Origin of the sequence: Anaeromassilibacillus senegalensis (genome assembly GCF_001261775.1) — a bacterium.
In the GTDB taxonomy this organism is placed as follows: Bacteria; Bacillota; Clostridia; order Oscillospirales; family Acutalibacteraceae; genus Anaeromassilibacillus; species Anaeromassilibacillus senegalensis.
Genome location: NZ_LN868537.1, coordinates 230,686 through 288,356 on the forward strand (window position 1 = coordinate 230,686; position 57,671 = coordinate 288,356).

Annotated in this window: 50 protein-coding genes, 4 tRNA genes and 1 other RNA gene (2 of these 55 only partly in view); 35 read left to right on the forward strand and 20 right to left on the reverse strand. The window is 50.2% G+C overall.

Annotated elements, in window-relative coordinates; genetic code table 11:
• The 8 genes from BN2106_RS06700 to BN2106_RS06735 all read right to left on the reverse strand — a co-directional run.
• Positions 1-482 carry the beginning of an O-antigen ligase family protein gene (locus BN2106_RS06700; RefSeq protein ID WP_050697811.1) on the reverse strand. Its footprint begins 787 nt before the window's first position, so only the first 482 of its 1,269 coding nucleotides appear in the window; it begins with the start codon at positions 480-482; its stop codon lies beyond the left edge, outside the window.
• Between the two features lie 31 nt (positions 483-513).
• Positions 514-2,046 (reverse strand): lipopolysaccharide biosynthesis protein, encoded by a 1,533-nt coding sequence (locus BN2106_RS06705; protein ID WP_050697812.1) that lies wholly within the window; start codon positions 2,044-2,046, stop codon positions 514-516.
• 17 nt (positions 2,047-2,063) lie between these two features.
• Positions 2,064-3,074, reverse strand: a complete 1,011-nt coding sequence (locus BN2106_RS06710) for a glycosyltransferase family 2 protein (protein ID WP_050697813.1) — start codon at positions 3,072-3,074, stop codon at positions 2,064-2,066.
• Positions 3,071-4,192 (reverse strand): glycosyltransferase family 2 protein, encoded by a 1,122-nt coding sequence (locus BN2106_RS06715; RefSeq protein WP_050697814.1) that lies wholly within the window; start codon positions 4,190-4,192, stop codon positions 3,071-3,073. The genes BN2106_RS06710 and BN2106_RS06715 overlap by 4 nt, the downstream gene beginning before the upstream one ends.
• 84 nt (positions 4,193-4,276) lie before the next feature.
• Positions 4,277-5,449 carry a CDP-glycerol glycerophosphotransferase family protein gene (locus BN2106_RS06720; RefSeq protein ID WP_074017451.1) on the reverse strand — a complete coding sequence of 391 codons (1,173 nt, stop codon included), beginning with the start codon at positions 5,447-5,449 and terminating at the stop codon, positions 4,277-4,279.
• Positions 5,450-5,471: 22 nt separating this feature from the next.
• The gene (locus BN2106_RS06725; protein ID WP_050697816.1) at positions 5,472-6,860 is read right to left on the reverse strand and encodes a sugar transferase; all 1,389 of its coding nucleotides are present in this window, start codon (positions 6,858-6,860) and stop codon (positions 5,472-5,474) included.
• A gap of 379 nt (positions 6,861-7,239) precedes the next feature.
• Positions 7,240-7,788 (reverse strand): RNA 2'-phosphotransferase, encoded by a 549-nt coding sequence (locus tag BN2106_RS06730; protein ID WP_050697817.1) that lies wholly within the window; start codon positions 7,786-7,788, stop codon positions 7,240-7,242.
• An 84-nt stretch (positions 7,789-7,872) separates the two neighbouring features.
• On the reverse strand, positions 7,873-8,664 hold the full coding sequence (locus BN2106_RS06735) for a YhfC family intramembrane metalloprotease (protein ID WP_050697818.1): 792 nt from the start codon (positions 8,662-8,664) through the stop codon (positions 7,873-7,875).
• A 248-nt stretch (positions 8,665-8,912) separates the two neighbouring features.
• On the opposite strand from BN2106_RS06735, the gene ffs reads away from it, so the two are divergent.
• The 4 genes from ffs to recR all read left to right on the forward strand — a co-directional run bounded on the left by ffs (position 8,913) and on the right by recR (position 11,728).
• Positions 8,913-9,011, forward strand: an RNA gene (gene ffs / locus BN2106_RS15560) — signal recognition particle sRNA small type.
• 74 nt (positions 9,012-9,085) lie between these two features.
• Complete coding sequence (gene dnaX, locus BN2106_RS06740; protein WP_050697819.1) at positions 9,086-10,699, forward strand: DNA polymerase III subunit gamma/tau; 1,614 nt, start codon at positions 9,086-9,088, stop codon at positions 10,697-10,699.
• Between the two features lie 71 nt (positions 10,700-10,770).
• On the forward strand, positions 10,771-11,124 hold the full coding sequence (locus BN2106_RS06745) for a YbaB/EbfC family nucleoid-associated protein (RefSeq protein WP_407921743.1): 354 nt from the start codon (positions 10,771-10,773) through the stop codon (positions 11,122-11,124).
• Between the two features lies 1 nt (position 11,125).
• A complete protein-coding gene (gene recR, locus BN2106_RS06750) occupies positions 11,126-11,728 on the forward strand; it encodes a recombination mediator RecR (RefSeq protein WP_050697821.1) in 603 nt (200 codons plus the stop codon).
• Positions 11,729-11,868: 140 nt separating this feature from the next.
• Here recR and BN2106_RS06755 read toward each other — a convergent pair whose 3' ends face one another.
• From BN2106_RS06755 to BN2106_RS06775, 5 genes are all read right to left on the reverse strand, one after another.
• On the reverse strand, positions 11,869-12,381 hold the full coding sequence (locus BN2106_RS06755) for a hypothetical protein (protein WP_050697822.1): 513 nt from the start codon (positions 12,379-12,381) through the stop codon (positions 11,869-11,871).
• Positions 12,382-12,550: 169 nt separating this feature from the next.
• Complete coding sequence (locus BN2106_RS06760) at positions 12,551-13,381, reverse strand: MBL fold metallo-hydrolase (protein ID WP_050697823.1); 831 nt, start codon at positions 13,379-13,381, stop codon at positions 12,551-12,553.
• Positions 13,382-13,411: 30 nt separating this feature from the next.
• A complete protein-coding gene (locus tag BN2106_RS06765) occupies positions 13,412-14,038 on the reverse strand; it encodes an ABC-2 transporter permease (protein ID WP_050697824.1) in 627 nt (208 codons plus the stop codon).
• Positions 14,035-14,907 carry an ABC transporter ATP-binding protein gene (locus tag BN2106_RS06770; protein ID WP_050697825.1) on the reverse strand — a complete coding sequence of 291 codons (873 nt, stop codon included), beginning with the start codon at positions 14,905-14,907 and terminating at the stop codon, positions 14,035-14,037. The genes BN2106_RS06765 and BN2106_RS06770 overlap by 4 nt, the downstream gene beginning before the upstream one ends.
• A 1-nt stretch (position 14,908) precedes the next feature.
• Positions 14,909-15,283, reverse strand: a complete 375-nt coding sequence (locus BN2106_RS06775) for a GntR family transcriptional regulator (protein WP_050698449.1) — start codon at positions 15,281-15,283, stop codon at positions 14,909-14,911.
• A gap of 196 nt (positions 15,284-15,479) precedes the next feature.
• Between BN2106_RS06775 and pyrE the strand changes: the two genes are divergently transcribed.
• The 7 genes from pyrE to BN2106_RS06810 all read left to right on the forward strand — a co-directional run bounded on the left by pyrE (position 15,480) and on the right by BN2106_RS06810 (position 24,538).
• Positions 15,480-16,061: an orotate phosphoribosyltransferase gene (gene pyrE, locus BN2106_RS06780; RefSeq protein ID WP_050697826.1), complete on the forward strand. Its 582-nt coding sequence runs from the start codon at positions 15,480-15,482 to the stop codon at positions 16,059-16,061.
• 37 nt (positions 16,062-16,098) lie between these two features.
• Positions 16,099-16,914, forward strand: a complete 816-nt coding sequence (locus BN2106_RS06785) for a JAB domain-containing protein (protein WP_050697827.1) — start codon at positions 16,099-16,101, stop codon at positions 16,912-16,914.
• Between the two features lie 404 nt (positions 16,915-17,318).
• A complete protein-coding gene (locus BN2106_RS06790; protein ID WP_050697828.1) occupies positions 17,319-17,996 on the forward strand; it encodes a Crp/Fnr family transcriptional regulator in 678 nt (225 codons plus the stop codon).
• 190 nt (positions 17,997-18,186) lie between these two features.
• Positions 18,187-20,160 (forward strand): excinuclease ABC subunit UvrB, encoded by a 1,974-nt coding sequence (gene uvrB, locus BN2106_RS06795; protein ID WP_050698450.1) that lies wholly within the window; start codon positions 18,187-18,189, stop codon positions 20,158-20,160.
• 50 nt (positions 20,161-20,210) lie between these two features.
• Positions 20,211-23,033, forward strand: coding sequence for an excinuclease ABC subunit UvrA (gene uvrA, locus BN2106_RS06800; protein WP_050697829.1), 2,823 nt, complete (start codon positions 20,211-20,213; stop codon positions 23,031-23,033).
• A 238-nt stretch (positions 23,034-23,271) separates the two neighbouring features.
• The gene (locus tag BN2106_RS06805; protein ID WP_154666440.1) at positions 23,272-23,823 is read left to right on the forward strand and encodes an RNA polymerase sigma factor; all 552 of its coding nucleotides are present in this window, start codon (positions 23,272-23,274) and stop codon (positions 23,821-23,823) included.
• A gap of 10 nt (positions 23,824-23,833) precedes the next feature.
• Positions 23,834-24,538 (forward strand): DUF4367 domain-containing protein, encoded by a 705-nt coding sequence (locus BN2106_RS06810; protein WP_050697831.1) that lies wholly within the window; start codon positions 23,834-23,836, stop codon positions 24,536-24,538.
• 216 nt (positions 24,539-24,754) lie between these two features.
• Here the strand turns inward: BN2106_RS06810 and BN2106_RS06815 are convergent, their stop codons facing one another.
• A complete protein-coding gene (locus BN2106_RS06815) occupies positions 24,755-25,129 on the reverse strand; it encodes a hypothetical protein (RefSeq protein ID WP_050697832.1) in 375 nt (124 codons plus the stop codon).
• 194 nt (positions 25,130-25,323) lie between these two features.
• On the opposite strand from BN2106_RS06815, the gene BN2106_RS06820 reads away from it, so the two are divergent.
• Together BN2106_RS06820 and pyk are read left to right on the forward strand one after the other, a co-directional pair.
• Positions 25,324-26,748, forward strand: a complete 1,425-nt coding sequence (locus BN2106_RS06820) for a spore germination protein (RefSeq protein ID WP_082236402.1) — start codon at positions 25,324-25,326, stop codon at positions 26,746-26,748.
• A 372-nt stretch (positions 26,749-27,120) separates the two neighbouring features.
• A complete protein-coding gene (gene pyk / locus BN2106_RS06825; protein WP_407921741.1) occupies positions 27,121-28,122 on the forward strand; it encodes a pyruvate kinase in 1,002 nt (333 codons plus the stop codon).
• 62 nt (positions 28,123-28,184) lie between these two features.
• Here the strand turns inward: pyk and BN2106_RS16930 are convergent, their stop codons facing one another.
• Positions 28,185-28,571 carry a BclA C-terminal domain-containing protein gene (locus BN2106_RS16930; protein ID WP_330379793.1) on the reverse strand — a complete coding sequence of 129 codons (387 nt, stop codon included), beginning with the start codon at positions 28,569-28,571 and terminating at the stop codon, positions 28,185-28,187.
• A gap of 1,266 nt (positions 28,572-29,837) precedes the next feature.
• Complete coding sequence (locus BN2106_RS16090; protein WP_154666441.1) at positions 29,838-30,491, reverse strand: hypothetical protein; 654 nt, start codon at positions 30,489-30,491, stop codon at positions 29,838-29,840.
• A gap of 454 nt (positions 30,492-30,945) precedes the next feature.
• Between BN2106_RS16090 and BN2106_RS16935 the strand changes: the two genes are divergently transcribed.
• The 4 genes from BN2106_RS16935 (at position 30,946) to BN2106_RS06870 (ending at position 33,929) form a co-directional block, all read left to right on the forward strand.
• Positions 30,946-31,386 (forward strand): HDIG domain-containing metalloprotein, encoded by a 441-nt coding sequence (locus BN2106_RS16935; RefSeq protein ID WP_330379821.1) that lies wholly within the window; start codon positions 30,946-30,948, stop codon positions 31,384-31,386.
• A 424-nt stretch (positions 31,387-31,810) separates the two neighbouring features.
• Entirely contained in the window at positions 31,811-32,296 is a 486-nt protein-coding gene (locus BN2106_RS06860; RefSeq protein ID WP_050697837.1) for a CYTH domain-containing protein, read from the forward strand.
• 133 nt (positions 32,297-32,429) lie between these two features.
• Entirely contained in the window at positions 32,430-32,753 is a 324-nt protein-coding gene (locus BN2106_RS06865; protein ID WP_207641703.1) for a hypothetical protein, read from the forward strand.
• Positions 32,754-32,828: 75 nt separating this feature from the next.
• Complete coding sequence (locus BN2106_RS06870) at positions 32,829-33,929, forward strand: DUF362 domain-containing protein (protein WP_050697839.1); 1,101 nt, start codon at positions 32,829-32,831, stop codon at positions 33,927-33,929.
• Between the two features lie 48 nt (positions 33,930-33,977).
• On the opposite strand, the gene BN2106_RS06875 is transcribed toward BN2106_RS06870, so the two are convergent.
• The 3 genes from BN2106_RS06875 to BN2106_RS06885 all read right to left on the reverse strand — a co-directional run bounded on the left by BN2106_RS06875 (position 33,978) and on the right by BN2106_RS06885 (position 35,768).
• Entirely contained in the window at positions 33,978-34,157 is a 180-nt protein-coding gene (locus tag BN2106_RS06875; RefSeq protein WP_050697840.1) for a hypothetical protein, read from the reverse strand.
• Between the two features lie 106 nt (positions 34,158-34,263).
• On the reverse strand, positions 34,264-34,500 hold the full coding sequence (locus tag BN2106_RS06880) for a hypothetical protein (RefSeq protein WP_050697841.1): 237 nt from the start codon (positions 34,498-34,500) through the stop codon (positions 34,264-34,266).
• 77 nt (positions 34,501-34,577) lie between these two features.
• A complete protein-coding gene (locus BN2106_RS06885) occupies positions 34,578-35,768 on the reverse strand; it encodes a glycosyltransferase (RefSeq protein WP_050697842.1) in 1,191 nt (396 codons plus the stop codon).
• 485 nt (positions 35,769-36,253) lie between these two features.
• On the opposite strand from BN2106_RS06885, the gene hprK reads away from it, so the two are divergent.
• From hprK to BN2106_RS06935, 10 genes are all read left to right on the forward strand, one after another.
• Positions 36,254-37,222: an HPr(Ser) kinase/phosphatase gene (hprK, locus tag BN2106_RS06890; protein ID WP_050697843.1), complete on the forward strand. Its 969-nt coding sequence runs from the start codon at positions 36,254-36,256 to the stop codon at positions 37,220-37,222.
• 56 nt (positions 37,223-37,278) lie between these two features.
• Positions 37,279-38,031 (forward strand): phosphatase, encoded by a 753-nt coding sequence (locus BN2106_RS06895; RefSeq protein ID WP_050697844.1) that lies wholly within the window; start codon positions 37,279-37,281, stop codon positions 38,029-38,031.
• A 67-nt stretch (positions 38,032-38,098) separates the two neighbouring features.
• Positions 38,099-39,007 carry a UDP-N-acetylmuramate dehydrogenase gene (gene murB / locus BN2106_RS06900; protein ID WP_050697845.1) on the forward strand — a complete coding sequence of 303 codons (909 nt, stop codon included), beginning with the start codon at positions 38,099-38,101 and terminating at the stop codon, positions 39,005-39,007.
• 42 nt (positions 39,008-39,049) lie between these two features.
• Positions 39,050-39,907, forward strand: a complete 858-nt coding sequence (gene rapZ, locus BN2106_RS06905) for an RNase adapter RapZ (RefSeq protein ID WP_050697846.1) — start codon at positions 39,050-39,052, stop codon at positions 39,905-39,907.
• A 24-nt stretch (positions 39,908-39,931) separates the two neighbouring features.
• The gene (gene whiA / locus BN2106_RS06910) at positions 39,932-40,858 is read left to right on the forward strand and encodes a DNA-binding protein WhiA (protein ID WP_050697847.1); all 927 of its coding nucleotides are present in this window, start codon (positions 39,932-39,934) and stop codon (positions 40,856-40,858) included.
• Positions 40,859-40,878: 20 nt separating this feature from the next.
• Positions 40,879-44,370: a DNA polymerase III subunit alpha gene (locus BN2106_RS06915; RefSeq protein ID WP_050697848.1), complete on the forward strand. Its 3,492-nt coding sequence runs from the start codon at positions 40,879-40,881 to the stop codon at positions 44,368-44,370.
• Between the two features lie 164 nt (positions 44,371-44,534).
• The gene (gene pfkA, locus BN2106_RS06920) at positions 44,535-45,503 is read left to right on the forward strand and encodes a 6-phosphofructokinase (RefSeq protein WP_050697849.1); all 969 of its coding nucleotides are present in this window, start codon (positions 44,535-44,537) and stop codon (positions 45,501-45,503) included.
• Between the two features lie 214 nt (positions 45,504-45,717).
• Positions 45,718-45,793, forward strand: a tRNA-Trp gene (locus BN2106_RS06925).
• A gap of 4 nt (positions 45,794-45,797) precedes the next feature.
• Positions 45,798-45,874, forward strand: a tRNA-Asp gene (locus BN2106_RS06930).
• 5 nt (positions 45,875-45,879) lie between these two features.
• Positions 45,880-45,955 (forward strand) — tRNA-Thr (locus BN2106_RS06935).
• A 375-nt stretch (positions 45,956-46,330) separates the two neighbouring features.
• Here BN2106_RS06935 and BN2106_RS06940 read toward each other — a convergent pair.
• A tRNA-Ala gene (locus BN2106_RS06940) sits at positions 46,331-46,406 on the reverse strand.
• 231 nt (positions 46,407-46,637) lie between these two features.
• Here BN2106_RS06940 and BN2106_RS06945 point away from each other — a divergent pair.
• From BN2106_RS06945 to mutL, 8 genes are all read left to right on the forward strand, one after another.
• A complete protein-coding gene (locus tag BN2106_RS06945) occupies positions 46,638-47,900 on the forward strand; it encodes an HlyC/CorC family transporter (RefSeq protein WP_050697850.1) in 1,263 nt (420 codons plus the stop codon).
• An 87-nt stretch (positions 47,901-47,987) separates the two neighbouring features.
• Positions 47,988-48,953 carry a glycosyltransferase family 2 protein gene (locus BN2106_RS06950; protein ID WP_050697851.1) on the forward strand — a complete coding sequence of 322 codons (966 nt, stop codon included), beginning with the start codon at positions 47,988-47,990 and terminating at the stop codon, positions 48,951-48,953.
• Between the two features lie 80 nt (positions 48,954-49,033).
• Positions 49,034-49,384 carry a PadR family transcriptional regulator gene (locus BN2106_RS06955; protein ID WP_050697852.1) on the forward strand — a complete coding sequence of 117 codons (351 nt, stop codon included), beginning with the start codon at positions 49,034-49,036 and terminating at the stop codon, positions 49,382-49,384.
• Positions 49,381-50,613, forward strand: a complete 1,233-nt coding sequence (locus BN2106_RS06960) for a DUF4097 family beta strand repeat-containing protein (RefSeq protein WP_050697853.1) — start codon at positions 49,381-49,383, stop codon at positions 50,611-50,613. The genes BN2106_RS06955 and BN2106_RS06960 overlap by 4 nt, the downstream gene beginning before the upstream one ends.
• A 698-nt stretch (positions 50,614-51,311) precedes the next feature.
• Positions 51,312-52,694 carry a tRNA (N6-isopentenyl adenosine(37)-C2)-methylthiotransferase MiaB gene (miaB, locus tag BN2106_RS06965; protein WP_050698453.1) on the forward strand — a complete coding sequence of 461 codons (1,383 nt, stop codon included), beginning with the start codon at positions 51,312-51,314 and terminating at the stop codon, positions 52,692-52,694.
• 50 nt (positions 52,695-52,744) lie between these two features.
• Complete coding sequence (locus BN2106_RS06970) at positions 52,745-53,149, forward strand: YlbF/YmcA family competence regulator (protein ID WP_050697854.1); 405 nt, start codon at positions 52,745-52,747, stop codon at positions 53,147-53,149.
• Between the two features lie 115 nt (positions 53,150-53,264).
• Entirely contained in the window at positions 53,265-55,877 is a 2,613-nt protein-coding gene (gene mutS, locus BN2106_RS06975) for a DNA mismatch repair protein MutS (RefSeq protein ID WP_050698454.1), read from the forward strand.
• A gap of 31 nt (positions 55,878-55,908) precedes the next feature.
• On the forward strand, positions 55,909-57,671 hold the 5' portion of the coding sequence (mutL, locus tag BN2106_RS06980; protein WP_050697855.1) for a DNA mismatch repair endonuclease MutL. 202 nt of this gene lie beyond the right edge of the window; the window shows 1,763 of its 1,965 coding nt (coding positions 1-1,763); the start codon lies at positions 55,909-55,911; its stop codon lies beyond the right edge, outside the window.

The window sequence follows — 57,671 nt, forward strand, 5'->3', positions numbered from 1 at the left end:
ATGATCGTGGTGCGGTCGCCGTAGATGGTCTGGTTGCTGGAAAAGCAGAGCGCCATACAGACGATGCCGACCAGCAGCCAGGTATAGGCGACCAGCTGGCGTTCCTTCTGGTTATAGATCCGGCACGTCGCCATGATGGTGACCACCAGCGCCAGCGCAATGTCCTTCACAACGGTCATGCTCTCCGAGCCACGGAAAAAGAGCAGCGTGCTGGCCAGGAAGAGCAGATGCAACGTATAAAATAAATGCACACTGTTGAAGCGCATTTCGTTATTTTTAGCAACAAACAAACGGAGAAACAAAATACCCGCGACGGGGAGCGTTGCGGCTTTCAGGACGGACATGCCGGGAATCAGCGTGATAAAAGTGAGCGGCATACAAAAATAATAAAAACAGATCAGCCAGGCGTCTACGCCAATGCGTTCCTCCGTCGCTGATTTATTCCGCATACGGTCGCGGAACCGTGTCAGGCGATTTTCCAACCAGTCACCACCCTCTTTCTCTGCGTTGGTTTTATGACGCGGGCGTTCCCTTATATTTTCCAATCATCTTTTTTCCAAGATTGAGCAGATAACGAAACGGTTCGGTCCGGCAGAATAGAGCTACGTTCAGGCAAAGCGGCAGAATGGCGGCTACAACGCCTTTCAGGATAAAGTCCACGTATACCTGTCCGGTAGAAATGAAGCCGCAGAGCCAGAAAGCGGCGGCGGATTCCACAAATGCCAGAACCAGATAGGCGCCCAGCCAGAGGAAAACCCTTTTGCAGCTTTTTACAAGAAAAGACTTATAAAACAAGATGATTTTTAAAATGTATTGGATGAGATAGGTGCTGGTTGTGCCGATCAAAATGCCGAGCATGCCTATTCGCATTCCCAAAACAAAGGATACCACCAGATTAATAGTGGAGCCAATAATGGAAATATATTTGTCCTTCTGAAACAGGCCGGATGCCGAAAGCATATTCCAGACCGGAATACGCATGGTCATCAGGAAAAAGTTGAGCACACAGACTGAGACAATGTCCAGGCCAAGAACCAGATTTTCTCCAAACATCAGCGCCACAAACGGGTTGATCAGGCAGATCAGACAGGCGCTGCAAAAGGCGGATATAAAGAACATCGCGAACAGCAGCCGATGCAGTACCGTATCGATGTATTCCTTGGACTCCGTGGCCAGCAGGTTCCCGATGCTTCCGCTCATTGCGGCGGAGAGCTGGTTCATCACATTGGTCAACGTGTTAATGATAATCGTATAGTTGGAATACATGCCGACTTGAATGGTTCCCACCAGGGCGGAAATCAGAATATTATCCGTGGAACTGGTGATCGTCCAGGACAGTTTGCCAATAAACAGATCGCGCACATTGCGAAAAATGCTCTTGCGGCGTTCCGGAGACAGAGCATCGGTCGTGTTCCTGATGTAGGGATACAGCTGGTTGACGCGGAACGAGACCGCAAGATTGTTCAGGATGCCGACGACAATCAAAAAGACCAGATAGTAGATCAATTCCCGGGTGAGAATCAGGACGACAATGCCGCCAATGACGGTCAGGACGCGGAAAAGCAGGTCGATGATGGTGATGACATACTGCTTTTGATCGGCGGAGAGAAGGGAACGTTTGTATGAAAAGAAATAGGACGAAACCGTCTGTGCAAGGAACAGCAGGAATACAGCCGTAATGTAGCCCTGGCTGTAGTGGACCCCTTTTACAATGTAGGGAAGGAAGGGAATCATCAACAGACCGATCGCGGTGATCACAGCGGCGATAAAGCGGTAGATCCCTTTATAGAAATGCATCAGACGGCAAATTTCCTTTTGATCTCCCTGGGCGAGCGGCGCGTACATGTGATAGATGATTACAGAACCGACGCCCATTTCCGCCAGGGAAAGCAGCGCCAGCACATTGACCAGCAGGCCGTTGAGGCCAACACCGTCGATCCCAATGGAGTCGAGCATGACGCGGCGGGAAACCAGGCTGAGGATACAGATGACCACCTGCTGGATAAAGCCCCAAAGGGAATTTTTAATGGTGGCTTTTGCTCTCAAATCACTTCCTCCGTTCGTCAGTCGTTCCGGTGCTTCCATGTAAAATAGGCCATCCGCAGGTAGAGCAATCCATACTGTTTTTTACACATATACCGGTAGACGGCGGGATTCTCTCCAAAATCGCGGCAGGGCAAATCGCTTAAAAACGTTTCCGTGATCTCTTTCATTCTATCATACCGCTGGCGGTGCGTGCGTTTTACATTCGGATTAAACAGAAACCAGATGCTTTGAAAGGTCTTGTAGTAAAAATCTCCCAGCAATTTGTTGCGTACTTCCACGTTTTCCGGGTTCCATCCCAAAACCAGAGGGATGATCCGGTTGGAGGAGACACGGATGATATCGAAATAATCGTAAGTAACCTTTTTCCAAAGCCGTGCATGGTCATTGGCATAATAGCGATATAGGATATTCGGGATAAAGTAGACCGATTTCACAACGTTTACAAACTCGACGAGAAAGACCTCGTCTTCATTCCGGCGCAGGGAGGGAAACTGAACATTATTTTCCCGTATGGTACGCGTCTGAAACAGCTTAAAACACGCGGATTGCAGAATTCCCTGCTCGCCAAACATAAACATGTGGGGATAAAAATTCCGCCGGACCTGTTCCCCTGTCAAAAGCAGGTGGTCGGCCTTGGGAATGGCACGCTTGTTTTTATTCTGATCGTCTACCTCAAAGCCGCCGACCACCAGATCGGCGTTGGTGGTTTCCATCGCCTCGACCAGCAGAGCGACGGCCTGCGGATACAGGTAATCGTCGACGTCAAAAAAATGCAGGTATTCTCCGGTTGCCAATTCGATTCCCAAATTGCGCGCCGGCCCGGGACCCTGATTTTTGGTATGCGCAACGCGGATCCGGGGATCGGATTCCGCCATGCGGTCGCACAGGGAGGCGCTGTGATCGGTAGAACCGTCGTCAATCAGCAGAATTTCAATCTCCGGATACGTTTGTTCCCGTAAGCATTGAACACCGCTTTCGATAAATTGTTCCATATTGTAGACAGGTACGACAATGCTGACTTTTTTCATCTGCCGCCCTCCCGATGGAACGCTTTTTTACAACGGTTGATTCGATTCATTATACCCCCGTACAATTTCAATGTCCATGGTTTTTTATGGATGAATGACAGGAAAGAAAATCTACGCTTTTGGGCGCATTTTAACAGTAACTGCCGTTCTAACCAATAAAGGTTCAGGTCCAGATGGGACATGGCGTCTGAATAGGGATGGGAATCCAGAAAATCCAGGAATTCCTGTTTGCGCTGCTTCCTGTTTTTGGGATTATCTTTGTGGAACAGATCGAGACGCATGTAGTCCAGTACAATGCCGACGACACGATAGCGGTAGAAGGCATCCATAATGTCTTCACGTCCCGGATAAAACGCCTTGATATGCGTCAGATTGTGCTGCATAAGGGAATTCATTACCGGGATGTAGTCGGGGTTGTACCGGTTGCAGACGGAACCCTCGTTGGTGCGGTAATAGTACATGACCTTTGGCCGGTAACATGCTGAGCGGCAGTAATGGAAAACCAGCGTGTTAAAAATCACATCCTGGGATTTTTTCTGTCGGTCAGGGAAGAGCAGGTTGTGCTCCGCCAAAAACGCACGCCGGTAGGTTTTAGCCCAAACAGAAGTGCACAGCACCCGACGGATTCGTTCGTCCTCCGGCTGACAGGGAGCGCCAGAAACACAGGAAATACAGTAGGAATCGATGGTTTCGGACGTGAGTTCAATGATTTCCTCACTGGACGGCGGCACCTGTTGTGGACGGTCCTTCCAGTAGCCGGCGTAATCAAAGAATACCACGTCATGCGGATCATCTCGAAGGGCCAACGCCGTGTCGGCAAACCATTCCGGCAGCAGGTCGTCGCCATCGACGAAGTAAATCCATTGCCCTCTTGATTCACGTATGATTGTGTTGCGGACTTCACAGATCCCCTGGTTTTCAGGGAAGTGAATCACACGGCCGCGCCCGTCTTTTTCCGCATATGCGTCGCACAGAGCGGCGGAGCCGTCGCTGGAACAATCGTCCACGAGCAGGATTTCTATTTCCTCAGATTGCTGCGCCAGGATGCTGTCCAGGCAGGCGGGCAGGTAAGTTTTTACATTATAAATGGCAACGCCGATACTGATGATTGGCTGCATGAAAATTCTCCTTTACGAACTTTTACGAGCAAAAGCCCGGCCGCGGAGAGCCGGTGATTTCCGGTTTCCCTGCGGAGGGGCTTTTTAAAGAAGCGCGCGAATTGCGGCAACAGTACGCGCGCAGTTATCTGTGCTGCGATCAGCAAAAAACGCCTGGATTCGCTCCCGATAAGGGGAGGAAACCTGCATTCCATTTTCCAGGCGGTCCTGAATGAAATTGAGCACTTCGTTTTTATGGGTACAAACCGGGCCAAAGGCGTCTTCGCGGTACTGGAAATATCCGCGCCGGTATTGGGTTGCAAAAAACTTTTCTTCATCAAATTGATAAAAAACCAGAGGCTTTTCCATGTATGCAAAATCGAAAAAGACGCTGGAATAGTCGGTGATCAGCAGCTTGGACTCCATGAGCAGCTCCTGCACGTCGTTCTTTGCAAGGTCCGCAATTTTTACCCGGGGATGGTTCCCGGAAAAAAGAGGAGTGAAGCGCTGAAATTCCTGGTGCAGGTACAGGACCGCTTCATAGTCGTATTGTTCCAACAAGGCATGAAAGCGGGGATGGTCCAAAAGTCCGCTGAGCGCCCGGTAATACTCACTTTCACGAAACACTTCCATGTCACTGCAATGGTTTAGATAGGCGCGCCAGGTAGGCATTAAGAGAATCTGCCGTTTTTCTGTATGTTCTTTTAACAGCCGGTCGTAGCGGCACAAACCGAGCAGTTGCACAACGCCCTGCGGATAGCCGTAGCGGCTGGAAATATCCTCATATTCCGGCTTTGCACCGCAGACGAATAAGTCGAGATGCACCTTTGGATAATAGAGCGCCGGTATATCATTCAAAATAATGCCGTGCTGCAAAAAGATTTTCTTGCCTTGGATCAGGCCATATCGATCCAACTGGGTAAAAAGATAAATATTGGGAGCGTATCCCATAACATGGGTGCTGATTTTCGCTTTTGCGCAGGCGAGTGCCAGATAATGCCTGAAACTCCCATGCTGGATGGTGCGTCCCAAACGGCATACCCGCTGGTAGTCGGGAGAATGCCGGTCGATGACGTAGGCGGCGTTAATTTCCGGATGCTGCTGTGTGAGATGGCGGAAAAGATGGTAGGCGTTGTCGCGGGCATCGACGCCGCGTTCCGCGAGAATCCACAAATCTTTATATGCGGGGGTAAAACGTGCAAATAAACCGACAAACCATGCGAAAAAGTAGCATAGCATGCATCCTGCATATACGGCGTACCGTCTTAATTTTCCCATTCTTTGTACTCTGCTCCCAATGTTATTTTGTTGGAGGGGATTTTGAAGCCTCTGCTGAGGCGTAATTCGGCTCCTGACGAACACCCTGTGAGCTTTCTTTCAGAAACATGACTTTAACGGTCATGAGTATCAACTTGATGTCCTGCGCAATGGAATAATTTTTGATGTACAGCAGATCATACAGCGTTTTATCCTCTGTTTTGGTATCATAACGTCCATAAACCTGCGCCATGCCGGTCAAACCGGCCTTAACCAGGAACCGTTTTTCGTAGTTCTCAATGGTTTCCTTATATTCCGTTACAAATTCCGGCCGTTCCGGGCGGGGGCCAACAATGGACATGTCCCCCATAAGGATGTTTACCAGCTGCGGCAGCTCGTCAAGGCGCGTGCTGCGCAGAATTTTTCCGACTCTTGTAATACGGGGATCGTTTTCTGTAGAGAGCATGACGCCGGACAGCTTTTCCGCGTCGTTGATCATGGTGCGGAACTTATAGATTTTAAAAACCTTTTCGTGCAGCGTCACACGCTCCTGCGTATAGAGGATGGGACCTTTGGAATCAAAATGAATGGCGATTGCGCAGAGCAACATGATGGGGGAAGCTATCACCAAACCAATAAAGGAAAAGAATATATCAACCGCACGTTTGGTGAAAATGGTAAATCGGGACGGCTGAAAGCCTCTTAAATGCAGAAGAGGCGTGTCTTCAAAATTGACGATGTCGTATTGGTTCATAATGTTATAAAGCGTTGGTAAAATATAAATTTCCTTGTTCAGCTCAATGGCTTTGGAAATGATTTGGTTGCGCGCCTTGGCTTCAATGTCGTTGGAAACAAAAACACTGTCAAACGCCTGCAATCTGTTTTGCAGCAGGTCATCCAAAAAAGCCTCGTCGTTTGTATCGATCAGCTCGTACCACGCGTCGTTGCTGATGGATACATAGGCGTACTTGATTTTGCGGGCCAGCTTGCTGTCCACATCCTTGGACTCCACAACCAGAAGCTTGGGGGGAACAACAAATTTATTGATGATATAGACCGAAAGCATTTTTTCGGACAGAATTAAGACGAACGCAAGTGCAAAAGACAATAAAAAACGCCACCAATTCGCTGCAAGAAGAGTGATGTCGAAAACCATAGTCACTAAAACAGCGGCAAAGGAGGCTAAAGTCAGACAAATGATAATGGAGATTCCCAATTCATAGGTTCTTCGTATGATACGGCTGTAAATTTCGAAAATATGGAACAATGTAAGCAGTGTAACAGTGAATGTGACAGGAAAGATCAAATGGATGCCCTGAAAGATTTCCCAGCGAAACTGAAACGGGATAAAAAGCGAACTGAATACAAGGAATAAGTCAAAGCACATGACCATCATATCAATGAAGAAGTTTTTGTACGTTTTGATGTTCATACGGCAGATCCCCTCAATTTAGACAAAATTTTACTTCGAACCATTGCACCAATACCTTCCCTAAAAACAAATACAATAATCCTTTTTATAAATTCTAACATTTTTACGACAAAAATCAAGGTAATAAAACGAAGCTTTGTATAATTCGATGTTTTTGTTTTATATTTTCTTTTTAAGTGCTATGATTTGGTCAATCTGTTGGAATGCATAAGTTGTTATAAAAATTAAAATCCATGGATTACAAACATTGGTTATTTATGGGCATTGTTTTTTGTGAATTCAACTGAAAAGCAAAGTGTTTTGATGGGATTATTAAGTTAAAGCTTTACTGTGCGACTATACAAATGGGTTAAAGCAAATGAACACGCTACCGCCTATATTATAAATTTATGATATAGGCGGTAGAGATTTGTTTGCAAAGCCACACGCCGTTTTGGGATAAATAAAAAGGGATTCCATTGTGTTCCATCGCAGCCGCGTCGATATGTAGCACGACGGGACTTCCGTGACGGGAGCCAACCTGCCTTGCGGTTTCCGGGTCGGAGGACAGATGCACAAACTGACGGGATTGACGCGTGATGCCCTGTGACCGGATACTGTCTAAAAAGCGGTCCGCCGTCCCATGATAAAGTATAGCGGGCGGTTTAGCGGAGCGAAGCTCTACATCAACAGGCAGAGAATGACCTTGGTTGGCACGTATTTTACGGTGGTCCTCATTAAAGCTGTAGCGTTGCTTATTGTTTTCCTGTACGATGCGCTCAAGAGTTTCACGGTCGAGAGACTTTCCCGCGCGACAGCAGCCTTTCAATAAAGCGTCGACTTCTACCCATCCGTGTGCATCTATCTGTACATAAGCGGCCTGTGGGTTGTGACGCAGGACAAGACTGAGAAACCGGCCGAGCTCTGCATCCTTTTTGGATTGTTCCATAGGTATGCTCCTTTTGATAAAATCATGAAGAAAAGAAATCGTATGAAAAAGAGAACAGCCGGAATTTCAGTCCGGCTGTTCATGTTATGTCAGGGGACGGTCGATTGACGAAAAACTGCGGCGGGCATGCAACAGATAAAGCAATGAAAAAACACCGCCCAAACACAGAAACAGTTCACCGGCCCATATACTGACGTATTGTGTCAGCAATACGCTGACGAAATTAAACAGGGTATGCGCCAAAACAGCTAATACATAATATAGAAAAGAACGGCGGCGGTTGACGCCTTGAAAAATCAGCATAGTGGCAAACATGTGGAACAGCACGGCAAATACGCGTTCCAAAACAGCCAGATATATGGTAGAAGCCTGCGCCGACATAAGTGCGGTGGTAATTTGTTCAGCCGCCTGCGGGGAAGTTTCTGTCAAAATGGAGAAGGTGCCGGTATTGATCATCACCGCATAAATCAGGGAATTGAGATGTGTAAAGCCCACCAGCAGGATAGCCTCGCAGAAGCCGTGTCCCAGGCCGAAGGAGATTGCATCTGTGTAAGCACGGTGTTTTCTGCAGAAGAAGCGGACGCCAACCAGCCGGGCGGATTCCTCAAACAGACCCGCGGTAAAGGACAGAACCAGAAGGTAGACGATGAGCTGCGAGGCGGCAAACGTCTGGAACCACTGTTGAGCGGAAAGCGCATTGATCATTGGAATGCGGAGAACGATTTGGGAAATAAAAAATGCGAGCGCGCCGACCACCACGGGGACAAGGGAAATCTTTTTACGGACGCCGAGAAAGACCAGCAACAACAACGGGCAGACCAGTGTGAAAAAAACGCCGATACCAAATGCGACAATGACAGAGGGTGCAATGGTCATAAAGTCCAACCCCTTTCCATATTCAGCACCATCATAGGATGAATTTTATGGAATGTCAAGAAAAAAGCACGGAAAAGCAGAAGGAAACTGTGGAAATTCAAGTGAATGAACTTTTATAAAACGATTGCAGTTGACTCTTGCCTTTTTACATAAAATAAGCTATAATAGCAAAAGTCAGGTGATTTATGCCTTACAGCATAGCTCGCTGAGAAAGCAAGGCAGCAATGCGTGTAACAGGATATGCAGGCGGGCGGGCTCTGTACGACGGGGCGCCGTGAACCATGTCAGGCGGGGAACCGAGCAGCATTAAGCGGAGTTGCCCGGTGCGATGCAGGTGGTCTGTTCGTCTGCATATCCTGTTACACGATACCGTCGCAAGGCGGCTGTCCTTGCTTTCCGTTTGTTTGAGGAGGTGCACGGTATGTATAAAGTATTGTACCGGAAGTGGCGCCCGCAGGTTTTTGCCGATGTAGTGGGGCAGCCGCAGGTAACCACCACGCTCAAAAACGAGCTTACGGCGGGCCGGATTGCGCACGCGTACCTGTTTACCGGTTCCAGAGGGACGGGTAAAACAACATGTGCCAAAATCCTGGCAAAAGCGGTCAACTGTCTGAACCTGAAGGATGGTGATCCGTGCGGAGAATGTGAGATATGCCGCGGAATCGAAAACGGTTCCGTAATGGATATCGTAGAGATTGATGCCGCCAGCAACAATGGCGTCGACAATATCCGTTCTCTGCGGGAAGAGGCGAACTTCACGCCTGCCGCCGCCAAATACCGGGTCTACATTATTGATGAGGTCCACATGCTTTCCACAGGCGCTTTTAATGCGCTGTTGAAGACGTTGGAAGAGCCGCCGGAGCATGTGGTTTTTATCCTTGCCACCACGGAGGTCCACAAACTGCCCGCAACGATTCTGTCACGGTGCCAGCGGTTTGATTTCCGGCGGATTCCTCCGCAGGAAATTGCAGCGCGTCTTTCCTATGTTGCGGAACAGGAGGGGGCTGTGTTGGACGAGCAGGCAGGCTTACTGCTGGCCCGTCTGGCGGATGGTGCATTGCGCGACGCACTTTCCCTGCTGGATCAATGTCTGGGACGCAGCAAAACGGTTTCACTGGACGTTGTGCAGGAAACGGTCGGTCTTGTGGGGCGCGACCATTTGTTTGCGTTGTCCTCCGCTGTACAGGAACACGATTCAGCTGCCGCATTGGAAATGGTCGATCAGATGCATCGGTCTTCCAAGGATATGGCGCGGCTTTGTGAAGAGCTGTCTGCCCATTTTCGAGGGTTGATGCTGATTAAAACCATGAAAAATGCGCGCGGAATTCTTGCTGTGCCGGATGATGAGTTTGAAAAGATGACAAAACAGGCGCTATCCACACCTTTGCCGGTAATACTGCACTGCTTAGATGGAATGCAGGCCGCTTTGGAAAAGATGTACCGCGGCGGGGACCGGCGGATTGAAATGGAGATGGCGTTGATTAAGCTTTGTTCCCCTGAGCTGGACGACACCGCTGATGCGCTTGTGCGCCGGATTGAGGCGCTGGAGCGCGGGGTAACCAGGGTTCCGGCGGCGAAGCAAAAACCAGAAGTACAGGAAACGCCGGTTGCAATGGAATTGCCGGAGGAGCCGGTTCGGGAAGAAGTTTCTGCCGCGGCGGACACGCTGCCCGCACCAAAGGTGGAAGAAAAGTCGCAGCAGCTCAAGCAGGAGGCAAAACGCCTTGCAGAGTGGCCGGAGATTTTGCATATACTCAAAGAGTATTCCGCAGCAATTTCCGCCGCGTTTACCGGGTCTTCCGCTTATGTCAGCGGGGATTATGTTTTAATTGACGCGCCGAAGGAGATGGCTTTTGAACTGCTTCGGAAATCGGCGCAGCGGGATAAGATGCGGGAAGCGATTCAGCAGGTGACCGGAAGGGTGTACAAGCTTGGCCCGTACCGCTCAAAAAAAGCGGAAGAGCAGCAGGCGGACCCACTTCTACAATTGGCCGGTGCCGCAGAGGATGCGGGGATTCCGGTGACAAAAGTGTAAAATACCAACAATATAGTATGGTTGAATAAAATCGCCCGAAAGGGCGCCTAAAATTTTGAAAAGGGGTTTTTATCATGAAAGCAAGATTACCACAGGGTTACGGCGGGGGAAATTCTGCAAATATCCAACAGCTTGCCCGTCAGGCACAGAAAATCCAGGAGGAGATGGACGCGGCCAGCGCGGAGCTGGATAAAAAGTTATATACGGCGACAGCCGGCGGCGACGCAGTAAAAGCGACCGTCAGCGGCAGCCTGGAAGTACAGTCCATTGAGATCAAACCGGAAGTTGTGGATCCGGAAGATGTAGAGATGCTTGCGGATTTGGTCCGTGGCGCGGTAAACGAAGCACTGCGTGCTGCTTCTGAGGAAAAGGCCGATAAGATGGAGAAAATCTCCGGCGGCTTTAATATGCCGGGAATCCTGTAAAATGCCTTCTTATAATGTAGCCCCGTTGTCGCGTCTGATCGAACAATTCGAGCGGCTGCCCGGAATCGGTCATAAGAGCGCGCAGAGGCTGGCTTATTATGTGCTGGGCCTTTCCAAGGAGGGCGCAGCTAATTTTGCCAACGCGATCCTGGAAGCGCATGAAAAGATTCATTACTGTAAAGTGTGCTGCAATCTGACGGATCAGGAGCTTTGTCCGGTCTGCCGGGATAAGGACCGTGATCCTTCCATTATTTGTGTGGTGGAGGACCCGCGTGATGTCATTGCACTGGAACGGACGCATGAGTTCAATGCGACCTATCACGTGCTGCACGGCGCAATCTCCCCGCTGAATGGTGTTGGGCCGGAGCAGCTTTGCATCAAAGAGCTTCTGGCGCGCATCGGAAACAGCGAGGTACAGGAGGTCATTATGGCGACCAATCCCACTGTGGAGGGCGAAGCGACGGCAATGTATATTTCTCGTTTGCTGAAGCCGCTGGGCGTAAAAGTGACACGGCTTGCCTATGGGATTCCTGTGGGCGGCGACCTGGAGTATGCAGACGAAGTGACGCTTTCCCGTGCGATCGAGGGGCGCAGTGAAATTTAAAATTACACAAAAACAGAGCCGCCTTTTTAGACGGCTCTGTTTTTTTATAAGATGAAATTTCAGGGAGCAAAAGGTGGCGGAAAATTTCACAAGCAATCCTGCGAAGAATGCGTCTTTGTGCGCCCTCTGCGATAAAATGACTATTCTCTGTCAGGTATTGATCGTTTTTTGGAAAGCGGATAGAATTCTTTGAACAAAGCGAGATAATATGCGAGATTTTCGATTTTCGGATCGTGGAATTCAAATGTCGTGCCGTTGCATTTTTCGTATTTCACACCGTCTATTTCATAGTCCTTCCGAAATTTACATGAATCTCCTTTGCAATGTTTGCATGTCCCGTAATCGCCGGTAAAGGCGTTTTGAATATGTGCAGGTGAAGCGCTTATATAGGCGGCATGCTTTGTAACATGGTTAAAAAACAATCTGAGGACAATGGAATCGTCTTTTATATAAATGCGTGCTACAACATTTTTGGATTTCACATTTGCCTTTCTAAAAATAAGCATATATTTTCCCCAACAGTATCCGCTTCCAATCTCACCGCCATAGGTATAGCCCATTTCTTCAAGCGCTTTGGTGAATTCTATGATAAAGATTTTATCTTTCTCCTGAATAAAATGAAACGGTTCTTCGGCTATATGTGTTTCTATCATGCTATTTGTCCTCCGGCTTTATTTTTTTAAACCTTGTGTTGACACGTTTGCATTTATCCTTTTCTGTACGGAGAATACAAACTGCCCGCAGTATTGTCAAATGTCTCATATCACAAAATGTCATCAGAAGCTGCGCAAAAGCTTCATTGACACTGAACCACTTTGCCTTTTATGTATGCGGTAATTGCAGGAACATTCCGGTAGAGAGATACTGTATTTGTTCACCCATTTGTTCTTTTAAAATCTGGTAGACTTCCAGTCCCGTGCAATGGCAGGTATAGTAAACGGTGGGCGTTTCCTTTAATGTTTTGGCGAGTTCTTTGATCATGGAAAGCTTAGCACACCTTCCCGTGCGGGGACTTGTCAAGTGAAATCCGCCGATCACATAATCCGGACAGCCGCCAAACAGGCGTTTGTATTCTCTCAGGATATTAAGAATTCCGCAATGTGCGCAGCCAGCCAAAAGGACGCGGCAATTTCCCTCCGTCAGGGCCAGATTCTGTTCGTGGATAAAGGGGTCTGGATGGTACGTGTTTTCGTTCCGTATATACAGGTTTTGGTTACTGTCTGGCCGGGAATGCGGCCCGTGAACGTGAGAAAACAGTTTCAGGTTTTCATCAATCCGCAGATGCTCGTGTACGGGAATCAAACGAAGGCGGCCTTTCAGAGAAGAATCCAGACCAATAAACGAATAGCCGGCAGGTGTTTTGGAATAATGTGCACCTAAAGCTTCTTCCTGAAGATAGACTGGCGCGGTGTGGTTCAGTTCCAGAAATGTGGCCAGCCCGCCTCCATGGTCGTAGTGTCCATGGGAGAGGACGGCCAGATCGATTGAGGAAAGGTCAATTCCCATTGCAGCGGCGTTTTTCGCAAACAGGGCGCTTGCACCGGTGTCAAACAGAATTTTGTGACGGCCTGTTTCAATATAGAGGCTCAGGCCGTGCTCCCCCTGTAAACCTGCAAGATGGGAAGTGTTTTCCACAAGCGTTTGCACATGCATGTTGCTTCTCCTTATCCATAAAAGTGGCGGTCAAAACTCTTTGTTTATATAGATGCGCTGGGAGATCATGCACGACGGGATCAGCAGCAGGGATGCCAGAACCGGGGAAAATGCCATTAAGCTGACGACAGTTTCCTGTCCGACGGAAATTTGGAAACCCATGTTTTGTGCAAGAATCCCCAGGCCGATTGGGATAAAAACAAGCAGAATCAAAAATAGCCTTGCTTTTTCCGCTCCAAACCGGTAAATCAAAGGAATCATGACTGCGTTTAGCAACAGGGAGGACCCCATTGCAACAAGGATGCACAGGGTGATTTCAAATGTCCAAGGCTGTTTTTGAATCAGCAGAACCACCAAGCTGATCAAGCAGGAGGTAAGAGCGCCCAACAGCGAAAAGAGGAATGCGGTGATATATTTGGCGTTTACGATTCGCTTTCTGGAAACGGGTGTGGAAACAGCAAAGGGATCCCAGCGCGCCATATCATCGTAAGAAAAAGTGCTGATAATTAAAATCGAAAAAAAGAACGGAATCATGGAAGCAGTGGCGGAAACACCGGCGGTGATGCTGAAAAATAGTGCCGCAACCATCAGAAATGCGAAATAAGGACCCATGCCCTTCTTTAAGAGAAGGAATTCCTTTAAAATGAAGCCTTTCATTTGTTTTCTCCCTTCACATAAAATACCATAATGTCCTCCAAGCTGGGGTTGTTGATCACATAATTCGGATAACGGCGGCGCGCTGCCTTTTTATCTTTGACCAGCGCTTCGCATCCAAAACTGCCTTTACGGATTTTGACAATCAATGCCGGATCGATTGTATCCAGCTCCTGGCTGCCGCATTTTAAAATACCATACTGCCCCATAATATCGTCCTTGACGCCGCTGAATACAACCTTGCCCTCGTGCAGAAATGTGATGTAGTCGGCGATCTTTTCCAGGTCGCTGGTAATATGGGAGGACATCAGGATGGTGTGGCTTTCGTCCTGGATGAAGTCAAAAAAGATGGAAAGGATTTCATCGCGGACGACCGGGTCCAGACCACTGGTAGCCTCATCCAGGATCAACAGTTTGGGATGATGGGAAAGGGCTACGGCGATGGAAAGCTTCATCTTCATACCGCGGGAAAAATCTTTGCATTTTTTGTCCTTGGGGAGCTGGAAGGCGTGCAAGTAGCGCTGAAATGCGGCGTCATCCCAATTGCTGTAAATTCCCCGCATGATTTTGGTTATATCCATAGCGGAAAAGCTATCGTGAAAATGGTTTTCGTCGAATACAACGCCGATTTGTTCTTTGATTAAATCGGCGTTTTTCTCTGGATCAAGTCCCAGAAGCCGCATACTGCCTTCCTCCTTTTTTATGAGATTCAGGAGCAGTTTCAGCGTCGTGGTTTTACCCGCGCCGTTTTCACCGATCAGTCCCATTACGCTTCCAGTGGGGACCTGCAGGTTCAGGTGGTCCAGCGTAAAGCCGCTGCTGTACCGCTTTGTCAGATTTTTTGTATCAATGCAGTATGTTTCGTTAGGCATATCAATCATCTCCATATAGTATTGAAAGTGTTTCCTGTAATTCTTCCAAGGGGATTCCATAGACTTTGGCGGTTTCCACCGCCTTGGACAGCGATTCTTCCACAGCGCGCAGCTGTTGTTCTTTGAATAGTTCCGCGTTTTTAGCGGCAACAAAGCTTCCCTTGCCAACGATGGAAGTGATAAACCCTTCGTGCTCTAATTCCTCATAAGCGCGTTTGGTGGTAATGACGCTGATGCGCAATTCCTTGGCCAAAAACCGCATGGAGGGGAGAGCCTCTCCATCCTGTAGTGTTCCATTTAAAATCATGTTTTTGATTTGTGTGACGATCTGTTCATAGATTGGGATTCCGTCGGTATTACTAATGAATAATTCCAACTGCATTCCTCCCCCTCAATCTGTTATATTGTATATGTAATGTATATACAATATAATATTTATTTACATTTGTCAATAGGAAAATGTTAGAAGAAGAATCTTTTCAGACAGGAATCGATAAAATACTTTCCAAACGGATGGTTTTGGGTTATAATTTTAGCAATATTTCTATCGAAGATGAGAAGGAGAATGCAATATGATCACACAGGAAAGAGTTATGGAAATCCTCAAGGAAGCGGGCGTTTTGCTGGAGGGGCATTTTCGCCTGACTTCCGGCCGGCACAGCAATAAGTATCTGCAGTGTGCAAAAATTTTCCGCAATACGAAGTACAGTGAAGAGCTTTGCGCCGCGTTGGCGGAACAGTATCAGAACGATGGTGTGCAGGTTGTCATCGGTCCGGCGATGGGCGCGGTTCAGATGGCGTATGAGGTAAGCCGTCCTCTCAAATGTGAAAATTTCTTTGCCGAGCGGGATGAAGAGGGTAAGATGACCCTGCGCCGCGGCTTTGTGGTGACACCCGGCATGAAGGTGCTGATTGTAGAGGACGTTGTGACAACCGGCGGTTCTGTTCGTGAAGTCATTGATCTGGTAAAGGCTGCTGGCGGCGACGTTGTCGGCGTTGGATCGATCGTAGACCGCACCGGCGGTAAAATCGATTTTGGCGTGCCGTTTAAATCCGTCATCTCCGTGGATGTGGAATCCTGGGAAGCAGACGAGTGCCCGCTTTGTAAAGCCGGCATGGGTGAGCCGGTAAAGCCGGGCAGCCGCAAGGTCTAAACCGGGACGGCAGCTGCTGGCAAAAGGAGGCGGGGCAGTGGTGAAAAAGTCCGCCGGTAAATCGAATGAAATGCCAAAAGATCTATATGAAGCAAAGCGGCGGAAGAAGGAAGCCGATGAACTCCACAAGATGCATCGAGAACGCATGCGTAAAAAGTGTCTAAAATATGGTCTTGATGCATTTGAACCGCATGAAAAAGTAGAGTACTTACTCTATGCAGTCCAGGCGCGCCACAATACAAACCCGTTGGCGCATGAACTAATCCAGCGGTTTGGGTCCTTTTCCGGTGTGCTGGATGCACCATATGAAGAACTGGTAAAAGTAAAAGGCATTGGGAAAGTCACGGCAGCTTATATCAAAATGATTCCGGAGATAGCGCGTTGCTACGAAAAAGATCGGCAGTCCGGCCGTAAACGGCTGTGCGATTACCAAGAGATGGGAGAGTATCTGTCGAAACAGTTCATTGGTTTATCCCATGAGGTGGTGGTTTTGCTTCTGCTGGACAGTGCCAACCGGATTCTTTTTTGTGATGTCATCAATGAGGGAAACGCGACGACCTCCAACATCTATGTGCAAAAGGTGGTTTCCCTCGCAACGAGAAATAAAGCGGTCTATGCGGTGCTTTCCCACAACCATCCGAGCGGTGTTGCCCTTCCCAGCCGGCAGGATTTAAGCGTAACATCCCGCGTTTTTGAAGCGCTCCGCACCGTGGATATTTTGCTGATCGATCATATCATTGTGGCAGGGGACGATTTTACATCGATTCGGGAGAGTGAATTGCTGCCGGAAGTATTTTCCGATTCCAGTTTGCCGATGCGGGAAATGCGGGCAGCAGACGACTTTGATGATTAAGATTTAAAACAAAAAACAGGCTTCGGTAATTCCGTGTGGATGTACCGGAGCCTGTTTCTTTTACGGTTTTCCTATTAAAAGTAAAGAATAGTTGCATAAGCAGGTTTAATTTAATCCGGCCGCTGTTTTAAGTGAACAAAAAATACTGAGTTACTAAGAATTTATAATATACAGTATTTTAACTGATGATATAAGTGCTGATTTGCAGATATTTATAGTGAGAGAACAGATCGATTTCGTTTGTTTTTCATGTACCGTGGCTTTCCTCTCAACAAAAGATGGCGGTCGTTCGTCGAATATTTCTAGAGGGATCAAAGGAATGGTCTGTAGTCTATTGACCGAATGAAAAATTTGTATTACAATAAATCAAACAAATATGTTGCTTTTACAACGGGGGTTCAATAATGAAAACGTATTTACCCATTATATTGCATTCGCAGCTGTTCAGCGGCGTTGTGCAAAGCGAAGCGGAACGAATGCTGCAATGCCTGGCTGCGCGCACGGAAGAATATGAACGGAACCAGCCGCTTCTCCGTTTAGGCGAAGCGGTGGATGCGGTGGGAATGGTTCTTACGGGGAGCGTACACGTGGTACAGGAAGATTTCTGGGGCAACCGCAACATATTGATGAAGGTTCTGCCTGGGGAACTCTTTGCGGAGACATATGCCTGTGTTCCAGGTGCGGTCTCCAATGTGCGTGTTTTTGCGGCAGAGCCGGCGACCGTTTTATATTTGGATGTACATCGCGTGCTGCATGTTTGCGCATCAACATGTGAATTTCATGCGCGGCTGGTGCGTAATTTATTGTCTGTCCTCGCGGCCAAGAATCTGGCGATGAACGAAAAAATGATGCATATGTCAAAACGGACCACGCGGGACAAGCTATTATCCTATTTGTCTGCGGAGTCTCTGCGCAGGGGCAGCGCCTCGTTTGAAATTCCCTATAACCGGCAGCAGCTTGCCGATTATCTATCAGTGGACCGCAGTGCAATGTCCAATGAATTGGGCAAACTGCGTGACGAAGGCGTTTTGCAGTTCGATCGAAATCGGTTCCGGTTGCTTCAGGAAATCGATCGAATCTAGCAAAATACTCTGTTGTGTGGGCGAACGTTTCACGGTTTTGTAGAAATGTCCGGATATAGAACAGAAGCATTGACAAACAATTTATAAAGAAGTAAAATAGTTGAAGAAAAACATTTGTTCTTGATTGCAAAAGGCATATATGGACAACGATACCATTTGTGTCTGGAATAAAAAATGGGGAAAATACTATATGAGTGAGCAAGGATTATTTAGACTGGCGTCGCCATATCAGCCCACCGGGGATCAGCCGCAGGCCATTGCAAAGCTGGTGGACGGCGTTCATCAAGGGTGCCGGGAACAGACGCTTTTGGGTGTAACAGGCTCCGGTAAGACGTTTACCATGGCCAATATCATTGCGCAGACACAGCGTCCAACGCTGGTCCTGGCGCACAATAAGACGCTCGCGGCGCAGCTTTGCAATGAGTTCCGCGAGTTCTTTCCGGATTCCGCCGTGGAATACTTTGTCTCCTATTACGATTACTATCAGCCGGAAGCGTACATTGCGACGACGGATACGTATATTGAAAAAGACTCCGCTATCAACGACGAGATCGATAAGTTGCGGCATTCGGCAACTTCCGCGCTGTCTGAGCGCCGCGATGTTATCATTGTAGCGAGCGTATCCTGTATCTACAGCTTGGGCGATCCGATTGATTACCGGACCATGGTCATATCCCTGCGGCCCGGTATGCAGAAGAGCCGCGACGAATTGCTGCGCAAGTTAGTGGAAATTCAGTACGAGCGCAACGACATCAATTTTATACGAAACAAGTTCCGTGTGCGCGGCGATGTTGTGGAGATTTTTCCTGCGCAGTCGAACGATACCGTCATACGGGTAGAATTTTTCGGCGATGAAATCGATCGGATCAGTGAGATCAACTCTTTGACCGGCGAGTTTAAAGCAGAACTGCGCCATGTGGCGATTTATCCGGCGTCTCATTACATTGTGCCGCGGGAAAAAATGCAGCATGCGATCCGCGATTTGGAGCAGGAAATGGAGGAGCGCGTCCGTTTCTTTGAAGAAAATGGCAAGTTGATCGAGGCGCAGCGCATCCGGGAGCGCACCCAATACGATATGGAAATGTTAGGCGAAATCGGATTCTGTAAAGGAATTGAAAACTATTCCCGTGTCCTTTCCGGCCGCGAGCCAGGCAGCCAGCCCTGTACGCTGCTGGACTACTTTCCTGACGATTTCCTTCTGTTTGTGGACGAGTCCCATGTAACGCTGCCGCAGGTGCGCTCCATGTATGCGGGCGATCATGCGCGAAAGCAAACGCTGATCGACTTTGGATTCCGTCTGCCGTCTGCCTATGACAACCGTCCGCTGAATTTTGACGAGTTTTATGCACATGTCAATCAGGCGATCTTTGTCAGTGCGACGCCGGGCGATTTTGAAAAGGAGCATTCGGCACAAATCGTCGAACAGGTAATCCGTCCGACCGGCCTCATCGATCCGGAAATTATTGTAAAGCCGACGGATGGGCAGATCGACGACCTGATTTCAGAAATTAATCTTCGCACGGCCAACCAGGAACGGATTCTGGTGACGACGCTCACTAAAAAGATGGCGGAGGACTTGACTTCCTACTTGGAAAACATGGGAATTCGCGTGCGCTACATGCACCATGATATAGATACGGTGGAACGCATGGAAATTTTGCGCGACCTGCGGCTGGGAGAATTCGACGTTCTGATCGGTATTAACCTGCTGCGCGAAGGCCTGGATATTCCGGAGGTTTCGCTGGTGGTCATTTTGGATGCGGACAAGGAGGGGTTCCTCCGCTCGGAGCGCTCCCTGATCCAGACGATCGGCCGTGCCGCTCGAAATGCGAAGGGACAGGTCATCATGTACGCGGATACCGTCACACCTTCCATGGAGTCCGCAATTCGGGAGACGGAGCGCCGCCGCACGATTCAGATGAAATACAATGAAGTGCATGGGATTGTGCCCAAAACGATTGTAAAAAAGGTCGGCGAGGTGCTGGAAATATCCACGCACAAGGACGAGAAGAAATCGAAGAAAGGCAAGCGCCTGACGGCGTTGGAGCGCAAACAGCAAATTGAACAATTAACAAAAGAGATGAAAGCTGCGGCAAAATTGCTGGAATTTGAGCATGCCGCATACCTGCGCGATAAGATTAAGGCGTTGCAGTCGGGAAAATAAGATCAGTGAAAGCTGTTTTACAGCGCTGAGAATGGGGAAAGGAACCAGGTATGACAACAAAGAACATTTTTATTAAAGGCGCGCGCGAACACAATCTGAAAAATGTGGATATTGAAATTCCGCGCGACCAGCTGATCGTATTTACAGGGCTTTCCGGTTCCGGAAAGTCCTCCCTTGCCTTTGATACAATTTACGCGGAGGGGCAGCGGCGCTATGTGGAGTCGCTTTCTTCCTATGCGCGTCAATTTCTGGGACAGATGGAAAAACCGGACGTGGACTATATCGAGGGACTTTCTCCCGCTATTTCCATTGACCAAAAGACAACCTCCAAGAACCCGCGTTCCACAGTGGGAACCGTGACGGAAATTTACGATTATTTGCGTCTTTTGTATGCCCGCATCGGCATCCCACACTGCCCGGTCTGTGGCAGGGAGATCAAACAGCAGACGGTGGATCAGATTGTGGATCAGGTGCTGAAGCTGGAAGAGGGAACAAAAATCCAGGTGCTGGCTCCTGTGGTGCGCGCACGAAAGGGAGAACATGTCAAGGAATTTGAAGCGGCCAGAAAAAGCGGATTTGTGCGTGTTCGTGTGGATGGAATCATCTACGACCTGTCGGAACAGATTAAGCTGCAAAAGAACAGTAAACACACCATCGAGATCGTGGTGGACCGTCTGGTGATTCGCCCGGATATCCGTTCGCGCCTGGCTGACTCCATTGAAACGGCATCCTCTCTTTCCGGCGGTATTCTTGTTGTCAGCACACAGGAAGGAAAGGACCTGACATTCAGTCAGAACTATGCCTGCCCGGAGCACGGCGCAAGTGTGGAGGAACTGACGCCGCGGATGTTTTCCTTTAATAACCCGTTCGGCGCCTGCCAGAAATGTACCGGTCTGGGTGTGTTTATGAAGATTGACCCGGATTTGATCATACCGGACAAAAAACTGTCCATCAACCAGGGCGGATTAAAGGCCAGCGGATGGGCAATGGAAGGCAGCACCATCGCTGTAATGTATATGCAGGCGCTGGCAAAGCACTATCATTTTTCGCTGGATACGCCGCTTGGCGAACTGCCGAAGGAAACCATTGACGTTTTGCTCTATGGAACCAAAGGGGAAAAGATCCGTGTGGAGCGAAAAAATGAATATGGCAGCGGCGTTTACCAGACGGAGTTTGAAGGGATTATTAACAACTTGGAACGCCGTTTCCGGGAGACACAGAGCAACTGGATCAAAGAGGAAATTGAAACCTATATGAGTGCCATTCCCTGTGACGATTGCCATGGAAAGCGGCTTTCTCCAATCAGCTTGGCAGTCACGGTTGGAGGCATCAATATAGCAGACTTCTGCGATAAATCCGTTTCGCAGGCGCTGGATTTTGTCAATCATTTGGAGCTGAACAAACGCGACACGATGATTGCCCATGCCATCCTGAAAGAAATTAAAAGCCGGCTGGGCTTTTTACAGAGTGTCGGGCTGGAATATCTGACGCTTTCCCGTGCATCCGGGACGCTTTCCGGCGGAGAGAGCCAGCGCATCCGTTTGGCGACACAAATCGGATCCTCTCTGATGGGCGTCCTGTATATCCTGGACGAGCCCAGCATTGGATTGCATCAGCGGGATAACGACAAGCTGCTTGCCACGCTGCAGCACCTGCGGGACATTGGGAATACCGTGATCGTCGTAGAGCACGACGAAGATACCATGCGTGCGGCGGACCACATTGTGGATATTGGCCCGGGTGCGGGGATTCACGGCGGAAATGTCATCTTTAATGGAAAGCCGGAGGATATCCTTCACTGTGAAGCCTCGATCACTGGGCAATATTTGAGCGGTGTACGCAAGGTTGAGGTGCCGGAAAAGCGCCGCAAAGGGAATGGAAAGAAGCTGCGGGTAGTCGGCGCGACGCAGAACAACCTGAAGAATATTACAGTGGATTTCCCTTTGGGAGAACTGGTCTGCGTGACGGGCGTGTCTGGCTCCGGAAAATCCTCGCTGATCAATGAGATCCTGTATAAATATCTGGCGTCAACGCTCAACGGCGCCAAATGCCGCCCCGGTGCACACAAGCAGATTAAGGGTGTGGAAGAACTTGATAAAGTGATTGAAATCAACCAGGCGCCGATTGGCCGTACGCCCCGCTCCAATCCGGCGACCTATACGGGCTTGTTTACCGATATCCGGGAACTGTATGCTTCCACACAGGACGCTAAACTGCGCGGCTTTAATTCCGGCCGGTTTTCTTTTAATGTGAAGGGCGGACGGTGTGAGGCCTGTCAGGGCGACGGCATTATTAAAATTGAGATGCATTTTCTTCCGGATGTCTATGTGCCCTGCGACGTTTGTAAGGGAAAACGCTACAATCGGGAGACACTGGAGATCAATTATAAAGGAAAAAGCATCTATGATGTGCTGGAGATGACCGTGGAGGAGGGGCTGGAGTTTTTCTCCAATCTGCCGCGGATTGCCCGCAAGTTGCAGACTTTGCAGGATGTCGGATTGGGCTATATCAAGATTGGTCAGCCGGCAACTACGTTGTCCGGCGGCGAGGCGCAGCGCGTCAAGCTTGCAACCGAGCTGAGTAAGCGGTCCACAGGGCGCACGATCTATATTTTAGATGAGCCGACCACGGGATTGCACATTGCGGATGTACACAAGTTGATTGAAGTGCTGCAAAAGCTGGTGGACGCAGGAAATTCCGTCATTGTAATTGAACATAATCTGGATTTAATTAAAACGGCGGATTATATTATCGATCTTGGTCCGGAGGGCGGCGACGGCGGCGGAACCGTTGTAGCTACAGGAACGCCGGAAGCGGTGGCAAAAGTGGAAGCCTCCTATACGGGAAAATATCTTAAAAAAGTTTTAAACTAGAAAATAGAGGAAATGCACCCGGGATTTATATAAAAGCCCGGGTGCATTTTTGAGTAAAAGGGTGTTTCGTCAGCAGAGAAGTGGGCTTGACCTTTCAGAAAATACAACGTTTTTATGCAAAAAAGGCGCTTTCCCAGCCTGATTTTTGGTTGCAATCTGGAAAAAAGATAAGGCGTAGTAATTGAAATATTTGCAGAAAATTGTATAATATGTTTATTGGCGAAAAACAGTAGGGGATGTGGAAAAGTTGCTCGCAACCTTGTTGGCCTTGATTGACGACGAAGACGATCAAAGGAAGTTTGAAGCGGTATATCAGACTTATAAGCATTTAATGTTTCATGTGTCCAACGACTATTTTCATACACAGACAGAACGGGAAGACGCTGTACAGGAAGCCTTTGTTCGGATCATTAAAAACTTTTCCAAAATCGGAGAAATCGATTGTGCGCAAACAAAAAACTTTATCATTCTGGTGATGCGGTCCACCTGCATTGATTTACTGCGGAAAGATAAAGAAGAGGTGGATGTATATTTTGAAGATATATCGGCGGATACGCCGACGTCCAGCCGTTTAAAACCTTATGTAGAAATTGAGAATCAGGAAAGCTACGAAAGATTGTTGCATGCAATTAACGCTCTTCCACAAAACTATCGTGATGTGTTTATGCTTCGATATTTAAACGAGCTATCCCTTACACAAATTACCGAGATTACCGGCTTAAATTTGCCGAATATAAAGAAAATTCTGCAAAGAGGCAGGAAGAAATTGAGCAACACGTTAAAGGAATAGGAGGTTTTATATGGAGCTGACCGACGAACTTTTGCATGCTGCTCTGCACCAGGTTATGCTTTCCGAACTGGAAGAGCTTCCGTCACAGGAAGAGTTGGCAGAACGGTATCCGGTGAGCAGACGCTTTGATCGCAGAATCATGGGATTGATCCGGGAAGAGGAGCGTTCTCCCTTTACCAGTAAACTAATCCGCTATTCAAAACGTGCCGCCATGTTTTTCCTGGCACTGTTGGTTACAGCGTTCACAGCTGTCATGTCGGTACAAGCTGCACGCGAATGGTTGATTGGGATATTTACAGGGATGTTTAACACACATACCGAAATTGCGATAAACCAGACGAAATCGGCAAAGGATCAGCCCTTTTTAGGATATCTTCCGGAGGTAATACCAGAGGGATACATACAAACATCCTATACAGTCAATGAAAAGCATAAAATGTCGATCCTTAAATATGAGGAGGAAGACGGCTCCGGCGAAATACTGATTCGGCAATACAGTGGAGGCCGTCTTAAAGTGGATACGGAAGGGGCACGGAAAGAAACTGCTTGGGTATGGGGCGAAGAGGCTTTGTATGCGGAGAAAAAAGAACGGCAGATCCTCTTATGGACGGACAGTTTGTATCAGTTCTACATCATTGCGATTGATGGAGAATTGACCAAGTCCGAATTGGTAGAGATTGCAAACAGTATGCAGATCCAGGTACAAGCGGAATAGGATTCGCAAAAAGTTTTGATTTCCATCAACAAACGTTCACATTCGCTTTGTATACTGTAACCATCGCAAGAGAAAACAATTGGTTACAAGTTTCTTTTTCATAAATTCTTCCTCAAAAAACCGTTCTGTGCAAACAGGACGGTTTTTTACTTTGCTGAGAAATGCTATAAAAAACCCTGCATCCAGTCACAGGATGCAGGGTAAATATTCTGATTGTTATTCCACTCGGGAAACCAACTGGCAATATACATATATATTCTGAATCTTTTTGGCTTCATTGCCCTTATCGGTTTGAATAACGGGTTGTGTCTCTGAAGGTGTTGTATAGAGCTTGAAAACCAAACCGTCCTGACCAACATGCATATCCCGAAAGCGTTTATGCTGGAAGTTGCGTTTCTGAATTTCCAGATATCCGAAAATGATGTCTTCAATATCCAGATTGGTAAAACATTTTAAGATGTCTTCTTCCGGGTGCATATCGATGATGGCTTTGGCCTCGTCAAAAGTGAGGTCTGTGCATTTAAAGGTTCCGCGATTCATCACAGAAATCATAGAGTTGTTATCCAGCAACAACAATGGGTTAGTCGTCATAATAAGCACCCCTTTATTTTTATTTTGTATTTTAAGTATACGGTGGTGGGAGGAAAATGTCAATAAAAGTTAATTTAATAACGATTTGGGTAACAATTTTGTGAAGAATGTGAATGAAAAACGAGCAATCCTGTTTTCACATAAATTCCTGCGGTTTTGCCATAATAACGGTAGAAACAGCAGGAGGCGTTGGAATGGAAAAGGTTTCCTTGTGCAAGGATTTTCAGCAAAATAAAAAACAAATGGAACAGCTGCTCCGGTTGGATGCAAGCTTTGATTTGATTGGCCGCAATATAAAAGTTGCGGGACGCAGCGCGGTGCTGTATTTTATCGACGGCTTTGTCAAAGACGATATCATGGAAAAAATTATGGAATACCTGATGTCGCTTTCGCCAAAGGATCTGGAAGGCGTTGCATCGACGCAGCAATTTGCCGATGCGTTCATTACCTATGTGGAGACAGACTGTGAGACAGACCCGGAAAAAGTGGTGACCGGTGTTTTATCCGGAACGATCTGCTTGCTGCTGGAAGGGTACGACCAGGCGATGATGATCGACGCCAGGACCTATCCGACCAGGAGCGTGAGCGAGCCGGACGACGATCGGGTGCTGCGCGGCTCCCGCGACGGCTTTGTGGAAACCCTGGTGCATAATACCTCGCTGATCCGCCGCAGAATCCGCGACCCAAGTCTGACGATGGATATCATGCAGATTGGAAGAAAATCGAAAACGGATGTGGTGATCTGCTACATGGCGGATACGGTGGATCCCAAAATCCTGAAAAACGTCAAGGAAAAGCTGCGGAACGTTACGATCAATACTTTGACGATGAGTCAGGAAAGTTTAGCCGAATGCCTGGTTAAGCCAAAATGGTACAACCCGTTTCCCAAGGTGCGTTATTCGGAGCGTCCCGACGCGGCGGCAGCCAGCGTGATCGAAGGAAGTATTGTTATTCTGGTGGATAACTCGCCATCTGCGATGGTGCTGCCCACTTCCATTATTGATTTTGTACAGGATACGAACGATTACTATTTTCCTCCGCTGATCGGAACCTACCTACGCATTGTACGAATGGTGGTGTTTTTGCTGACCCTCATTTTAACGCCGACCTGGTTTTTGCTGGTCAGCAATCCGCAGTGGATTCCAACCTGGTTAGAATTTATTCAAATAGAAGAGCCGAACAGCGTGCCGGTAATTGTACAGCTGCTGTTGATCGAATTTATCATAGACGGTTTAAAGCTGGCTTCTTTAAATACGCCGAGTGTCCTGAGCAATTCCTTTAGTGTGGTAGGTGCGCTGGTCCTGGGAGATTTTGCGGTACAGGCCAAATGGTTTGTACCGGAGGTAGTCCTCTTTATGGCGTTTGTGGCAATTTCCAATTTTACGCAGCCAAGTTTTGAACTGGGATATGCATTCAAATTATTCCGGGTTATGATTTTGATTTTCACTGCGTTGTTTCATCTGTGGGGATATTTGGCGGGACTTGCCATTGTCCTGCTGGTTCTCTTGTGTAGTAAGACTATAACGGGCAGGGGGTATCTCTATCCACTGCTGCCATTTGATGGAAAAGCCTTGTCACGCTTGTTGATACGGCGCAGGATCAATGATCAAAATACCTGAAAAACGGCCGCTTTTATGCGGCTGTTTTTTATATGGCATAGAAAAAGCGCAGCGAAATCGCTGCGCTAAAAAGAAAGGAGGGCATGAAACGAATTTTTATATGTAAACCCCTGCTTGTCTCCGGTGCAGGAAACGGACAAAGGGATTTTATTTGGTCTGTCGAGTCTGACAAGCCGGTATTCCGACCACCTTTCAGACTGTAACAGTTTTTTTCGATGTCATTAGTATAGAATTTGAATGTGTATACAGTTTGAATGAACTGCAACGTCAGCGTTAAAAAACGGAAACCATATTGTGAATATCTGGAATGATCTTGCAATCCGCCTGTTTTCTGATTACAATGAAACAAACGAGTGGAGAGGAACGAAAAGTTTGAAACGATTAACAACAAATATTACATATTATGGCACATTGGGGCCTTCCTGCCAAACGGAAGAAACGCTTTATGCGTTGTTTCGGCAGGGAATGACGGGCGTACGGCTCAATCTTTCTCATTCCGGTCTGGAACAATCTCAGCCGTGGCTGGAGGAATTACAAAAAGCAGCGGAAAGAGCTGGCGTTGCGCCGCAGTTGCTGATCGATCTGCAGGGACCGGAGCTGCGCATTGGCACATTGCCTGAGCCTGCTCTTTTGGTGGATGGTGCGTCTGTTCTTTTGGGCCAAACAGAAATTCCGGTACCACAGTCTGTTGTTTCCTCAGTGGTTCCTGGACAGGAAATACTGCTGGATGATGGGTCGCTTTTGCTGCGTGTCACATCCTGCGTGGCGGATACGATTATCTGCGCGGTAGAGCGCGGCGGCGTCCTGCGTTCCAGAAAAAGCATTGCGGTTCCAGGAGTAGAATTGCACCAGCCGACTTTGACCGATCAAGATCGATACCAGCTGTCGCACGCAAAAGAATACGGCGTAACAGGCGTTATGCTTCCTTTTGTGCGCAACGCGCAGGACTTGCTGACGCTTAGGGAGACGCTGCAGCGGGCAGATAGCGAGCATATACAGATTTTTGCAAAAATTGAAAATCTCAAAGGCGTAGACGCTTTGCCGGATTTATTACCCTATGCGGATCACATTGTCATCGCCCGGGGAGATTTGGGCAACAGTATGCCACTGTGGGAGCTGCCCAGCGTGCAAAAACAGATTGCCAAGACCTGTAGGAATGCCGGAATGCCTTTTATGGTGGTGACGCAGCTGCTTCATTCCATGCAAAAAAGTGCAGTACCAACCAGGGCTGAAGTATCCGATATTTTTAATGCGGTACTGGACGGCGCTTCGTCCCTCATGCTGACGGGAGAAACTGCAGCAGGCGATTTTCCGGTAGAGGCAATGCATTATTTGGTAAAGACTGCGGAGGGTGCGTTGCAGTTCTGCCAATAATATAAGGAGGCTGGATTTCAAGATATGAGATCCAGCCTCCTTGCGGTTATCAATTGAAATTGTTATGCGAGGCGAACTACGGTCAGGTTGGCTCCATTGCCACCCTGTAAAACAGCGGCTCCCAGCAGTCCAAACAGCTGCAGCTGCAGCGTATCTCCTGCGGCGAGAGGCGCAATACGGGTTGCAGACAAATTACTCACGGAGACAGCGGGTGCAAAAATGGTTCCCGCGAGCGGCGTTCCATTTAATAGGACGCGGGAAGAAAGCAACAGGCTGGCTGTGGTTTTGACATCGTACGTGATCAAATACGTGCCGGTAACAGGGACTGTGAAAGTATCATTTGCAGCATTAACTGTAAAGCTATCCAGTACCTGGTCATTTGGCAGCGGAACAGGTGTTCCCCCCAAGACAACGGCAATGGTTGCGCCATTGGTATTCAGCGCGCTCATGCTGTTGGCGGTTGTAGCTGCCCCTGTAGCGCCCGTCGCACCAGTTGCACCTGTGGCTCCCGTCGCGCCTGTTATAGAAGCGCCGGCAATTCCAGTCGCACCGGTAGCACCGGTTGGTCCAGTTGGCCCTGTGGCTCCCGTGGGTCCCGTCGCACCAGTTGCACCTGTGGCTCCCGTTGCGCCTGTTATAGAAGCGCCGGCAATTCCAGTCGCACCAGTTGGTCCAGTGGCACCCGTAGGTCCGGTTACACCAATTCCAGTAGCACCTGTAGCTCCCGTTGGCCCGGTTGGGCCAGTTGGGCCCGTAACGCCAGTCGGACCTGTGGCGCCGGTAATACTGACGCCATCTGCGCCGGTTGCTCCAGTGGGTCCGGTAACTCCGGTAGCACCTGTAGGTCCGGTTACCCCAACCCCGGTGGCACCTGTGGCTCCCGTTGGACCGGTCGCTCCAGTGATGCTGACGCCAGCTGCACCGGTGGCTCCGGTAGGGCCGGTTACGCCTGTAGCGCCAGTGGCTCCAGTTGGGCCAGTTTCACCGGTAGCGCCTGTTGCACCAGTCGCTCCGGTTACAGAAACACCATTGGCTCCTGTTGCACCGGTCGGCCCTTCAGGTCCTTGAATCCCTTGAACGCCCTGTGGACCAGTCGCACCGCTTGGTCCGCGCGGCCCTTCCGGCCCTGTTGCACCAGTGGGGCCGGATACGCCTGTTGCACCCGTTGCGCCGGTTGGTCCGACCAGTCCGGCAGGTCCTTCCGGACCTTGGATCCCTTGGATGCCCTGTGGGCCGGTTGGTCCGGTTAAACCGCGGTCGCCGGTAGCACCCGTGGGTCCAGTTACACCAGTTGGCCCGGTCGGTCCTGGTACGCCAGGAAATCCCTGCGGGCCTGTTGTACCGGTAGCACCCGTAGGTCCTGTTACACCGGTTGGTCCGGTCGGTCCTGGTACGCCGGGAAATCCCTGCGGGCCTGTTGCGCCCGTTGCACCTGTCGCACCGGTTGCTCCTGTTGCTCCGGTTGGTCCTGTGGGGCCACCGGCAGGTCCCGTCGGTCCAGTAGGCCCTGTAGGTCCGGGAATGGGGCAGGGAACAGGACAGCAGCAGGAGGGTTGCGGACAGCAATTTTGATTAAAACTTTCATTTGAATAGATTTTCACCTTTTAAAACCTCCGATCGAAGATTTGGAATACTCCAAATACAGTTTATGCGGAGGAACGTTTTTCGGATACAAAATGGCCGCATGGAACATTTATCCATGCGGCCGGTTTTGTTTATGCTTTTTTGCTTACCTTTGCCTTTGCAATCTGTTTGTCAATGTATTCCTGCAGGGGACGTTCTTTCAGATTGATCGTCATTTTAGAGGAATCGGGCTTGTGGAGCGAAATGACGGTGGCAATGCGCTCATCCGACTTTTTGTTGGTGATGTCGAAGGTGCCATCGTCCTTATCGGGTTTTACGAAGACCACGGTACAGTAATACTTGTCTTTATAGTAGGTTCCTGCGGTTTCTTCCGCAAGCTTGTTCAGCTCCTTTGTTTCCATGGAACTGCCGTCCTTTGTTACAATGAACATGGCGCGGTTGCCATAAATTCTTTTATATACGCCATCTTTAAAAGTGAAGTTTTCATCGGTTTCCGTGTATTTTTTACCCGTAGTACCGGATGCATTTGCGCCGGAGGGAGGCGTGCTGGAAGGAGCGGCCTCTGAAGACGCGGCGGCGCCGGAGCTTTCTCCGCTGGAAGAAGTGGCGGAGGAATCTGTACTTTCGGATGATGTTTCGGAAGAAACCTCACTGGACGATGACGATATATTGGCAGACGATTCCGGCAGAGAAGAAGAGCCGGTGTCCTCTTTGGGACTGCAGGCGATCAAAGACAAACAGGATAGGGCTGTAATCAAAAATACAGCGGTCATTTTTTTCAACATTCAAAATCTCTCCTTACAAAAATTTCTCAAATCTTATCATAGGGGTATGGACAAGTTATGAACAGGTTTAAAAGCGTTTTTGACGTAGACGGACTTTTGCTGAAAGTTTGCCCGGTACAGCTGGAAATATGCGAATTTGTAAACAATTTTAAAACGCAATCCTTTGGCAGTCGGAAGGCTTGTACACAGTCAGATGATGGAGACGGAAACCATTATAGCATTGAAGTTTGGCAAAAAACGGCGTTTCTTAAAGTTTTTCCAGAGGCAAAGAATCTTACACGTTTCTTACATTTCGTTTAAAATACTTTTAAATTCGGATGATTTTTATTTTCATATGATATACTGCTAGCATGAAGATAAACGATAAGGAGTTATGATGATGTGGAATCAAACAAACCTGTCCGAATTTCAGTCCTGCATAAAGGACCTTTTAAATATGCCGCAAGTGAGCAGAATGGAGCAAATAGCCCAGCATGTTAAGGATGCTAACTGTTTTCAGCACAGTATTTTTGTTGCTTATCTCAGCTTTATTATCTGTAAGAAGATGGGACTGGATGCTGTTTCAGCGGCGCGAGGCGGCCTCCTGCACGACCTTTACCTCTACGATTGGCGGAAAAGAGAAAGTCATGAAGGGAACCATATGACCATGCATCCTGTTACAGCGCTTTGCAACGCCATGCGCCTGACGTCTCTGAACGATACGGAAAAAGATATTATCGTTAAGCACATGTGGCCGCTGACGCTGTATCTGCCGCGCTATAAAGAGAGCTTTATTGTCAGCAGTGCGGATAAGCTGTGTGCGCTTGCGGAGATTTTCCGGGTGTACCGATGGATGAAGGTGGATCAGCATCTTGACTTACTACCGAAGGAACATGCGATTTCCTGTCCGGCGTGATTTGTCTGTGTTTAAGAGGGGAAATATGTTATAATAACCTCACGCCGTTAGCGGAAGCAGAGCTTCCGACGGCTGAGAGAACATTGTTCCGTTATGATGGAGGCTGCGCCTCTTAATGGAATAATAACCTCACGCCGTTAGCGGAAGCAGAGCTTTCGACGGCTGAGAGAACATTGTTCCGTTATGATGGAGGCTGCGCCTCTTAATGGAATAATAACCTCACGCCGTTAGCGGAAGCAGAGCTTCCGACGGCTGAGAGAACATTGTTCCGTTATGATGGAGGCTGCGCCTCTTAATGGAATAATAACCTCACGCCGTTAGCGGAAGCAGAGCTTCCGACGGCTGAGAGAATGTTTTTCAGTTGTTACGGAGGATTAGTTTCTTTATGGAATTATAAATGCAGAAACATCAAAGGAGGATTTCCATGCAGGAAATTGAAAGAAAATTCCTGATCTCCGGTTTTCCGGAATTGCCGCTTTTGGAAGAAGCAGTTGTTTGGCAGGGATACCTCAGTACGCAACCGGTAGTCCGTATACGGAAAAAAGAGTCTGTAAACGGAACAGATTACGTCCTGTGTTTTAAAGGGAAAGGAACTCTTTGCAGGAAGGAAATCGAACTGGACCTTACTCAGGATATATTTGATGAATTACATGAGCTTTTGGAAGCGCCGATGATCCGAAAGGATTACAAGGTTTATGCGCTCGATGGTTACCGGTTGGAGTGCAGCTTGGTGGACTGTGGTACGCCAACAGAATTTCTGTTTGCAGAGGTGGAATTTGCGTCGATGGAAGAGGCAAAGGCGTTTGTACCGCCCGCGTTTCTTTCCAATGAAGTGACAGAAGATCTCTATTATTCTATGGGACGGTATTGGCAGAGAAAGTGTGAGGCGCTCCGTTCAAATACAGAATAAAAAATGAGTTTAAACATCGTTTATTGCGCACTTAGAGGCATGATGCCGCATATTTTAAAAGAGAAGACCGTATATTAGATTGCCGTACCGGATGCTTTCGGTACGGCATTGTGTATTTGGGAAAGGGGATCAAATGATGGTTGACGGTAAATACAGCATCACCATGCAAACGCCGATAGGCCCGGTGCGCGGTATGATTACGCTGGTAACGAACGGGGAAAAGCTCAGCGGCGTTTTGGAGGCGATGGGGGGCCGGCACGAATTTTCCGGTGGGTCGGTGCAGGGGGAAGAGTGCGTCTTTTCCAGCGAGGTGAGGACGACGTTTGGAAAGATTCATCTAAACGTCAAGGGAAACGTACAGGGCGACGTCTTCCGTGCGACAGCCCATACACAGATGGGTGTGATCACCGCGATGGGACGCAGGATGCAGCCGGGAGGAAACCGGAAAAATGTCTAAATCCGATTGTCATACAAAATTCGATTTGTTATAATACAAGAAGGAAGAAAATGAATCAATCAGGAGGAAAAACATATGGAGAAGTCCAAGGTGTATTTTACAGATTTCCGGGCCAGCATGAACCAGAACCTGCTGCAAAAGCTGGAGAAGCTGGTAAAGAAAGCTGGAATCGAGCAGATGGATTTTCAGAATAAATTTACCGCCATTAAAATCCATTTTGGCGAACCGGGCAATTTGGCTTATCTGCGCCCCAACTACGCAAAGGTCATCGTCGATATTGTCAAGGAGAACGGAGGCAAGCCGTTCTTAACGGACTGCAATACGCTGTATGTCGGTCGGCGCAAAAACGCGCTGGATCATTTGGATTCTGCTTATGAGAACGGTTATAATCCGTTTACAACAGGCTGCCATGTGATTATCGCAGACGGTCTCAAAGGGACGGACGAGGCGCTGGTTCCGGTGGAAGATGGCAAGTATGTCAAGGAAGCCAAAATCGGCCGCGCTGTGATGGACGCGGACAATCTGATCACTTTGACGCACTTTAAAGGCCATGAATGTACGGGATTTGGCGGCACATTTAAAAACATTGGCATGGGATGTGGTTCCCGCGCGGGAAAAATGGAGATGCACAGCAGCGGCAAGCCCTTTGTTGAACAGTCCTTATGTGTGGGCTGTGGTTCCTGCCAGAAGAACTGTGCGCATTCTGCCGTCACGATCACAGACCGCAAAGCCAGTATCGACCACAATCGCTGTGTGGGCTGCGGCCGCTGCATCGGCGCCTGTCCGGTTGATGCTGTAAAATCGCCCGATGATGAGGCAAATGATATTTTGAACATGAAAATTGTGGAATATTCCGCTGCGATTTTGCGCGAAAAGCCCAGTTTCCACATTAGCCTGATCTGCGACGTATCGCCTTACTGTGACTGCCACGCGGAAAATGATCTTCCGATCATACCGGACGTCGGCATGCTGGCGTCCTACGACCCGGTGGCGTTAGATATGGCCTGTGCAGATCTCTGCAATCAGCAGCCGGTTACACGCGGCAGTATGATTGACGGCTGCCCGGACGGCGACCACTTTGATACGACCCATCCTACGACCAACTGGCGTATCACAGTGGACTATGCCGAAGAAATGGGACTTGGCAATAAAGCATATGAATTAATCCGCATTTAAAAATAGAACCGGCCCGGATACACAAATGGTATCCGGGCCGGTTCTATTTTAGGACTCTTCGTCCGGTTCGTGGTATTCTGCAATTTCGCGCAGGTCCTGAAATGAGTGAATGTCGGCAGCGCGCCGGTTGATTTCTTCCTTCATTTCCAAAGGAAGCTTGTCAAAATAGTTTGCTGCTGCAATGTCTCCATTCATACCCTTGTTGTAACCGCCGTATCGGTTATCCATGCAAGCACCTCCACAGCTAAGATTGTATGCAGCTTGTCTGATGTGTGTGCATACGGTCTTATTTTCTGCGGAAAAAGAGAAAACATGGGAGGTAACTTTTTGCATTTTAACCTGCGTTTTCCATTTCAGAAACGGGAGAAAGCATGGAGAGTACTTCTTCCACGGATTTTCCGGATCGCTGCACCGCGTCGTACAGGGCGCAAATTTCCGCCTCGCGCTTTGCATTGAGCAAATCCCGCTTTTTCTCTTCCAGCTCGACGATGGTCTTTTTCCAGCGTGTAATCTGCATTTCCACTTTCATAATCTCTGCGTCAAAGTCCATTCCTCTGCGATTGCGTGCCATAGGAAACATCTCCTTGTCCATCAAATAGTATGCTTCCAGTATGGACCAAAAAATGGGACTTATTCAAATAACGGAGATTAGCCGTTTTGGCCCGGCTTTTGTAAAGAAAGGGCGATCGCGGCCTGATAGCATTCTTCCAGTGCAATGGCCTGGTTCATATCTGTCAAGCTGGCGGCTGTTTTGCGAACCAGCTTGCGCATCAGGATTTCGCCGTCGGCGTCAAGCTGTGCAAGTTTTTTAACAAGCTCTGCAAATTCCTGATCTGTATGGTATGTAAATCCATTGACGCCGCTGATGACCAGATCTGCGTTGGCACAATCTGCTTTCAGCAGGACGGGCAGTCCGCCGGCGATTGCTTCCAGCGGAAAGGATTCCATGGTAGGCGACGTGGAAGCGCTGACAAAAGCCTTGCAGACAGAATAACAGAGGTTCAGATCATCGCGTGTCAGCCCACCGGCAAAGGTGACGCGGTCGGTTATTCCGAGGACTTTCGCCCGTTCCATCAAAGGGGAAGCGTCTTTTCCGCTTCCTACGAGGACAAGCTGCAAATTGTCTTTGACTGAAAAAGACCGGCTCCAGAGCTCCAGCAGATTGGAAAGGCGGTTGGCCTCGGAAAGCTGCCCGGTATATACAAAACCGGCTTTGCCGCCGGTGAGATGCAGGCGGGCGCGCATATCCTCTTTTGCCGTCTGGCTGCCTGCCAGGATGGGCTGAAACAACTCGGTGTCGACGCAGTAGGGGATCATTTGCACTGCGTTGTCTGTAAAATCTTTTACAATATCCTTGTTTTTTTGGGAGGCAGTTGTAATCAGGTCCGATGCGGAAACAATTTTTTTAAACAAGAGCTGACATTGCTTCTTGCTGAGCAAATCCATGGCTTTATTGGTTTCGTACCCGTAAAGTACATCGTGTAAATTGTGCAGTGTACAGACTACGGGCAAACGGTTTTTCTGCGCGTATTTCAATCCGGCAGCTCCGGTTTCCGTAATAGTATGAATGTGGACAAGATCCGGCGCGAATTCGTCGATGTAAGGGAAAAGAGCGGACGTTTTTCCTACCCGCGCGCTCTGTCCACAGACATTGGGACTCGGCCTGGCGGGGCAGTAGACAATATTGTCCTGTTCGTAGCACTCATCCGTCTCCAGGTCGGAAGTGACAATCAGAACTTCGTGACCGCGCTTAATCAGGCCCGCACGCAGGATAGAGACGTGTGCGGCGGATGCGTCGGTTGGGGTCAGATAGGATTCCAAAAAGATGGCAATTTTCATTCTTTCACCTGTCCTGTATCGATCGTGCTGAAGCGGTCAATGTTGTTTGACCGGACAGCGGAGAAAACAAATTTGGTTTATTTCCGTCAATAAATCATGAATACCTATTTTATTATACCATATTGAAAGACTGTGCAACAGTCCAAACGTCTTTCAGGACGGTTCATCAGTCAAACTGATGTAAAAATATGGCTCAATGTTCTCTCAGCCGTCGGAAGCTCTGCTTCCGCAAACGGCGTGAGGTTATTATTCCATGGAGAGGCGGAGCCTCCATCACAACGGAACAATGTTCTCTCAGGCGTCGGAAGCTCTGTTTTCGCAAACGGCGTGAGGTTATTATAGCATAGAACCTCCCTTCTTCAACAGAAAATCCGTGGCATAATTTTAATAAATCTCTTTAAACTTGCCCCATATTGATATATAATAACAATAGTACAGTCCTTTCCCGATGCGGATTTTGTTAAAAAGAGAAAGCAGGTGTATCAATGCCAACAAGTAATTTCAGTGTGTCTTTGTCCAAAGTGATAGAAGAGCTTTCTTTGGACGTGATCAACATGTGCGGGGATCCCGATAAAATTATGATTTCCTCCATGGATGTGAACCGTCCGGGCCTGGAGCTCAACCATTTCTTTGATTATTATGATACCAACCGAATTGTCATATTGGGCAACGCGGAAACCGCCTTTTTGAATTCGATTCCCGCAAAGCAGCGCAGGGACGTTCTGGATGAAATGTTCTCAAAAAAGCCCCCGGCGGTCATCATCGCGCGCGGGTTGGAGCCCCCTCCGGAACTGTTGGACGCGACCAAGAATAACGATGTGCCGCTGCTTGGCACGCAGGAGACAACTTCCAGTCTGGTGGCGGCGCTGGTGCAGTTCATGAACGTCGAGCTGGCGCCCCGCATCACGCGCCACGGCGTCTTGGTGGAGGTATACGGCGAAGGAATCCTGCTGGTGGGAGACAGCGGCGTCGGTAAAAGCGAGACGGCGATTGAACTGATCAAACGTGGCCATCGTCTGATCGCGGACGACGCGGTGGAAATCCGCCGGGTATCTGCCAAATCGCTTGTCGGCTCCGCACCAAAGAATATCCGCCACTTTATCGAACTGCGCGGCATCGGTATTATCAATGCGCGACGGATTTTTGGTATGGGCGCTGTCAAGGTGACGGAAAAAATCGATATGGTCATCAACCTGGAAATCTGGGACAATAAGAAGGTCTATGACCGTATGGGCATCGACAGCGAATATACGGAGATTCTCGGCATCAAGGTGCCGGTTCTCACGATTCCTGTCAAGCCCGGCCGAAATCTTGCGATCATCATCGAGGTTGCCGCGATGAATAACCGTCAGAAGAAGATGGGCTATAATGCCGCGACGGAACTGCTCGCCAGCCTCGGTATGGATATCTCCTCCTTGCAGGAAGACGAGAAAAAACTGGATCTCGACCTGTAAAATGGTTCTATGCGGTTTTATATTCCCGTAGATTTAGTGAATGAACAGGAGTTAATATGAATATCATTGCAGATACACATTGCCATACGCTGGCTTCCACGCACGCCTACTCCACTCTGACAGAAATGGTGCATGCGGCGGCCTGCAAGGGCCTGTATGCCCTTGCCATTACGGACCACGGCAGAAAAATGCCGGGCGCGCCCGGACGCTGGTATTTCCAAAACCTGGTGGTTGTACCGCATAAGCTGGAAGATGTTCTCGTCCTCCGGGGAGAGGAATGCAATGTTGTGAACTACGAAGGCGGTACGGACCTGCTGGATGCGGACGTTGAGAGCCTGGACTGGATTGTCGCTTCCATGCATGAACCCTGTATGCCGGAGGAGACGCCGACGGTGGAGGCGATTACGAATGCATGGCTGGGCGTCGCGCAAAATCCGCATGTCAACGTCATCGGGCACAGCGGCACGGAGCGGTACAAATACGATTACGAGCGTGTGATTCCGGAGTTTGGCCGGCACGGAAAGTTGGTGGAGCTGAATGAATCCACCTTCAGCAACCGCAGAAGTTCTGTAAAAAACTGCGTGCAGATTATGAAGCTCTGCAAACAGTATGGCGTGCCGATTGTGGTCAATACCGACTCGCATTTTTCATCCCGTGTGGGTTGTTTTGAAAATGCGCTGCGCTTGCTGCAGGAGCTGGAGTTTCCGGAGGAGCTGGTGGTCAATTCCAACGTGGAGCGGTTCAATCAATATCTGCGGACATACACACATGTGTTTGAAGACCCCCTGCTGGAGCTGAAACTGATCTGACTTTCGTCCTGCCCGTTTCCCAAATGGGCAGGACAATCCATATCATTTATTTCAGAAAGGAATACCGATGGAATTAATGAAAGAGCTTGAGAATAAGGCCCGTGCGCTGGGGTGTGCGGTTTCCCTTCAGGAGCCGATGTACCGTCACACGACTTTCAAAATCGGCGGCCCGGCTGACCTGTTTGTAACCGTTCACACGGAAGAAATGCTGTCTGCGTTTTTGAAAGAAGCGCAGAAACAAAAAGTGCCCACAATGCTGTTGGGCAATGGCTCCAATCTTCTGGTGAGCGATGAAGGCATTCGCGGCGCAGTGGTTTTTCTGGATGGCGATTTCTGCAAGGTTGAGCAGAAGGAGGAGACTGGCGTCGTTTGCGGCGCTGGGCTCTCTCTGATGGGACTCTGCAATTTTGCCAAAGACCGGAGCCTGACCGGGCTGGAATTTGCATGGGGGATCCCCGGTTCCACCGGAGGCGCCGCGTTTATGAACGCGGGCGCGTACGGCGGGGAGATGAAGCAGGTTGTGACCTGTGTCCACCATATTGCGCCGGACGGAACGGCAGGCTGCCTGCGTGGAGAAGCGCTGCAATACGGTTACCGGCACAGCGCCTATATGGGAAACGGCTGTGTCATCACGTCCGTGGAACTGGAGCTGCAAAAGGGAAATGCGCAGCAAATCGCGCTGCGGATGGAGGACTATTACGACCGGCGCAAGTCCAAGCAGCCGCTGAACAAGCCCAGCGCCGGCAGTGTCTTCAAGCGCCCGGAGGGGTATTTTGCAGGTACGCTGATCGAGCAATGCGGGCTGAAGGGCCGAAAGGTCGGCGGCGCGGCGGTCAGCGAGAAGCACGCGGGTTTTATTGTCAATTTGGGCGGTGCAACGTGCCGCGACGTATTGAAGCTGATCGAAGTGATTCAGGAGACGGTCCTGAAAAAGACCGGCGTCACATTGGAGTGCGAGGTTCGGGCGATTTCGTAACGGATACGGCAGGAATTGCTGCGAGAAAGGATAGTGAATGCAATGGAATTTTTAATTGTAACAGGGCTTTCAGGAGCGGGAAAATCCAGGGCGGTAGACGCGCTGGAGGATATCGGCTTTTACTGCGTGGACAATATTCCGCCAAAGCTGATTTCCACCTTCTATGATCTGTGCGAAAAGGCGGAAAACACGTTTACCCGGGTGGCGGTCGTGACCGATATCCGCGGCGGGGATATGTTCAGCAGCCTCTTTGAAACGCTTGACGAACTAAAAAACGAAGAGAAAGCATATAAGATCCTTTTTCTGGACGCCAATGATTTTGTGTTGATCAACCGGTTTAAGGAGACAAGAAGAAAACATCCGCTGGCGGAGAACAATTTGGGTTCCTTGGAGCAGGCGGTAAAGCTGGAGCGGGAGATTCTGCGTTCCGTGCGGGAAAAGGCGGACTATATCATCGATACTTCTTTTCTTTCGCCCGCGCAGCTCAAGGAACGCATTTCCAACCTGTTCCTGGGGGATTCCTCCGACGCGCTGATGATCCACTGCGTGTCCTTTGGTTTCAAATACGGAATTCCAACGGAGGCGGACCTGGTTTTCGACGTGCGCTGCCTGCCCAACCCATTTTACATTGAAGAGCTGAAATATCTGACCGGGTTGGACGAACCCGTGTATTCTTATGTCATGAAGTGGGAGCAGACCAAGGGCTTTGTCAAGCGGTTTATCAGCCTGATCGACTATATGATTCCGCTGTATTGCAACGAAGGAAAAAGCCAGCTGGTCGTAGCCATCGGCTGCACGGGCGGAAAGCACCGCTCCGTCGCCCTGGCGCAGCTTTTATACGACCATTTGCTGGAGGATGGCAGGCGCACCAGCGTCAACCACAGGGACATTCGAAAATAACGAACGGCGACAGGTGGTGAGGCGATGTCTTTTGCATCGGATGCCAAAAATGAAATGTGTAAGGTCATGCCGCAGAACTCCTGCTGTCAAAAGGCGGAGTGCTACGGTTTGCTTTTATTTGGAAGAAGTTTCTCAAAATCCTCCGTCTGCATGGTGACGGAGAACGCCGCTGCCGCGCGCTGTCTGGCGCTGCTGGCCGCGCAGAGTATCGGCGTAATTGCGGACGTGCGCAGTGTGCTGTCCCATCGGAAAGAAAATAAAAATACCTTTACAATCACAATTGAAGGGGACAACCAGCGGCAGATGATCCAGGAGCAGTTTGGCCATACCTTTGACGAGCTGAACCTGCGTATCCGCCGGAGCAATCTGCCGAACGAATGTTGTGTCAGCGCTTTTCTGCGCGGCGCATTTTTGTGCTGTGGGTCCGTGACGGATCCCAACAAGGACTATCATTTGGAATTTGTGGCGCCGTATCACAATCTGGCAAAAGACCTTGTCACGCTGTTGGAAGTCTGCGGGCTGGATTTACAGCCCGGACTGACGAACCGAAAAGGCTCCTTTGTGGTGTATATCAAGGGGTCGGAGCGCGTCACAGACCTGTTGGCGTTTTTGGGGGCACAGGCGGCGGCAATGGAGCTGATGCAGATCAAAATGCTGAAGGAAGTTCGCAACAGTGTCAACCGCAAGACCAACTTTGAGACGGCAAATCTTGACAAGACCGCGTCTGCCGCGGCAAAGCAGCTGTTGGCGATTCAAAGGATTGTGGAAACAACTGGGCTGGGCGAGTTACCGGAAGAATTGCAGGAACTGGCGGAACTTCGCCGGCAAAATCCGGATATGTCCCTGCGGGAGCTGGGGCAGATTCTGGAACCGCCCCTCAGCCGCTCCGGTGTGAACCATCGTCTGCAGCGCATTGTGGATTTTGCCGAGCAGCTGCCGGATCGGTCCTGAGGGAAGAAGGGAGGAATACAATGTTTGCACACCTGCATTTACATACAGAATACAGCCTGTTGGACGGCGCGTGCCGGATCAACCGGCTGCTGGATGCCGCGGCGGAACGCGGCGACAAGGCGGTTGCCATCACGGACCACGGCGTCATGTATGGCGCGGTGGATTTTTATAAAGCCGCAAAGGCGCGGGGAATCAAACCAATCATCGGCTGTGAAGTTTATGTGGCGCAGCGGACCCGGTTTGACAAAACCAGAGAGCTGGATTCCGAGCACCGGCATCTGGTTCTCCTCTGCGAAAATAACACGGGGTATCAAAATCTGGCTAAGATTGTGTCCCAGAGCTGGACCGAGGGCTTTTACAGCAAGCCGCGCGTCGATTTTGAGCTGTTGGAGAAACATCACGAGGGCTTGATTGCATTGTCCGCCTGCCTGGCGGGCGAGGTGGCGCGCGCACTGACGTCGAACGACTATGACCGGGCGAAGGAAGCATCCCTGCGCTATCAGTCCATTTTCGGTGACGGAAATTTTTATCTGGAATTGCAGGACCACGGGATCCGGGAGCAGAAGATGATCAATCCCCGCATCATTCAGCTGTCTCAAGAAACGGGTATCCCGCTGGTCGTGACAAACGACTGCCACTATATCCGGAAGGAAGACAGCAAGATGCATCACATCCTGCTGTGCATCCAGACGAACCATACCGTAGAGGACAAAGATGGGATGGAATTCGCCTCCGACGAGTTTTATTTTAAGTCGGAAGAGGAGATGCGGGCGCTGTTCCCGGATCACCCGGAGGCGGCGGATAACACCTGGAAAATCGCGGAGCGGTGCGAGGTGGAATTTGAGTTTGGCAAAACCAAGCTGCCGCGTTTTGAAACCCCGAACGGACAGGACAACGTCAGTTATTTCCGCGAGAAATGCTATGAAGGCCTGCACCGCTACTATGGGGAAAACCCGGATCCGTCCATTGTCGACCGGCTTGAATACGAGCTTTCCACCATCGAAAAGATGGGGTACGTCAATTACTATCTGATTGTGTACGATTTTGTCCGCTATGCGAAAAGTGTCGGAATCCCGGTTGGCCCGGGCAGAGGCTCCGGTGCGGGAAGCTTGGCGGCATATTGCATCGGCATCACCGGCATCGATCCGTTAAAATACAACCTTCTGTTTGAGCGGTTCCTGAATCCGGAGCGCATCAGCATGCCGGACTTTGACATCGATTTCAGTGACGAACGCCGGCAGGAGATGATCGAATATGTCGTGCGCAAGTACGGAAGCGACCATGTGGCGCAGATCGTTACCTTCGGCACCATGGCGGCGCGCGGTTCCATCCGGGACGTGGGGCGCGCGATGGCGATCCCATACGCTGCGGTGGATGCGATTGCAAAACTGGTGCCTATTGAGCCGGGTACAAACGTCACGTTGGAAAAGGCGTTGAAGGTTTCTCAGGAGTTGCGCCAGAAATATGATACCGACCAGCAGGTGCATGACCTTTTGGATATGGCGCGCCAGCTGGAGGGCATGCCCCGCAATGCGTCCACCCACGCGGCGGGCGTCGTCATCACGGACCGGCCTGTCTATGAGTATGTGCCTTTGGCGAAGAATAACGATTCCATTGTGACACAGTATACCATGACCACACTGGAAGAACTGGGCCTGCTCAAAATGGATTTTCTCGGCCTGCGCAACCTGTCTGTGATCAACGACGCGCAGGAGATGATTCAGAGAAAGAGCCCGGATTTCCACATCAATAAGATTTCCTATGATGACCGCAAGGTATATGATATGCTTTCCACCGGCGCGACGGATGGTGTGTTCCAGTTTGAATCGGCCGGTATGCGCAGCGTTATCATGCAGCTGCGTCCGGAGCACTTGGAAGATTTGATCGCGGTTATTTCTCTGTACCGCCCCGGGCCGATGGAATCGATTCCCAAATATGTGGAATGCCGCCACCATCCGGAAAAAGTGCGGTTTCGCCACCCGCTTCTGAAGGACATTCTGGACGTGACATACGGTTGTATCGTCTATCAGGAGCAGGTCATGCAGATATTCCGCAGTTTGGCGGGGTACTCTCTGGGGCGCGCGGACATCGTACGCCGCGCAATGAGTAAGAAAAAGGCCTCCATCATGGAAAAGGAGCGGCAGATTTTTATTTATGGCCTGACCAATGAGGACGGGACTGTCGAAGTGGATGGCTGTATCCGGCGCGGCGTCGACGAATCCACGGCAATTGCAATCTTTAACGAGATGGAAAGCTTTGCATCCTATGCGTTTAATAAATCCCATGCGGCAGCGTACGCAACGGTTGCCTATCAGACCGCTTGGCTAAAATACTACTATCCGCGCGAGTATCTTGCGGCGCTGTTGACCAGCGTGTTGGACAATACCAATAAGCTGTCCGCCTATATTGCGGAATGTATGCGGCTGGGGATTAAAGTCCTGCCGCCGCACGTGAACCAGAGCGGCAACGGCTTTATCGTTTCAGGAGAGGATATCCGCTTTGGCCTCCTGGCGGTGCGCAATTTGGGCAGGGGCTTCATCAGCGGCCTGTTGCAGGAGCGGGAACAGGGTGGCCCCTATACATCCTTTTATAATTTCTGTAAGCGTATGTACGGCAAGGACCTGAATCGACGTGCGCTGGAAAGCCTGGTTAAATGCGGCGCCCTGGACAATCTGGGCTATAACCGTAAGCAGATGCTGGAAAGCGTGTCTTCTGTTCTGGATTCTCTGGATGCTGACAAACGGCGCAATGTGGACGGGCAGCTCGGCTTCTTTGACAGCCTGCTGCCGCAGACGGCGGAAGAGGAGTTCAGCATTCGGCCCATGGAGGACCTGAGCATTGCGGACAAGCTGGCGATGGAAAAGGAAGCGGCCGGCATGTACCTTTCCGGTCATCCGATGGCGGCGTATCTCGGAGAATACGAGAAACTTCATGCGGCCAAAACAGGCGAGCTGCTGGATGACGCGCAGGAAGACAATGGCCGGTACAGAGACGGCGACAGGGTGACGCTGTTGGGGATTCTGACCAAGGTACGCATGAAGGTGACCAAAAGCAACAGCACGATGGCGTTTGTTACATTGGAGGATATGTTTGGTTCCATTGAAATTTTGGTGTTTCCCAGCACATTGACCCAATATGCGGGATTGATTGCGGAAGGGACGATTGTGCAGGTAAAAGGGCGGCTCAGCATTCGAGAGGACGAAGATGCGAAGCTGGTCTGCGAACAGGTGCTCCCGCCGCCGGGACAATCGGAGCCGGGCGGCGCAGCGGTGCAGAAAAAATCGAAACGGCCTGGGTACTATATTAAAGTACCGAATCAGGAAAGCCCTCTTTATGACAAGGCAAAAAAATATCTGGCGGTTTTTGAAGGCCCTACACCGCTGTATATTTATTTTAATGATACAAAGAAGCTGGTTTTGGCGCCGGCCTCCATGCGGGTCAGCGTGAATGCGGTCCTGACGCGGGAGCTGAAAAAACTTCTGGGGGAGGCGAATGTTGTCTTAGTAGAATGATGATTAAAAAATCCATATAGCGGGTCGAATTATCCATAAAATCATCTTGATTAATTCTTGCAAGTTACGCTATAATAGGGATAATTGGAGAAAGAATCCAGTCTTAGCGCTTTTTGCGCTGCTTTCATCAATATTTTGGAATTATTGTCTAGGAGGATGCGGTTATGAGTATGAAAACAATTGCTGTTTTAACGAGCGGCGGTGACGCCCCAGGAATGAATGCGGCTGTACGCGCGGTTGCGAGAACCGGTTTAACGTCCGGGATGCGCGTTTTGGGTATTCACAGAGGTTATCATGGCCTTTTGAACGGCGATGTGTTTGAAATGGACCTTCGCAGTGTTTCTGATATCATCCATCACGGCGGCACAATGTTGTATACCGCCAGAAGTAAGGAATATAATACCCCGGAAGGCGTTCAGAAAGCAGCCGATATGTGCCGCAAACTGGGCATTGAGGGCGTGGTTGTCATCGGCGGCGACGGTTCTTTCCGCGGTGCGCGCGACCTGACCGGCGCTGGCATTCCGTGCAACTGTATTCCCGGAACAATCGATAATGACGTTTCCAGCAGCGAATACACCGTTGGCTTTGATACCGCGATGAACACCGCTGTGGAGATGGTGGACCGCCTGCGCGATACCACAGAATCCCACGACCGCTGCAGTGTAGTTGAGGTGATGGGCAGACGCTGCGGCGATTTGGCGTTGCAGGTCGGTATTGCGGTCGGCGCAACCGTTATTCTGGTTCCGGAAGTTCCCTATGATTTCCAGAAGGACATCATTGACCGCATGCAGTTTACGCAGAAGACAGGCAAGAAGCATTTTATTATTGTGGTGGCAGAAGGCGTCGGCGGCGTGACGGAGCTTGCAAAGAAAATTGAGGCGAGCACCGGAATTGAAACCAGAGCGACTGTTCTGGGCCACGTGCAGCGCGGTGGTTCCCCGACCCTGCGCGACCGTGTTGTTGCAAGCGAAATGGGCTATAAAGCGGTGCAGCTGCTCAGCGAGGGCAGAAGCAACCGTGTGGTAGTTGTGCGTGACGGCAAGGTTACAGACCTGGATATTACGGAGGCGTTGGCGATGACGCGCCCGTTTAATAAAGAGCTTTATGATATTGCGCTGAAGATTTCCATCTGATTTTGAACCGGAAAAGGCCTCTGGAAAAAGGGTGTTGCTCTTTTCCAGAGGTTTTTTATTCCTGTGGTGATAATTCGATGAAGGCTTGCGAATACTAAAAAAGCTCTTCCAACATGAATCTACAAGAAAACGTAAAAAAATTTAAAAAATGTATTGACAGATTGCGCAAGTGATGGTAATATAATACTCGCGCTTGAGAGTACCGCGAAAAAATAGGGGTATAGCTCAGTTGGTAGAGCAGCGGTCTCCAAAACCGCGTGCCGAGGGTTCAAGTCCTTCTGCCCCTGCCAATACGGCTCGGTAGTTCAGCTGGTTAGAACGCTAGCCTGTCACGCTAGAGGTCGACGGTTCGATCCCGTTCCGAGTCGCCAATTCCGCTGCTATGGCTCAGTTGGCAGAGCACGTCCTTGGTAAGGACGAGGTCACGCGTTCGAATCGCGTTAGCAGCTCCAAAAAAAATCCAGTAACCGTTTGGTTGCTGGATTTTTTGTTCTACCTGGTTTTTTGGAACTGCGGGCAAAAGCTACCCAAAAGAAAAACGGTGTGCTGGAGAGACATAGAGAAGTAAAAGTTCTGCCGGACAAAGGAATGTCAGGCCGTCTGAATCCTGCGGGTTGCAGAGAAAAGAAAAACACCGCGTGATGCAATGTCCTGTCATTCCCACTAAGAGATGAAAACGCACGTTGCATCCAGTCTGAATTTGTGTGATACGGGACAGATGTTTTGTGCCGCCTGTTAACAAACGGTATCCAGATTCATTATGATCGCTTACAGTGCTCAACCAGCAAATAAAAAAGCCGAACTTCTCGTTAAAGAAGTTCGGCTTTTGGTGGAGCATAGCGGGATCGAACCGCTGACCTCTACACTGCCAGTGTAGCGCTCTCCCAGCTGAGCTAATGCCCCGAATAGTCTGCTGCGAAACAGCTTCATAATATTAGCACATATTTTGATAGAACGCAAGAGGTTTTTAAAAAAAATACCGCTATTTTATCAAAGAAAAATACCGTACGATTCAGGTAACGCACAAAAACGGTCGATCCGGTGTTTCTTAACAAGGAATGATTGAAAATCTCTTTGGACTCTGCTAAAATATATTTTTACAAACTTAAAATCTAGTAAATGAGGAGACGAAAAATGGAAGGTTCTGACATAGGAATATTGATTGGTATTTTGGTTTGCGTGGTGTTTTCAGGCTATTTTTCTGCTTCGGAAACAGCTTTTACAACGCTGAACCGCATCCGGCTGAAAAATGCCGCGGAGGATGGAGACAGCCGGGCAGCGCTAACCCTTTCGCTTGCCGATAATTACGATAAGATGCTATCGACGATTCTGATCGGCAATAACATCGTCAATATTGCGGGTGCTTCCTTGGCGACCATTATCTTCACCAGATGGATGGGGGACCCGGGCGTCTCTGTTTCCACGGCGGTCATGACCATTGTGGTGCTGATTTTTGGAGAGATTTCCCCCAAAAGCCTTGCGAAAGAAAATCCGGAGTCGTTTGCCCGGTTTAGCGCCCCTTTCCTAAGATTTCTGATGACCATTTTAACGCCTATCAATTTCCTGTTTTCACAGTGGAAAAAACTGCTGGGCCGGCTGTTCAAAAAGAACACAGACAACCGGATGACGCAGGAGGAACTGAAAACCATTGTGGATGAGGCACAGAATGAAGGCGGCATCGACGAGGAAAAGGGAGAGCTGATCCGCTCGGCGATTGAATTTGACGATTTGACCGCGGATGACATTTTGACGCCCCGTGTCGATATTGTCGGCGTGGATGAGGAATGTCCGTTTGTCGATATTGCGGAACTCTTTGTCCAGAATACCTATTCGCGCCTTCCGGTTTATTCGGACTCCATTGATAATATTATCGGCATGATCCATGAAAAGGACTATTTTAGTGCATTGCACCATGGTGTCACTGATATTCAGCAGGTTTTAAAGAAGGTTCTTTATATCAGTGGTGGGATCAAAATTTCTGACCTGCTGCGCACGCTCCAGAAATCCAAATCCCATATGGCGATCGTCGTTGATGAATTCGGCGGCACAGAGGGTCTGGTCACGATGGAAGATATCATTGAGGAGCTGGTCGGTGATATCTGGGATGAACACGATGTGGTCATCGATTATTTTAAACAGGTTGACGACAGAACGTACTTAATCAATTGCAGCGCAGACCTGCATGATTTGTTTGAAGAATTCGATCTGGGTGATTCCGATGATTTTGAGTCTTCCTCTGTGGGAGGCTGGGCGATGGAGCTTCTTGGGAAAATACCGGCGGTGGGAGATACCTTTACGTTTGAAGGTCTGCAAATCGCAGTGACAAAGGCGACTTCACACCATGCCACGCAGCTGACTTTGAAGCTTCCGGAACAAGAAGAAAGCGAGTCCGCGTAAAATCTTTGGCCCTTTTCACGCTACCATCTTTTCATAAATGTGCTATACTTGATTTTACAAAACCAATTTGCTGGCGGAGGTGGGCGGATGCAAACGCTAAGCTTATCCATTATACTTCCTGTGAAAAACGTGGAACAGGAGATCGGCGGAATTCTGCGGTCGGTTATCAGCCAGGTAAATGGAATAGAAACGGAATTTTTAATTGTTGATATGGGTTCCAGAGATGGTACGGTTCTGGAATGCGTCCAGTTTATCAAAGACGAAAGGCTTCGCGGCTTTGTGGTGCAAAACGGGGACGGCAGTGTTTCCGCCGCTTTAAATACGGGGATTCAAAAGGCGTCTGGAGATTACGTCACCTTTATCTTTGCGCGCCGTTTGTACATGGATTTTCTGAAAGGCTATCTCGACACAGCCGCACGCACGGACGCGGACTTTGTTTTTGGCAGCTTTAGTGAAGACGATGTCCGCACGGCGGAACGCCGGGCGCTCAGCAAAGCAGTGCAGAAACAGGGCGGGCTGGAATATATGAAGGCTGTTATCAACGGCGCTGTGAGGATCGACATTTCCGCGGTGCTACTGCGGAAAAGCTTTCTGCGGGAGAAGGAGCTCTATTTTCATGAAGAATGCCGATACGGCTATGTGGAGGAGTTTGTATACCGCTGCCTTTTGCAGGCGCAGACCATTGTGCAGTCTCCTACGATCCTGACGCGCAACGCTGTGTTTGAGCTGAAACGGGGAAAGACGAAACCGATCGGCAAGGATATTTTTGAAAAAGTGGAAGCGATGCTTCGCGTGGGTCTGATTTTGCGGACCAGCTATAAACAGGACCCGGAACTGCTAGCGCTTTTCACCGACCAGGTGATTCCCAAAACCGTGATGAACTGCGTGGACGTGCTGCTGCGGGAGGGGAATGGCTACAACGCGATCCGTGGGCAGCTGCGGCTGCTGGAGTATGACAAGCTGTTGCTTCCCGGCCGCAGGACGGACAAGGAACTCAAGCGTCAGCTCCGTACCTGGAACCTGATCCCATGGATGTACAAGTGCAAACCATAAAAAGGCTGCTGAAATAGCAGCCTTTTCTTGACAGCGTATACTATGCATTGTATAATATAAGCCAATAGGAGGTATACACCTTGGACATTCAATTAAAGAAAGGCCTTTTGGAAGTCTGCGTGTTGGCGGCTGTAGATCAAGCAGACTCCTACGGCTACCAGATCATTAAGGACATTTCGGAGTGCGTGGAAATTTCCGAATCGACGCTGTATCCGATTCTCCGCCGGCTGGAGGCGGGCAATTGCCTGGAAACCTATTCACTTGCGCACAACGGGCGGCTTCGCAAATACTACCGAACGACGGAATTGGGAAAGCGCAGGCTGTACGATTTCTGCGAGGAGTGGAGAGAGTTGGAGAAAATACACAGCTTTATCGAACAGGCCGGCCGGAAAGCGGCGGAACATGCATTTAAGGAGGAAGAAAAGCGATGACAAAGGAAACTTATTTTCAGACGCTACGGAAACGTTTGAAGAAGCTGCCGGACGACGACCGGGAGAAAATTTTAGCATTCTATCAGGAAATTGTAGAAGATAAAATAGAAAGCGGAATTCCGGAGGAGCAGGCGCTGGCGGATCTGGGCGACGTACAGCAGCTGGCGCAGAAGATTCTTTTGGAGAATCCAAACCGGCGGCCCGGCGGTGCAAAACCCTTTCTTGTGGCGCTGGGAGTGACCGTATTGGTCCTTCTTCTGCTGACCGGTATATTCTACGCGAGCTTTCTTTTGCCGGGAAGCTGGGAAGAAGATCATTTCTCTTCAAGCCTGGAGGTTTCCTCAGAGAGGACGTTGCCCGATTCCTCCGAATCGGAGCAGGCGCCCAGCCAGTCTGCAATGATGGTAGATCCGACCGCCTCCGGTGTCAAAGAGACAAAAGAATTTGTGCTTCCATTATCGGACGTCCGGGAGCTGAAACTTGATGTGCAAAACAAACAAGTTCAGTTGGAGGCGATAGAGGGAACGGAATTCCGCATTCAATACGAAACGGATGAAACACAGGTTTATACACTGCTCCAGGAAAAGCCCGGGGAGTATGAGGTGAAAAATCAGGACCTCAGCAGGAATATACCGTATGACGAAAATCGTGAGATGTATCGGATTACCGTTCAGGTTCCAAAAGAATATGCCGGAAAGCTTAAGGCGGAAACCGGCAATGGATATATGACGGCAAAAGATCTGCAAAATCTGGAGGAGTTAGATTGCGAAGCGGTGAACGCGGAAATCAAACTGGAAAAAATCTCCGCCTTGGAAGTTTCTGTCGAAACAAGTAACGGACGCGTCACCATGGAGACGGTACAGGCGGGGACAAAGCTGGACGTGGAAACGAAAAACGGGGAGATTGAGCTGCAGTCCTGCACGGCGGATACAGTGGAGATTGAAACCAACAATGGGCAGATTTCTCTGCAATCTGTTGAAGCACCCATGAAGACGGAAGTAAAAACCGACAACGGAATGATTGTATTGAGCGGCCTTCGTTCTCCGAACATCAGCCTGAAGACCAATAACGGTGCGATTGGCGGCAGCATACAGGGGAAAAAGTCGGATTACCAGATACAGACCAGCAAGACTCTCGGCTCCAACAATTTGGAAAATAAGAGCGACGGTTCCAAAAAACTGCTGGTAGAAACCCGAATTGGCGCAATCGATGTGACATTTGAAGAATAGTACGTGCTTCCCGCTGGTGCTGCCGGCGGGAAGTTTTTGCCTTGAAGGTTACCGCACAATATGGTATAATAACCGCACGCCGTGACCGGAAGCAGAGCTTCCGACGGCTGGGCGAACATTGAATCATCCCGGTGGGCGGATAAAGGCATTCCAGCCTTGGAAAGGGCCTGCCTTATCCTGCGGATGATTGAATAACCGCACGCCGTGACCGGAAGCAGAGCTTCCGACGGCTGGGCGAACATTGAATCATCCCGGTGGGCGGATAAAGGCATTCCAGCCTTGGAAAGGGCCTGCCTTATCCTGCGAATGATTGAATAACCGCACGCCGTGACCGGAAGCAGAGCTTCCGACGGCTGAGCGAACATTGAATCATCCCGGTGGGCGGATAAAGGCATTCCAGCCTTGGAAAGGGCCTGCTTTATCCTGCGGATGATTGAATAACCGCACGCCGTGACCGGAAGCAGAGCTTCCGACGGCTGAGCGAACATTGAATCATCCCGGTGGGCAGATAAAGGCATTCCAGCCTTGGAAAGGGCCTGCCTTATCCTGCGAATGATTGAATAACCGCACGCCATGACCGGAAGCAGAGCTTTCGAGGGATGGCGAATATTGTCTGATTGTGATGGAGGCTTTGCCTCTTTAATGGTATAATGACTCGAAAATGGTACAAGATGGGGGAGGCTAACTTTTTGGCAGAGATGACCCAGACTCAATATATGGAGGACGTTGCGCAGATTATGGCAATTCGGGCGCGCGGTTCCCGACCCATGGCCCTGGTGCGCACCTATGGATGCCAGCAGAATGTGGCGGATGGGGAAAAAATAAAAGGCCAGTTGGAGCAGATGGGGTTCGGCTTTACCGAAGAGGAAGAAGAAGCGGACTTTATTCTGTTCAACACCTGCGCGGTGCGTGAGCATGCGGAAGACCGGGTGTTCGGCAACGTCGGCGCGTTGAAAAATGTAAAACGCCGCCACCCGTCTTTACTGGTGGCGCTCTGTGGCTGCATGATGGAGCAGGAGCACGTGGCGGAGCGCATTAAAAAAAGTTTTCCGTATGTCAACCTGGTATTTGGCACGCATGTGATCCACAAGTTGCCGGAGCTTTTGTTCCGGACGCTGACGGACAGCAGGCGGGTCTTTGAACGCGGGGACGACAGCGAGGATAAACAGATTGTGGAGGGCTTGCCAATTCATCGAGACGGCACATTCCGCGCCTGGTGTACGGTTATGTACGGCTGTGACAATTTTTGTTCCTACTGTGTGGTTCCCTACGTGCGCGGCCGGGAACGCAGCCGCTCCTCTCAGGCGATTTTAGAGGAGTTTACCGGGCTGGTGCGGGCAGGCTATAAGGATATTACACTGCTGGGGCAGAATGTCAATTCCTACGGAAAGCACTTGCAGGAGGACGTCAATTTTGCCAAACTGCTCCGCATGCTGGATGAGGTGGAAGGAAATTACCGCATCCGCTTCATGACATCTCATCCGAAGGATGCCACCCGCGAGCTGATTGACACCATCGCGGCGGGAAAGCACATCAGCCATCATCTGCACCTTCCGTTCCAATCGGGCAACAACCGTGTATTGAAGGAAATGAACCGCGGCTATACCCGGGAAAAATATCTTGACCTGATCCGTTACGCAAAAGAACAGATTCCTGATCTTTCCCTGACTTCCGATATCATCGTCGGCTTTCCGGGGGAGACATACGAAGAGTTTTTGGATACGGTCGATTTAATCCGCCAGGTGGAATTCACCTCGCTATATACCTTCATCTATTCGCCGCGCGTCGGTACGCGTGCCGCGAAGATGGAAGATCCGGTTCCGGCGGAGGAAAAATCCAAGTGGTTCCAGGAGCTCTGTGCGGAGCAGGAGAAGATTGCCGCGCGCCGCTGCGCTTCCATGATCGGCACGGTGCAACGGGTGCTGGTAGAAGAACAGAACGCCAAAACGGGATTGCTGGCCGGCCGAACGGACGGCAACATCGTGGTGGACTTTCCGGGGGCCCCGGCCCTGATCGGGACATTCGCAGATGTCAACATTACAGAAGCCCGCAACTGGATTTTAAAAGGTGTACTTGCCTGACGGTCCACAAAGCGGAATCAAATATACGAAATATAGAATGGAGAAACAAGATGGATATTATTGAATTGACCAGGGAACTGGGAAAAGCCCTGCAGCAGGATGAAAGATATTTGCAGATGCGTGCGGTGAGTGCCACCTGCGACAAGGACGAGGAGCTGCAAAACCTGATCGGCGAGTTCAACCTCAAGCGCATCGCGATCAACAACGAAATGCAGAACGAGTCCCGCGACGAGGAAAAGCTGGAAAAGCTCAATGGTGAGCTCCGCCATGTCTATGCACGCATCATGCAGAACGAGAATATGACTGCGTATAACCGTGCCAAAGAGGAGATGGACAAGCTCCTGAACCGCGTCAGCGCCATCATCAGTCAGAGTGCGGACGGCGAGGACCCGGAAACGGCAGACTATGTGGAGTCCTGCGGTGGAAACTGTTCTTCCTGCGGCGGCTGTCACTAATTTCTGGTACAAAAAGCTTATCCTGTGCGGATGAGCGGATAGAATGAGAACAAACGAAATCCCGCCGGATTTTTCCGGCGCGGATTGTTTCTTTTTGAAGGAGGAAGAGCGGCGCATGGCGAATTTATCCCCGATGATGCAGCAGTATTTTCAGATCAAGGAGCAGTACCCGAATACGCTGCTGTTTTTCCGTTTGGGCGACTTTTATGAAATGTTCTTTGATGATGCAAAGACAGCATCCCGGGAGCTGGAGCTCACCCTGACCGGACGGGACTGCGGGCAGGAGGAACGTGCGCCCATGTGCGGCGTGCCGTTCCACAGTGCGGAAACCTATATCGCACGCCTGGTTGCCAAGGGATACAAAGTGGCCATCTGCGAGCAGATGGAGGATCCGGCGCTTGCAAAGGGGTTGGTCAAGCGGGACATCGTGCGTGTGATCACCCCGGGAACCGTGCTGGAAAGCAGCATGCTGGATGAGACAAAGAACAATTTCATCTGTTCCCTCTGCGCGGAGGAAAACCGGGCGGGGATCTGCTTTGCCGATATTTCCACCGGGGAACTGCATGCGACGACGCTAGAAGGCACAGAGCTTGAAGAACAACTGAAAAATGAACTTTCACGCTATTCTCCCCGGGAAATTCTGATCAATCCTGCGGCGCTCGCATACAAAGCGCTGCCGCCGTTTATCAAGGAACGCTTGTCTGCCAGCCTGGAACTGCTGGAGGACGATGCTTTTGAAAAAGACGTCTGTACGACGCTTGTTTTGGAGCAGTTTCAAAAAAATGATCTGGAAGAGCTGGACCTGCGGGAAAGCCCGCTGGTGGTGTGTGCAATCGGCGCGCTGCTGCGTTATTTAAAGCAGACACAGCGCACCGGATTGGAACGTATGACGCAGATAGAGCTGTACAGTGGGGCGCAGTTTATGCGGCTGGACCTGAACGCACGCCGGAATTTGGAATTGCTCGAAACCATGCGCAATAAAGAAAAGCGCGGCTCACTCCTGTGGGTATTGGACAAAACGCGTACCGCGATGGGAAAACGGTTGATCCGTGTCTGGATTGAGCAGCCGCTGCTCAGTCCGGCACAGATCAGCCGGAGACAGAATGCGGTGGAGGAGCTGACGGAGGACGCCATTCTGCGGGACAGTCTGGCGGAGCAGCTCACCGGCATCCACGACCTGGAACGGTTACTGTCCCGCATCGTGTACGGCTCGGCCAATGGGCGGGAGCTGCGCTCCCTTTCATCGGCGGCGGCAAAGCTGCCGGGACTGAAAGCGCTGCTGCGGGAATCGAAGTCGGCGCTGCTGTCGGGGATTCATCAGGATATTGATCCTTTGGAGGACATACAGGATTTGATCGACCGCGCCATTGTGGACGACCCGCCGTTCTCCATCCGCGACGGCGGCATGATTCGCCCGGGGTACAGCGAGGAACTGGATTTGCTGAAGGGCGACATGAGCGACGGCAAGGGAATCATCGCACAGATCGAGGCCAAAGAGCGTGAGCGTACGGGTATTCCCAAGCTGAAGGTCGGCTACAACCGTGTGTTTGGCTACTATATTGAAATCAGCAATTCCTATAAAGAACAGGCCCCGGCGGAGTACATACGCAAACAGACGCTGACCAATTGCGAGCGTTTCATTACACCGGAACTCAAAGAGCTGGAGGGCCGCATTCTCGGCGCACACGACCGGTCCGTGCAGCTGGAGCACCAGCTCTTTGACGAGGTGCGCAAAACGGTCGCCGCACAGCTGAACCGCGTGCAGCAGACGGCGCAGGCGGTGGCAAAGCTGGATGTGCTGCTTTCCTTCGCACAGGTTTCCGTCAAAAATGATTACACGCGCCCGGTGGTCAATCTGGATGGCAAAATTGTTTTGAAAGAAAGCCGACACCCAGTGATAGAAGCGCTGCTGGACGCGCCGTTTGTTCCAAACGACGTGCAGCTGGACAAGGATGAAAACCGTGTGGCGATCATTACCGGCCCCAATATGGCGGGTAAGTCCACCTATATGCGCCAGATCGCCTTAATCGCTGTGATGGCGCAGATCGGCTGTTTTGTGCCTGCCGCCCATGCGGAGCTTGGCATTGTGGACAGCATCTTTACGCGCGTTGGCGCGTCGGACGACCTGGCCTCCGGGCAGTCAACCTTCATGGTGGAAATGACGGAGGTAGCGGAGATCATTCGGAATGCCACGGACAAAAGCCTGTTGATTCTCGACGAGATCGGGCGCGGCACCTCCACTTATGATGGTATGAGTATCGCCCGCGCGGTGCTGGAATTTGTGGCGGATAAAAAGACGTTGGGGGCCAAAGCGCTGTTTGCCACACATTATCATGAGCTGACAGCCTTGGAGGAACAGCTCTCGGGCGTGAAAAACTACAACATTGCCGTCAAAAAGCGCGGGGACGACATCACCTTCCTGCGGCGCATCGTGCGCGGCGGCGCGGACGACAGCTTTGGCATTGAGGTGGCCAAGCTGGCCGGTGTTCCCAACAAGGTGGTCACGCGCGCCAAACAGATTCTGGCGGAGCTGGAGGGCGGGCAGGAGGTTTCCATGCCAAAACGGCGTGGAAGAAAACCCGCTTCAGAGCAGGAAGATGTGCAGCTGGCGCTGATTCCGCCGAACGAAACGGAAGTGATGGAACGGCTGCGCGCGCTGGACGTCAACACGCTGACGCCGATCGAATGTATGAATACCCTGTTTGAACTGAGCCGTCTGGCCCATTAAAATATAATTTATAACAACAAGGAGGTGCCGCATGGCAAAGATCAATGTTTTGGACAAACATGTCGCGGAGCTGATCGCCGCCGGGGAGGTGGTGGAACGCCCCTCATCCGTCATCAAGGAGCTGGTGGAAAATTCCGTGGACGCGGGCGCGACGGTTTTGACGGTTGAAATTAAGAACGGCGGCACCACGTTTATGCGCGTGACAGACAACGGCTGCGGCATTGCACGGGAGGATGTCCCCACAGCGTTTCTGCGCCACGCGACCAGTAAGGTGCATCACCAGGACGATCTGGAAAGCATTGCGACGCTTGGCTTCCGCGGTGAGGCGCTGGCGTCCATCGCGGCGGTTTCCCGTGTGGAGCTTCTGACCCGAACGGCAGACGAACTGGCCGGAACGCGGTATGGGATCGCAGGCGGAGAAGAAGAGTTCTGCGAGGACGCCGGCTGCGCGCAGGGAACCACATTTGTGGTACGGGACATCTTTTTTAATACGCCCGCCCGTATGAAGTTTTTAAAAAAGGACGTGACGGAGGCAAACGCCATTGCAAGCGTGATGGATCGCCTGGCGTTGTCTCATCCGGAGGTGTCCGTCCGCATGATCCGGGACGGGAAAGAGACGCTGCACACGCCGGGAGACGGGAAACTGAAGTCTGCCGTCTATGCGGTATTTGGCAAGGAGTTTACAAATGGGCTGATGCCGGTCGAGTACGCGTACAACGGCGTGTCGGTCTCCGGATTTGTCAGCAAACCGGCGGCAGCGCGGCCCAACCGCAGTATGCAGCATTTCTTTATCAATGGACGGTATGTCAAAAGCCGCACCGCGATGGCGGCGCTGGAAGAGGCGTTCAAAGGTTCCCTGATGGTTGGTAAAATGCCCGCCTGCGTGCTGCATCTGGAAATTCCCTACCAGACGGTGGACGTCAATGTCCATCCGGCGAAGATAGAGGTGCGGTTTATCAACGAGCGTCCCATTTTTGACGCGGTCTATCACGGCGTTAAAACGGCGTTGAACCAGTGGGATGCTCCCAGCGTGATGAAATTGCATCCGGCATCTCCGGCTGCGCCGTTTCCGCAGACCAAATCAGAGGCGCAAACCGTCTTGACCCCGCAGAAACAGGAGACGGTTTCCATCAGGCAGGTGGAACCCATGCAGCCGGAACAAAAAATTCCAATGGTGGAGGCGGAGCGATTCCGGGCGGCGCCTGTCCAAACGGATTGGACGGTGCGGGACAGCGGCGCGCCGTCCGGCCTGACCCACAGCTTTGGCGCCGACATTCGAAAGGCGGATATAACCGGGCCGGAGGAGGAAGAACCGCCGGTGCAGTATATGCGTTCAGGAATAGACGCTGCGAAAGAGCCGCCATCGCCCACGGTTTCGGAGGAGAGAATGGAGGCCGTGCAGGCTGAATTACCGCTTGTACCGGAAAAACCGCCTGCCAAATTGGCGGGCGAGGCGTTCGGCACCTATATCCTGCTGGAACGGGGGGACGAGCTGGTTGTGATCGACAAGCATGCGGCGCATGAGCGTATGCTTTATGAAGAGTTGAAGGCGAACGGCGAACAGGCGTTGCCGCAGCTGCTGTTACAGCCCATCCCTGTGACGCTGGAAAAGAATGAATACGCGGCGGTGCTGAATGCGATGGACCTCTATGAAAAAGCCGGCTTTGAGCTGGAAGACTTTGGAGAGGGGACCGTTTTGGTGCGCAGTGCGCCGCTGATTTTGGGCGGCGAAGATGTAGCCGACGCGGTGATGGAAATTGCCGGCTATCTGCAGTCGTCCAAAAACGACCTGAC

Bases quoted from the DNA above. Each gene is read 5' to 3' on its own strand.
- BN2106_RS06810 (WP_050697831.1), top strand. From the start codon at position 23,834: ATGGAGCTGACCGACGAACTTTTGCATGCTGCTCTGCACCAGGTTATG.
- BN2106_RS06720 (WP_074017451.1), bottom strand. From the start codon at position 5,449: ATGGGAAAATTAAGACGGTACGCCGTATATGCAGGATGCATGCTATGC.
- BN2106_RS06790 (WP_050697828.1), top strand. From the start codon at position 17,319: ATGAAAACGTATTTACCCATTATATTGCATTCGCAGCTGTTCAGCGGC.
- BN2106_RS06820 (WP_082236402.1), top strand. From the start codon at position 25,324: ATGGAAAAGGTTTCCTTGTGCAAGGATTTTCAGCAAAATAAAAAACAA.
- BN2106_RS06870 (WP_050697839.1), top strand. From the start codon at position 32,829: ATGGAGAAGTCCAAGGTGTATTTTACAGATTTCCGGGCCAGCATGAAC.
- BN2106_RS06880 (WP_050697841.1), bottom strand. From the start codon at position 34,500: ATGGCACGCAATCGCAGAGGAATGGACTTTGACGCAGAGATTATGAAA.
- BN2106_RS06710 (WP_050697813.1), bottom strand. From the start codon at position 3,074: ATGAAAAAAGTCAGCATTGTCGTACCTGTCTACAATATGGAACAATTT.
- dnaX (WP_050697819.1), top strand. From the start codon at position 9,086: ATGTATAAAGTATTGTACCGGAAGTGGCGCCCGCAGGTTTTTGCCGAT.
- BN2106_RS06730 (WP_050697817.1), bottom strand. From the start codon at position 7,788: ATGGAACAATCCAAAAAGGATGCAGAGCTCGGCCGGTTTCTCAGTCTT.
- BN2106_RS06950 (WP_050697851.1), top strand. From the start codon at position 47,988: ATGCAAACGCTAAGCTTATCCATTATACTTCCTGTGAAAAACGTGGAA.
- BN2106_RS06875 (WP_050697840.1), bottom strand. From the start codon at position 34,157: ATGGATAACCGATACGGCGGTTACAACAAGGGTATGAATGGAGACATT.
- recR (WP_050697821.1), top strand. From the start codon at position 11,126: ATGCCTTCTTATAATGTAGCCCCGTTGTCGCGTCTGATCGAACAATTC.
- miaB (WP_050698453.1), top strand. From the start codon at position 51,312: ATGACCCAGACTCAATATATGGAGGACGTTGCGCAGATTATGGCAATT.
- BN2106_RS06765 (WP_050697824.1), bottom strand. From the start codon at position 14,038: ATGAAAGGCTTCATTTTAAAGGAATTCCTTCTCTTAAAGAAGGGCATG.
- BN2106_RS06815 (WP_050697832.1), bottom strand. From the start codon at position 25,129: ATGACGACTAACCCATTGTTGTTGCTGGATAACAACTCTATGATTTCT.
- BN2106_RS06715 (WP_050697814.1), bottom strand. From the start codon at position 4,192: ATGCAGCCAATCATCAGTATCGGCGTTGCCATTTATAATGTAAAAACT.
- uvrB (WP_050698450.1), top strand. From the start codon at position 18,187: ATGAGTGAGCAAGGATTATTTAGACTGGCGTCGCCATATCAGCCCACC.
- BN2106_RS06885 (WP_050697842.1), bottom strand. From the start codon at position 35,768: ATGAAAATTGCCATCTTTTTGGAATCCTATCTGACCCCAACCGACGCA.
- BN2106_RS16930 (WP_330379793.1), bottom strand. From the start codon at position 28,571: ATGAGCGCGCTGAATACCAATGGCGCAACCATTGCCGTTGTCTTGGGG.
- mutS (WP_050698454.1), top strand. From the start codon at position 53,265: ATGGCGAATTTATCCCCGATGATGCAGCAGTATTTTCAGATCAAGGAG.
- BN2106_RS06960 (WP_050697853.1), top strand. From the start codon at position 49,381: ATGACAAAGGAAACTTATTTTCAGACGCTACGGAAACGTTTGAAGAAG.
- BN2106_RS16090 (WP_154666441.1), bottom strand. From the start codon at position 30,491: ATGTTGAAAAAAATGACCGCTGTATTTTTGATTACAGCCCTATCCTGT.
- BN2106_RS06725 (WP_050697816.1), bottom strand. From the start codon at position 6,860: ATGAACATCAAAACGTACAAAAACTTCTTCATTGATATGATGGTCATG.
- BN2106_RS06860 (WP_050697837.1), top strand. From the start codon at position 31,811: ATGCAGGAAATTGAAAGAAAATTCCTGATCTCCGGTTTTCCGGAATTG.
- BN2106_RS06755 (WP_050697822.1), bottom strand. From the start codon at position 12,381: ATGATAGAAACACATATAGCCGAAGAACCGTTTCATTTTATTCAGGAG.
- BN2106_RS06915 (WP_050697848.1), top strand. From the start codon at position 40,879: ATGTTTGCACACCTGCATTTACATACAGAATACAGCCTGTTGGACGGC.
- BN2106_RS16935 (WP_330379821.1), top strand. From the start codon at position 30,946: ATGGAGCAAATAGCCCAGCATGTTAAGGATGCTAACTGTTTTCAGCAC.
- whiA (WP_050697847.1), top strand. From the start codon at position 39,932: ATGTCTTTTGCATCGGATGCCAAAAATGAAATGTGTAAGGTCATGCCG.
- BN2106_RS06770 (WP_050697825.1), bottom strand. From the start codon at position 14,907: ATGCCTAACGAAACATACTGCATTGATACAAAAAATCTGACAAAGCGG.
- BN2106_RS06760 (WP_050697823.1), bottom strand. From the start codon at position 13,381: ATGCATGTGCAAACGCTTGTGGAAAACACTTCCCATCTTGCAGGTTTA.
- BN2106_RS06735 (WP_050697818.1), bottom strand. From the start codon at position 8,664: ATGACCATTGCACCCTCTGTCATTGTCGCATTTGGTATCGGCGTTTTT.
- pyrE (WP_050697826.1), top strand. From the start codon at position 15,480: ATGATCACACAGGAAAGAGTTATGGAAATCCTCAAGGAAGCGGGCGTT.
- hprK (WP_050697843.1), top strand. From the start codon at position 36,254: ATGCCAACAAGTAATTTCAGTGTGTCTTTGTCCAAAGTGATAGAAGAG.
- BN2106_RS06970 (WP_050697854.1), top strand. From the start codon at position 52,745: ATGGATATTATTGAATTGACCAGGGAACTGGGAAAAGCCCTGCAGCAG.
- BN2106_RS06945 (WP_050697850.1), top strand. From the start codon at position 46,638: ATGGAAGGTTCTGACATAGGAATATTGATTGGTATTTTGGTTTGCGTG.
- murB (WP_050697845.1), top strand. From the start codon at position 38,099: ATGGAATTAATGAAAGAGCTTGAGAATAAGGCCCGTGCGCTGGGGTGT.
- BN2106_RS06865 (WP_207641703.1), top strand. From the start codon at position 32,430: ATGATGGTTGACGGTAAATACAGCATCACCATGCAAACGCCGATAGGC.
- rapZ (WP_050697846.1), top strand. From the start codon at position 39,050: ATGGAATTTTTAATTGTAACAGGGCTTTCAGGAGCGGGAAAATCCAGG.
- pfkA (WP_050697849.1), top strand. From the start codon at position 44,535: ATGAGTATGAAAACAATTGCTGTTTTAACGAGCGGCGGTGACGCCCCA.
- uvrA (WP_050697829.1), top strand. From the start codon at position 20,211: ATGACAACAAAGAACATTTTTATTAAAGGCGCGCGCGAACACAATCTG.
- BN2106_RS06895 (WP_050697844.1), top strand. From the start codon at position 37,279: ATGAATATCATTGCAGATACACATTGCCATACGCTGGCTTCCACGCAC.